The sequence below is a fragment of the Streptomyces sp. NPDC048389 genome (assembly GCF_040706335.1).
Lineage (GTDB): Bacteria > Actinomycetota > Actinomycetes > Streptomycetales > Streptomycetaceae > Streptomyces.
The window spans coordinates 1-57,671 of sequence record NZ_JBEZKP010000039.1 but is presented as its reverse complement, the minus strand read 5'-3'; the positions used below and the strand labels follow the sequence as shown (position 1 = coordinate 57,671).

38 protein-coding genes, 1 pseudogene and 1 riboswitch (1 of these 40 running past the window's edge) are annotated in these 57,671 nt (G+C 72.4%); of the genes and pseudogenes, 16 read left to right on the top strand and 23 right to left on the bottom strand.

Features of this window, described 5'->3' with window-relative positions:
- The 3 genes from AB0903_RS24045 to AB0903_RS24035 all read left to right on the top strand — a co-directional run.
- Positions 1-59 carry the end of a hypothetical protein gene (locus AB0903_RS24045; protein ID WP_366705998.1) on the top strand. The gene continues 481 nt to the left of window position 1, outside the view, so the window shows 59 of its 540 coding nt (coding positions 482-540); the start codon falls outside the window, past its left edge; the stop codon is at positions 57-59.
- A gap of 740 nt (positions 60-799) precedes the next feature.
- Positions 800-2,026 carry a serine/threonine-protein kinase gene (locus AB0903_RS24040; RefSeq protein ID WP_366705996.1) on the top strand — a complete coding sequence of 409 codons (1,227 nt, stop codon included), beginning with the start codon at positions 800-802 and terminating at the stop codon, positions 2,024-2,026.
- 514 nt (positions 2,027-2,540) lie between these two features.
- A complete protein-coding gene (locus tag AB0903_RS24035) occupies positions 2,541-2,663 on the top strand; it encodes a peptidoglycan-binding domain-containing protein (RefSeq protein WP_366705994.1) in 123 nt (40 codons plus the stop codon).
- Positions 2,664-2,785: 122 nt separating this feature from the next.
- On the opposite strand, the gene purH is transcribed toward AB0903_RS24035, so the two are convergent.
- The gene (gene purH, locus AB0903_RS24030) at positions 2,786-4,360 is read right to left on the bottom strand and encodes a bifunctional phosphoribosylaminoimidazolecarboxamide formyltransferase/IMP cyclohydrolase (protein WP_366705992.1); all 1,575 of its coding nucleotides are present in this window, start codon (positions 4,358-4,360) and stop codon (positions 2,786-2,788) included.
- Positions 4,347-4,964: a phosphoribosylglycinamide formyltransferase gene (purN, locus tag AB0903_RS24025; protein WP_366705990.1), complete on the bottom strand. Its 618-nt coding sequence runs from the start codon at positions 4,962-4,964 to the stop codon at positions 4,347-4,349. The genes purH and purN overlap by 14 nt, the downstream gene beginning before the upstream one ends.
- A 236-nt stretch (positions 4,965-5,200) precedes the next feature.
- Here purN and AB0903_RS24020 point away from each other — a divergent pair, with 236 nt between their 5' ends.
- Entirely contained in the window at positions 5,201-5,998 is a 798-nt protein-coding gene (locus AB0903_RS24020; RefSeq protein ID WP_366705988.1) for a hypothetical protein, read from the top strand.
- Positions 5,999-6,056: 58 nt separating this feature from the next.
- On the opposite strand, the gene AB0903_RS24015 is transcribed toward AB0903_RS24020, so the two are convergent.
- The gene (locus AB0903_RS24015) at positions 6,057-8,027 is read right to left on the bottom strand and encodes a DUF6350 family protein (protein ID WP_366705986.1); all 1,971 of its coding nucleotides are present in this window, start codon (positions 8,025-8,027) and stop codon (positions 6,057-6,059) included.
- 116 nt (positions 8,028-8,143) lie between these two features.
- Here AB0903_RS24015 and AB0903_RS24010 point away from each other — a divergent pair, with 116 nt between their 5' ends.
- Positions 8,144-9,502 (top strand): sigma factor-like helix-turn-helix DNA-binding protein, encoded by a 1,359-nt coding sequence (locus AB0903_RS24010; RefSeq protein WP_366705984.1) that lies wholly within the window; start codon positions 8,144-8,146, stop codon positions 9,500-9,502.
- Between the two features lie 202 nt (positions 9,503-9,704).
- Here the strand turns inward: AB0903_RS24010 and sucD are convergent, their stop codons facing one another.
- The 5 genes from sucD to AB0903_RS23985 form a co-directional block, all read right to left on the bottom strand.
- Entirely contained in the window at positions 9,705-10,589 is an 885-nt protein-coding gene (sucD, locus tag AB0903_RS24005) for a succinate--CoA ligase subunit alpha (RefSeq protein WP_053557004.1), read from the bottom strand.
- 21 nt (positions 10,590-10,610) lie between these two features.
- The gene (sucC, locus tag AB0903_RS24000; RefSeq protein WP_366705982.1) at positions 10,611-11,792 is read right to left on the bottom strand and encodes an ADP-forming succinate--CoA ligase subunit beta; all 1,182 of its coding nucleotides are present in this window, start codon (positions 11,790-11,792) and stop codon (positions 10,611-10,613) included.
- Positions 11,793-12,460: 668 nt separating this feature from the next.
- Positions 12,461-13,648, bottom strand: a complete 1,188-nt coding sequence (locus AB0903_RS23995; protein WP_366705980.1) for a VWA domain-containing protein — start codon at positions 13,646-13,648, stop codon at positions 12,461-12,463.
- A 422-nt stretch (positions 13,649-14,070) separates the two neighbouring features.
- Complete coding sequence (locus AB0903_RS23990) at positions 14,071-16,518, bottom strand: DUF5682 family protein (protein ID WP_366705978.1); 2,448 nt, start codon at positions 16,516-16,518, stop codon at positions 14,071-14,073.
- Entirely contained in the window at positions 16,515-17,627 is a 1,113-nt protein-coding gene (locus AB0903_RS23985) for an AAA family ATPase (protein WP_366705976.1), read from the bottom strand. The genes AB0903_RS23990 and AB0903_RS23985 overlap by 4 nt, the downstream gene beginning before the upstream one ends.
- Positions 17,628-17,929: 302 nt before the next feature.
- Between AB0903_RS23985 and AB0903_RS23980 the strand changes: the two are divergent.
- Both AB0903_RS23980 and AB0903_RS23975 read left to right on the top strand, forming a co-directional pair.
- Positions 17,930-19,301, top strand: a pseudogene (locus AB0903_RS23980) (SWIM zinc finger family protein).
- A gap of 78 nt (positions 19,302-19,379) precedes the next feature.
- Positions 19,380-20,993 (top strand): DUF5691 domain-containing protein, encoded by a 1,614-nt coding sequence (locus AB0903_RS23975; protein ID WP_366705974.1) that lies wholly within the window; start codon positions 19,380-19,382, stop codon positions 20,991-20,993.
- 555 nt (positions 20,994-21,548) lie between these two features.
- On the opposite strand, the gene AB0903_RS23970 is transcribed toward AB0903_RS23975, so the two are convergent.
- Positions 21,549-21,956 carry a cobalamin B12-binding domain-containing protein gene (locus tag AB0903_RS23970; RefSeq protein WP_264246628.1) on the bottom strand — a complete coding sequence of 136 codons (408 nt, stop codon included), beginning with the start codon at positions 21,954-21,956 and terminating at the stop codon, positions 21,549-21,551.
- Positions 21,957-22,331: 375 nt separating this feature from the next.
- Here AB0903_RS23970 and AB0903_RS23965 point away from each other — a divergent pair, with 375 nt between their 5' ends.
- Both AB0903_RS23965 and AB0903_RS23960 read left to right on the top strand, forming a co-directional pair.
- On the top strand, positions 22,332-23,144 hold the full coding sequence (locus AB0903_RS23965; RefSeq protein ID WP_366705972.1) for an alpha/beta fold hydrolase: 813 nt from the start codon (positions 22,332-22,334) through the stop codon (positions 23,142-23,144).
- A gap of 234 nt (positions 23,145-23,378) precedes the next feature.
- A complete protein-coding gene (locus AB0903_RS23960; RefSeq protein WP_366705970.1) occupies positions 23,379-24,998 on the top strand; it encodes a M23 family metallopeptidase in 1,620 nt (539 codons plus the stop codon).
- A gap of 122 nt (positions 24,999-25,120) precedes the next feature.
- On the opposite strand, the gene pcrA is transcribed toward AB0903_RS23960, so the two are convergent.
- On the bottom strand, positions 25,121-27,586 hold the full coding sequence (gene pcrA / locus AB0903_RS23955) for a DNA helicase PcrA (protein ID WP_366705968.1): 2,466 nt from the start codon (positions 27,584-27,586) through the stop codon (positions 25,121-25,123).
- Between the two features lie 252 nt (positions 27,587-27,838).
- Positions 27,839-28,031: riboswitch (cyclic di-AMP (ydaO/yuaA leader) on the top strand.
- A gap of 1 nt (position 28,032) precedes the next feature.
- On the opposite strand from pcrA, the gene AB0903_RS23950 reads away from it, so the two are divergent.
- Positions 28,033-29,217, top strand: a complete 1,185-nt coding sequence (locus AB0903_RS23950) for a C40 family peptidase (protein WP_366705966.1) — start codon at positions 28,033-28,035, stop codon at positions 29,215-29,217.
- A 62-nt stretch (positions 29,218-29,279) separates the two neighbouring features.
- Here AB0903_RS23950 and AB0903_RS23945 read toward each other — a convergent pair whose 3' ends face one another.
- Positions 29,280-29,633 (bottom strand): hypothetical protein, encoded by a 354-nt coding sequence (locus AB0903_RS23945; protein WP_366705964.1) that lies wholly within the window; start codon positions 29,631-29,633, stop codon positions 29,280-29,282.
- Between the two features lie 343 nt (positions 29,634-29,976).
- Here AB0903_RS23945 and AB0903_RS23940 point away from each other — a divergent pair, with 343 nt between their 5' ends.
- Positions 29,977-31,026: an NlpC/P60 family protein gene (locus AB0903_RS23940; RefSeq protein WP_366705963.1), complete on the top strand. Its 1,050-nt coding sequence runs from the start codon at positions 29,977-29,979 to the stop codon at positions 31,024-31,026.
- An 86-nt stretch (positions 31,027-31,112) separates the two neighbouring features.
- On the opposite strand, the gene AB0903_RS23935 is transcribed toward AB0903_RS23940, so the two are convergent.
- Positions 31,113-31,802: a response regulator transcription factor gene (locus AB0903_RS23935; RefSeq protein ID WP_366705961.1), complete on the bottom strand. Its 690-nt coding sequence runs from the start codon at positions 31,800-31,802 to the stop codon at positions 31,113-31,115.
- Positions 31,799-33,088: a PspC domain-containing protein gene (locus AB0903_RS23930; RefSeq protein WP_366705959.1), complete on the bottom strand. Its 1,290-nt coding sequence runs from the start codon at positions 33,086-33,088 to the stop codon at positions 31,799-31,801. The genes AB0903_RS23935 and AB0903_RS23930 overlap by 4 nt, the downstream gene beginning before the upstream one ends.
- A gap of 175 nt (positions 33,089-33,263) precedes the next feature.
- Here AB0903_RS23930 and AB0903_RS23925 point away from each other — a divergent pair, with 175 nt between their 5' ends.
- Positions 33,264-34,541 (top strand): PspC domain-containing protein, encoded by a 1,278-nt coding sequence (locus tag AB0903_RS23925; protein WP_366705957.1) that lies wholly within the window; start codon positions 33,264-33,266, stop codon positions 34,539-34,541.
- A 192-nt stretch (positions 34,542-34,733) separates the two neighbouring features.
- On the opposite strand, the gene AB0903_RS23920 is transcribed toward AB0903_RS23925, so the two are convergent.
- The 3 genes from AB0903_RS23920 to guaA form a co-directional block, all read right to left on the bottom strand.
- On the bottom strand, positions 34,734-35,258 hold the full coding sequence (locus AB0903_RS23920; RefSeq protein WP_366705955.1) for a TQO small subunit DoxD: 525 nt from the start codon (positions 35,256-35,258) through the stop codon (positions 34,734-34,736).
- Positions 35,259-35,374: 116 nt separating this feature from the next.
- Complete coding sequence (locus AB0903_RS23915; protein WP_366705953.1) at positions 35,375-35,971, bottom strand: Uma2 family endonuclease; 597 nt, start codon at positions 35,969-35,971, stop codon at positions 35,375-35,377.
- 101 nt (positions 35,972-36,072) lie between these two features.
- A complete protein-coding gene (gene guaA / locus AB0903_RS23910) occupies positions 36,073-37,653 on the bottom strand; it encodes a glutamine-hydrolyzing GMP synthase (RefSeq protein WP_366705951.1) in 1,581 nt (526 codons plus the stop codon).
- 309 nt (positions 37,654-37,962) lie between these two features.
- Here guaA and AB0903_RS23905 point away from each other — a divergent pair, with 309 nt between their 5' ends.
- Positions 37,963-38,250 (top strand): chorismate mutase, encoded by a 288-nt coding sequence (locus tag AB0903_RS23905; RefSeq protein WP_366705949.1) that lies wholly within the window; start codon positions 37,963-37,965, stop codon positions 38,248-38,250.
- A gap of 575 nt (positions 38,251-38,825) precedes the next feature.
- Here the strand turns inward: AB0903_RS23905 and AB0903_RS23900 are convergent.
- A complete protein-coding gene (locus AB0903_RS23900) occupies positions 38,826-40,541 on the bottom strand; it encodes a hypothetical protein (protein WP_366705947.1) in 1,716 nt (571 codons plus the stop codon).
- A gap of 299 nt (positions 40,542-40,840) precedes the next feature.
- Here AB0903_RS23900 and AB0903_RS23895 point away from each other — a divergent pair, with 299 nt between their 5' ends.
- Positions 40,841-41,941, top strand: a complete 1,101-nt coding sequence (locus tag AB0903_RS23895) for an LAETG motif-containing sortase-dependent surface protein (RefSeq protein WP_366705945.1) — start codon at positions 40,841-40,843, stop codon at positions 41,939-41,941.
- A 172-nt stretch (positions 41,942-42,113) separates the two neighbouring features.
- Here AB0903_RS23895 and AB0903_RS23890 read toward each other — a convergent pair whose 3' ends face one another.
- The 6 genes from AB0903_RS23890 to AB0903_RS23865 all read right to left on the bottom strand — a co-directional run bounded on the left by AB0903_RS23890 (position 42,114) and on the right by AB0903_RS23865 (position 55,456).
- Positions 42,114-43,925, bottom strand: a complete 1,812-nt coding sequence (locus AB0903_RS23890) for a GMC family oxidoreductase (protein ID WP_366705943.1) — start codon at positions 43,923-43,925, stop codon at positions 42,114-42,116.
- A 78-nt stretch (positions 43,926-44,003) separates the two neighbouring features.
- On the bottom strand, positions 44,004-45,620 hold the full coding sequence (locus tag AB0903_RS23885; RefSeq protein WP_366705941.1) for a succinic semialdehyde dehydrogenase: 1,617 nt from the start codon (positions 45,618-45,620) through the stop codon (positions 44,004-44,006).
- Positions 45,621-45,731: 111 nt separating this feature from the next.
- Positions 45,732-47,420, bottom strand: a complete 1,689-nt coding sequence (locus AB0903_RS23880) for a protein kinase (protein WP_366705939.1) — start codon at positions 47,418-47,420, stop codon at positions 45,732-45,734.
- Positions 47,421-47,531: 111 nt separating this feature from the next.
- Positions 47,532-50,624 (bottom strand): protein kinase, encoded by a 3,093-nt coding sequence (locus AB0903_RS23875; protein WP_366705937.1) that lies wholly within the window; start codon positions 50,622-50,624, stop codon positions 47,532-47,534.
- Between the two features lie 127 nt (positions 50,625-50,751).
- A complete protein-coding gene (locus tag AB0903_RS23870; protein ID WP_366705935.1) occupies positions 50,752-53,397 on the bottom strand; it encodes a protein kinase in 2,646 nt (881 codons plus the stop codon).
- A 352-nt stretch (positions 53,398-53,749) separates the two neighbouring features.
- Positions 53,750-55,456, bottom strand: coding sequence for a glycerol-3-phosphate dehydrogenase/oxidase (locus tag AB0903_RS23865; protein WP_366705933.1), 1,707 nt, complete (start codon positions 55,454-55,456; stop codon positions 53,750-53,752).
- A 242-nt stretch (positions 55,457-55,698) separates the two neighbouring features.
- On the opposite strand from AB0903_RS23865, the gene AB0903_RS23860 reads away from it, so the two are divergent.
- Together AB0903_RS23860 and AB0903_RS23855 are read left to right on the top strand one after the other, a co-directional pair.
- Positions 55,699-56,922 carry a nucleotide sugar dehydrogenase gene (locus AB0903_RS23860; protein ID WP_366705931.1) on the top strand — a complete coding sequence of 408 codons (1,224 nt, stop codon included), beginning with the start codon at positions 55,699-55,701 and terminating at the stop codon, positions 56,920-56,922.
- Positions 56,923-57,057: 135 nt separating this feature from the next.
- Positions 57,058-57,543 carry a hypothetical protein gene (locus AB0903_RS23855; RefSeq protein ID WP_366705929.1) on the top strand — a complete coding sequence of 162 codons (486 nt, stop codon included), beginning with the start codon at positions 57,058-57,060 and terminating at the stop codon, positions 57,541-57,543.
- Positions 57,544-57,671: the final 128 nt, after the last annotated feature.

Below are 57,671 nucleotides of genomic sequence, written 5' to 3'. Positions count from 1 at the left end.
TCGCCGTCTTCGTCGGCAAGTCCGACGGTGCCGCGTGGTTCAACCGTCAGCGCGCGTAAGACCCGCTCCGCTGCCGCTTCGAAGGCCGTGCCCCGCCGCTCCGGCGGAGGTCACGGCCTTCGGCCTTTTCCGCGCGGTCCGCGCGTCGTGCGAGCGCTCGCCGCAGGAGCGCCATCCCCGTCGGCCGTCGCGCACACTCTCGACCTGTTCAAGGACCCGACCCGAACGCCCGGTCGGGCCGCCGGCGTGCTCGCGCGCACCGGAGGGTGCGGCCCCGGCCGGGCACGCTCCTCCCGGCGCCCGGTGAGGGGCGCCGCGCCCGGCAAGAGGACACCGTGCTGCTCGGCGGTGTCGGCATGTTCACCGCCGCGTTGGCCGACGCGCCCGACAACGCGTGGCGGAGCACGGTCGACTTCCGCTACGAGTGCACCACGACGAACACGGGCACCACGGAGCGGCCGCGGCCGAAGGCGACCGGAGAGGACCGAGGCGCCACGGTCTCCCAGTGCGGCACGGACGAGGTGCTGGTCGCCGCCCTCGCCGGCGTCGGGCTGATGATCGCTGCCGGGGCCGTGTCCGTCGGCGGGGCCGCCGCCCTTCGGCGTCCCAGGCTCCCGGGGGCCCTCGCGCAGCCCGCACAGCACGCCCCTCACCCGTACGGCGGCCACGGCCCGTTCCGACTCCCCCTGGCCACACACCCGTTGCCGCTCGGTAGCCTCGTCGGCAGACGTCGCGTCAGGACCGTCGAAACGCCGAAACGCCGAAACGCCGAGCATGACAGCAGCACATCGGGGGATTCATGTCGGACCAGCGGCCCACGCCGCCGTACTCACCGGCGTCCGGCGACACCGCACTGGCGCAAGCGGGCGCGACCCCGCTGCGGCCCGCCGACCCGGGGCTCATCGGGCCGTACGTCCCACTGGGGTTGCTCGGCAGCGGCGGCATGGGGCGCGTCCATCTCGCACGCCCCGCCGACGACAGCCCCGGGCTCGCCGCGGTCAAGGTCATCCGGCCCGAGTACGCGGAGGACGCGGAGTTCCGGCGGCGGTTCGAGCGGGAGGCCGCCGTGCACTCCCGGGTCGGCGCTCCGCACGCGCCCGCCCTGCTGGGCACCGGGTTCCACGACACGCTGCTCTGGATGGCCACGCAGTACCTGCCGGGTCTCAACCTCGCCGACGCCGTCCGCGACTGCGGCACGCTCACGCCGGCCGGAGTGTGGCGGCTGGTCGCGGAGCTGGGCCACGCGCTGGAGGCCCTGGCCTTGGCGGGGGTGGTGCACCGGGACCTCAAGCCGTCGAACGTGATCCTGTCACTGCGCGGCGCGCACGTGATCGACTTCGGCATCTCACAGGCCGCCGACAGCAGCGCCATCACCACCACGGGCAGCCGGGTCGGCACGCCCGCCTTCATGGCACCCGAGTACCTCAGGGACGGCCGCTGCGACAGCACGTCGGACGTCTTCTCGCTGGCGGGCACCATCGTCTACGCGGCCACGGGGCACGCCCCGTTCGGTGACGGCACCGGTGTGGACGTCATGCACCGGGTCGCCTTCGAGGAGCCGAAGGCGGAGGTCATGGGCGCGCTCGGGGCCGCGGACCCCGCGCTGGCCGCGCTGCTGGCCGCCTGCCTGGCGAAGGACCCGACGGGCCGGCCCACCCCGCGGCAGCTGATCGAAGCGGCCGCCGCGCATCCGTGCGCACCGGCGTGGCAGGAGCCGCTGGCCTCCCGGCTGCTCGCCCGGCAGCAGGGCTGCGAGGTGCTGGAGCACGCCCCGCCCGGCAGACCGGGCACTTCCGCGCGCCCACGCGGCAGGTGGCCGCTCCCTCCGCCGGTCCCGCCTTCGGCGCGCCGCTCCCGCCCGGCGCCTACGGCCCGCCCACGCCCCCGCCTGTCTCCACCTTCGCGCCCACGCCCGTACCCGCGCCGGCCCCTGCCCCGGCGCCCGCGTCTGTCTCCACCTTCGCGCCCACGCCCGCGCCCGGCACCGTTCCGGCTCCCCGCCGCCGCGGGAGGAAGCTGTATCTGACGGTCGGTTCGGGCCTCGCCGTGTGCGCCGTCGCCCTGGGCGTCTTCCTGCTGACCCGCCCGGCCGGCACCGGCTCCGCGGCCCTGTCACCCACGGCCGTGGACAGCTCGGGGCCCGGCAGCGAGCAGGCAGCGCCGCAGCCCGGCATCACCGGCGCCTCACCGTCGGGGGGCGAGGACGGGAACGGCGGCGCGGACAAGACCGACAAGGACAAGGGCAAGAACCAGGACCGGGACGCGCGGGACGGGGAGGACGACCCCGCCGGAACCGACAGGGGCGCCGAGGACACGCCCGCACCCCCGGCGGCCGTCACGCCCGACAGCGGCGGCAGCGCCCCGAGCGCCGCGCCACCGGCCCCGGCCGAGACCACGGCGCAGCCGGCCGCCCCGGCGTGGCTCTCGCAGTGCACCTACTACTCCGGCACCGCGATCACACGCTACGGCGACACGGGACAACGCGTCGTCCAGGTGCAGTGCATGCTCTCCAAGCGGGGATACAGCGTCGGCCGTCGGGGGTGGACGGCGAGTTCGGCGAGGACACCATGTCCGCGGTCAAGCTCTTCCAGAGCGACAAAGGGCTCCTCGTCGACGGCGAGGTCGGCCCCGACACCTGGAAAGCACTGCGCGGCCGGACCTGACCCGCGAGAACCCGTACGGCCGTGCCCGTACGCGGCGGTACGCGCCTGGTGGCCCGGCCCGGAGAAGGCCGGGCCACCGGGCACCGGCCCACCGCGGTGCGCGGCGGGCCGGTGGGGGCGCGTCAGTGGAAGAAGTGCCGCGTTCCCGTGAAGTACATCGTCACGCCGGCCTTCTGCGCCGCCTCGACGACCAGCTCGTCACGGACCGACCCGCCCGGCTGGACCACGGCCTTGACGCCCGCCGCGGTCAGGATCTCCAGGCCGTCGGGGAACGGGAAGAACGCGTCGGACGCCGCGTACGAACCCCGCGCCCGCTCCTCACCGGCCCGCTCGACCGCGAGCTTGGCGGAGTCGACCCGGTTGACCTGGCCCATGCCGACACCGACGGAGGCGCCGTCCTTGGCGAGCAGGATCGCGTTGGACTTGACCGCGCGGCACGCCTTCCAGGCGAAGGCCAGCTCGGCCAGCTCGTCGGTGGACAGCGCCTCGCCGGTCGCGAGCGTCCAGTCGGCCGGGTCGTCGCCGTCGGCCTGGAGGCGGTCGGTGACCTGGAGCAGCGCGCCGCCGTCGATGGGCTTGATCTCGACGGGGTTCGCGGGGGCGCCGTCGGCGCGCAGCACGCGGATGTTCTTCTTCTTGGCCAGGACCTCGACCGCGCCGTCCTCGTAACCGGGCGCGACGATGACCTCGGTGAAGATGTCGGCGACCTGCTCGGCCATCGCCACGGACACCGGGCGGTTGACGGCGATGACGCCGCCGAACGCGGACAGCGGGTCGCAGGCGTGCGCCTTGCGGTGCGCCTCCGCGACGTCCGCGCCGATCGCGATGCCGCACGGGTTGGCGTGCTTGATGATCGCGACGCAGGGCTCGGAGTGGTCGTACGCGGCCCGGCGCGCGGCGTCGGTGTCCGTGTAGTTGTTGTAGGACATCTCCTTGCCGTGCAGCTGCTCGGCCTGCGCGAGGCCGCCGCTGCCGGATGTGTAGAGCGCGGCGCCCTGGTGCGGGTTCTCGCCGTAGCGCAGCACGTGCTCGCGCTCCCAGGTGGCACCGAGGAAGTCGGGGAAGTCGCTGTCGTCGGCGGGCGCGTACGAGGACGCGAACCAGGAGGCGACGGCCACGTCGTACGCGGCGGTGTGCCGGAACGCCCGGGCGGCGAACCGCTTGCGCGTATCCAGCGTGAAGCCGCCCTCCTCGACCGCCCGGAGGACCGCGGCGTACGCGTCCGGGTCGGTGACGACGGCCACGGACGGGTGGTTCTTGGCGGCGGCGCGGACCATGGACGGGCCGCCGATGTCGATCTGCTCGACGCACTCGTCGGGGCTCGCGCCGGAGGCGACGGTCTCCTTGAACGGATACAGGTTCACCACGACCAGGTCGAACGGCTCGACGCCCAGCTCGGCCAGCTGCTCGCGGTGGGTGTCGAGGCGCAGGTCGGCGAGGATTCCGGCGTGCACCCGGGGGTGCAGGGTCTTGACGCGGCCGTCCAGGCACTCCGGGAAGCCGGTCAGCTCCTCGACCTTGGTCACGGGGACCCCGGCGGCAGCGATCTTCGCGGCGGTCGAGCCGGTGGACACGAGCTCGACGCCGGCCTCGTGCAGCCCGCGGGCAAGCTCCTCAAGACCCGTCTTGTCGTAAACGCTGACCAGTGCGCGACGGATGGGCCTGGTACCCGGATTGGCCGAGTTATTCACCGACATGAACCTTTCGTCCCTCAATGCGGTAGCCGTGCCGGGCGAGACGCCCCACGACCTCGACGAGCAGCGATCGCTCGACTTCCTTGATGCGCTCGTGGAGAGCGCCTTCGTCGTCCGTGTCCCGTACGTCGACCACGCCCTGGGCGATGATCGGTCCGGTGTCGACGCCGTCGTCGACGAAGTGGACGGTGCATCCGGTGACCTTCGCGCCGTACGCGAGCGCGTCCCGCACTCCGTGGGCACCGGGGAAACAGGGCAGTAGCGCGGGGTGCGTGTTGATGACGCGCCCGCCGAACCGTGCGAGGAATTCCTTCCCCACGATCTTCATGAAGCCGGCAGAGACGACGAGGTCGGGCTCGTACGCGGCGGTGGCCTCGGTGAGGGCGGCGTCCCAGTCCTCGCGGGTGGCGAAATCCTTCACCCGGCAGACGAAGGTCGGCAGCCCGGCGCGCTCGGCGCGCTGGAGTCCGGCGATCTTGTCGCGGTCCGCGCCGACGGCGACGACTTCCGCGCCGAACCCTTCGGGATCGGCGGCGATCGCGTCGAGCAGGGCCTGGAGATTCGTCCCCGATCCGGAGACCAGGACGACGAGGCGGGCGGGAGCCACGGGAGGAACTCTTTTCGCGTTACGGTGCGGCTTACGGTCCGAATTTGTGCGGTCGTACAAACGAGTCGCATCCCCTGATACGGGGAACTCTACGAAGAGCTCGACCGTCAGCAACGATACCGGCACCCAGAACGGCCCCCACGGGACGGGGCCGTGGCCGGAAGGTAGCGTCTGGGGGCGGGGCCGCGCCCAGACGGACCCGATCACGGGCATGACGAGGGGAAGACGTTCACCAGATGCCGGACCGACGCCGCCGTACGAACCTCCTGTTGCCGCGGGAGCGCCAGTCCACGGACGACAGCAACCCCTTCGCGCCGCCGCCGGAAGGCAGGCCGGACCAGCCGTGGCAGCCGCGCCACCCCTCGTCGAACGACGACTCCTCCTCCGACGCGTCGGACGCATCCGGTTCCGACGACTCGGACCGCGGCTCCGGCTCCGGCCGCGGCGGCGGCGGCGGCCGGTGGAGCAGCCGTCAGCCCGGCCGCTCCTCGGGCGGGGGCTTCGGCGGCCGACCGGGCTCCAGGCAGAACGACCCGAACGGAAAGGGCGGTCAGACAGGCCCCGGCGGGCTGCGCTGGGATCCGACGGACCCGGTCCAGCGCCGGGCCCGGTACGCGCTGCTGTCGGGTATGTGGGCGTTCTTCTTCGCACTGTTCGACTTCCCCGAGATCGCCCTGCTGCTGGGCGCACTCGCGATGTACTGGAGCATCAGCTCGCTGCGCGCCAAGCCGGGGAGCCGGGCGACCTCCGACGCCGTGACCGGCGGCGGCACGCCGCCGAACGCGCCGCCCCAGCCGCAGCACGCCCCCGGGTCCGCTCCCGCCGCCTCGAACAGGCCGCAGATCACGTCGGCCGTGAGCGGCCTGGTGATGGCGAGTCTCGCGCTGCTGATCGTGGCCGCGTCGTTCACGGCGCAGCTGGTCTACCGCGACTACTACACCTGCGTGGACGACGCACTGACCAGGTCGGCCCAGCTCGCCTGCAACGAGGAACTCCCGGAGCCCCTGCGGGACGTCCTGGGCGTGCAGGAGTAGCGGAAGCGGGAAACACGGCCGCAGGAGCAGCGGACCGCACACGACCGCCCGGGGGCGCTCACGCCGTGACCGTGCGGCGCGGACGACACTTCGCGCGGCCGGCCGGCGAACCGGGTCCGGGCGGGCTCTCGCCCGGGAGCCGTACGGCGCTCAACGGGCGCGGTGTCGCTCTGCGACCGGGCGTCGATGCGGCGGCGCTGGGGCGCTGGGCGCTGGAGGAGCGCGTCGCCGTGCGGGCCGCTTCGGGCGCCTGCTCGTGCCCGCGCGGCGGCTCGGGCGTGCGGGAGGCGGCGCCGTCGCCCTCGGGCCGCAGCCGCGCCACCGCCGGTTCGGGCGCCGGTGTGGACACAGGCGCGGCCGCGGGCCCCGCGGGGTCGGGCGCGGGCGCTGCCGACCCGGGGGCGAACTCGGATTCGGGGGCTGCCGGCTCGGGCGCGAACTCGGATTCGGGGTCGGGCTCGGGGGCGGGCGCTGCCGGCTCGGGCACCGGCACGGCCGGGAAGTCCGGCGTCAAGCCGCCGGAGGACTCCCTGAGCGCCGCCCAGCGGTCCTTCCGGGGCGCGCGCTCGGCCCAGGTGTGCGTCGGCAGGAAGTCGTACAGGTCGGCCTCGTCGTCCAGCACGCCGTCCTGCCCGGGGTCGAGGTCCGGCTCCGGCGCCGGGGACTCGGCGGCGGGCGCCGCAGGCGCCTCCACCGGCGTCCCGTCGCCCGGCTCCGAGGGCCGACGGCGCAGCAGCTGCCGCCACCGGCCCCACGACGGCGTCCGCAGGCGCCAGGCCCGCAGCGCCAGCGCCAGCGGGACGCCCAGACCGGCCGTCCAGGCCAGCGCCGCGAGGCCCGCCGTCCACCACACGGGCCCGAAGGCGGCGAGCCGCCCGGTGCCGAGCGGGCCGCCGGACGACGCGGCGAGCAGGGCCATGAGCGCGGCGCAGCCGACGGCGCCGAGCAGAGCCGTGAGCGCGGTGTCACCGGGCCGCCAGGCCGTCTCGCGCGCCCCGTACCGAGGGGCCGCCGCCCCCACCGTGAACCACGCGACGACCGCCGCCCCGACGACCGGCACCGCCGCGGCCGCCCAGTGCAGCGGTGTGCCCGGTCCCTGGCCCGGCACCGCCGCGAGCAGGGGGAACTCGGGCAGGGCGGGCGTGCCGGTCAGGGCGAGCGGTGTGGCCGTCGCCCCCGTGCCGAGGGCGAAGCCCGGACCCAGACCGTAGGACGCGCCCCAGACCGCCGCGTTGGGCACCAGCGCCAGGGCCAGCAGCGCGATCGCCGTCCGGCCCGACCACTCCCCCGACAGCGTCATGAACGACTCCTGCGCAGCCCGCCCGTGCCACACCACCGAGATCACGACCAGGACCGCACCGCCACCGAGCAGGGCGAGCACACCGGCGACGGCGGACCGCAGTGCGGCGGACACCCGGGTGCGGGCCAGGGCGACCCGAAGTCGTCGCGGCACCCATGACGGCAGTGGGCCGAGCGGACGCCCGCTCGCGCTCCAGGCCCCGGAACCCGCTGCCAGGAGCGTCACCAGCGGCAGATGCACCAGGGCGCTCAGCGGGTCGGCGGCGAAGGAGCCGCCCGCGACGTACAGCACGACCGGTGCTCCGACCAGCACGTAGCCGCTGGCCACCATCGTCGGCGCGCTCCACGCGGACGGCCTCGGACGGCCCGGGTCCGGTTCCAGCGCGTCGCGCGCCGCGCGGTGCGCCAGCCAGACCGGCAGAGCGACGAGGAACAGCGGTACGAGGCCCATCGGCGCGGGGGCTCCGGTGAGGGTGTCCGCCCGGAGGAGTTCGGTGCCGTGGGCGAGCAGCCACAGCGCGGCAGCGACGTGCAGGGCGTCGCCCGGGTCGCTGTCCGGGAAGGGCGAGCTGATCCACATCACCATCACCGACACGGTGATCAGACCGAGCCCCAGTCCGGCGGCCGTCGCGCCGCGGACCAGCGACGCGACCAGCGCGACCGATGTGCCGCCCTGGACGGCGACCGTGGCTTGCGGCATCGAAGGGCTCTGTTCGGTCACTTGGGTCACGTGGCCATGCTGCCAACGACACGCGCTTTATCCATGTAACAGGCCAATGACCGATGTGTCGCTCAGGATACGTTTATGTGCTTTTTCATCGAGTGCTGTGCCGCTGGGAGCCGTTCATGACCAAGAGCACCACCCGCTCCGCATCCGGCGTTCCGCTGCCGCCTCCGAAGGAACGGCGCAGGTTGCGGGAGACCGCGTCCGTCTCGGAGGGAGCCGTCGCGGCGGCCGCCGGTGTCACCCGGGGGACGGTCCGCTCCTGGGAGACCGGGCGGACGGACCCCAGGGGGCGTAAGCGCGAGGCGTACGCCAAGCTGCTCGCGTCGTTCGCCGCCGCGGCACGGGACGCAACGACGTCCTTCGTCGCGGCACAGGACGCACCGGCGCCCTTCGTCGCGGCACAGGACGGACCGACGCCCTTCGCCGCGGCACGGAACGCACCGGCGCCCTTCGCCGCGGCACAGGACGCACCGGCGCCCTTCGTCGCGGCACAGGACGGACCGACGCCCGGGAGCCCGGGTCCGGGGCCGCAGGACCCGGCCCCACCCGAGTCCCGGACCGGACCGGCCTCCACGCCCGCCCCGGCCGCGCCGGGCCCGGCCCCCGTCACGGTCGCCGCCCCCGGAGCCGTCGGCATCCCGGTCGCCGTCCCGGTGGTCCCGCCGCGGCCCGGCCCGGGGCCGGAGGAGGCGTTCGACGCGCTGTACGCGGCCACCGCCCCGGGGCTCGTAGGACAGACGTATCTGCTCGGCGGCCGCCGCCGGCTCGCCCTCGAGTCGGTCGAGCACGCGTTCCACCTCGCCTGGCAGCGCTGGCCGGAGGTCGCCGTGGACCGGGACCCGGCGGGCTGGGTGCGGGCCGTCGCGCACGAGTACGCCATGTCCCCGTGGAACCGGCTGCGGGCCGTCCACCGGTACCCCGACGTACTCCCCGAGGGTGACCCGCTGGGCACGCTGCTCGACGCACTGCAGGAGCTTCCCCCCGCGTACCGCCGCACCCTGCTGCTCCACGACGGTCTGGGGCTCGGCCTGCCGGAGACCGCCGCCGAGACGGAGGCCAGCACCAGGGCGGCGGCGAACCGCCTCCTGCACGCCCGTGAGGCCCTGGCCGAACGGCTCCCCGGACCGGCCGCCGGCCCGGGCATGCTGCGGGACCGGCTGCGGGTCCTGGTGGACGCGGTGCCCGAGCCGCTCCTGACCCCCGCGTCGGCGGTGCGCGGCGGCGGCGAACGCCGGGCCCGGACCTGGACGCGGACCGTCGCCACGGCGACGGCGCTGATGGCGGCGGCGACCGTCTTCACCATGGCCACCGCCCCGCGGCAGTACGAACCACCGGTGTCGGCGACCCGGCAGGTCGACGGCGTGCCCGCGCCGCGGTACGGCCCGCACGCGCTGACGGCCGAGGAAAGGTCACTGCGCGACAAGCTGCGCGCCGGGCCGGGCGCCGGGCCGGAGCGCCTGGTACCGATGCCGGGCTGATGCGCCTCACGCCGACGCCGCACCGAAGCCGCCAATGCCGACGCCGCACTGAAACACCTCACGCCGACGCCGCACCGAAGCCGCCAATGCCGACGCCGACGCCGAGCTGAGCCGGTACCGACGCCGCATCGAGCTGAGCCGGTACGCGTGCGGGCCCGCCCCCGGTCGCCCGGGTGCGGGCCCGCACATGTGCTGCGAAAGGTCAGCCGGCGAGAATCGCGCGCGCCAGCTTGGCCGTCTCGGTCGGCGTCTTGCCGACCTTGACGCCCGCGGCCTCGAGGGCCTCCTTCTTGGCCGCCGCGGTGCCGGAGGAGCCGGAGACGATGGCGCCGGCGTGGCCCATGGTCTTGCCCTCGGGGGCGGTGAAGCCCGCGACGTAACCGACGACCGGCTTGGTGACGTTGGCCTTGATGAAGTCGGCCGCACGCTCCTCGGCGTCGCCGCCGATCTCGCCGATCATGACGATCAGGTCGGTGTCGGGGTCGGCCTCGAACGCCGCGAGGGCGTCGATGTGCGTCGTACCGATGACCGGGTCGCCACCGATGCCGACGGCGGAGGAGAAGCCGATGTCACGGAGCTCGTACATCATCTGGTAGGTCAGCGTGCCCGACTTCGACACCAGACCGATGCGGCCGGGCTTGGTGATGTCGCCCGGGATGATGCCGGCGTTGGACTGGCCCGGGGTGATGAGACCGGGGCAGTTCGGGCCGATGATGCGGGTCTTGTTGCCCTTGGACTTCGCGTACGCCCAGAAGGCGGCGGAGTCGTGCACCGCGATGCCCTCGGTGATGACGACCGCGAGCGGGATCTCGGCGTCGATGGCCTCGACGACGGCGGCCTTGGCGAAGGCCGGCGGCACGAAGAGGACGGAGACGTCGGCGCCCGTCTTCTCCATCGCCTCGGCGACGGAGCCGAAGACCGGTACCTCGGTGCCGTCGAAGTCGACGGACGTGCCGGCCTTGCGCGGGTTCACGCCGCCCACGATGTTGGTGCCGTCACCCAGCATGAGCTTGGTGTGCTTCATGCCCGTGGCACCGGTCATGCCCTGGACGATGACCTTGCTGTCCTTGTTCAGGAAGATAGCCATGGTTCTACAGTCCCTCTTCCCTTACTTGGCCGCAGCGGCGAGCTCGGCGGCCTTGTCGGCCGCACCGTCCATGGTGTCCACACGCTGGACCAGCGGGTGGTTGGCGTCGGAAAGGATCTTGCGACCCAGCTCCGCGTTGTTGCCGTCGAGGCGCACGACCAGCGGCTTGGTGACCTCTTCGCCCTTGGAGGCGAGGAGCTGCAGGGCCTGGACGATGCCGTTGGCGACCTCGTCGCAGGCGGTGATGCCACCGAAGACGTTGACGAACACGGACTTGACGTCCGGGTCGCCGAGGATGATCTCGAGGCCGTTCGCCATGACTTCGGCGGAGGCGCCGCCGCCGATGTCGAGGAAGTTGGCGGGCTTCACGTTGCCGTGGGCCTCACCGGCGTAGGCGACGACGTCGAGGGTCGACATGACCAGACCCGCGCCGTTGCCGATGATGCCGACCTCGCCGTCGAGCTTGACGTAGTTGAGGTTCTTGGCCTTGGCGGCAGCCTCGAGCGGGTTGGCTGCGGCCTTGTCCTCGAGGGCCTCGTGCTCCGGCTGGCGGAAGTCGGCGTTCTCGTCGAGGGACACCTTGCCGTCGAGGGCGAGGACCTCACCGCTCGCGACCTTGGCCAGCGGGTTCACCTCGACGAGGAGCGCGTCCTCGGCGATGAAGGTCTTCCACAGGGTCACCATGACCTCGGCGACCTTCTCGGCGACCTCGGCCGGGAACTGGGCCTGGGCGACGATCTCCCGGGCCTTCTCGATGGAGACACCCTCGTTGGCGTCGACCGGGACCTTCGCCAGCTTCTCGGGGGTCGTCGCGGCGACCTCCTCGATGTCCATGCCGCCGGCGACGGAGGCCATGGCCAGGAAGGTGCGGTTGGTCCGGTCCAGGAGGTACGAGACGTAGTACTCCTCGGCGATCTCCGGAGCCGTCTCCGCGATCATCACCTTGTGGACCGTGTGGCCCTTGATGTCCATCCCGAGGATGTCCGTCGCGCGAGCGACGGCCTCGTCCGGGGTGGCTGCCAGCTTGACGCCGCCGGCCTTGCCGCGGCCACCGACCTTCACCTGCGCCTTGACGACCGACTTGCCGCCCAGCCGCTCGGTGGCCTCGCGCGCCGCCTCAGGCGTGTCGATGACTTCACCGGCCAGCACCGGTACACCGTGCTTGGCGAAGAGGTCCCTCGCCTGATACTCGAACAGGTCCACGCGCAGTCCGTCCCTTTTCTGATGATCGCGGTTCGTTTTCTGCGTGGGCGTGCCGCGAAGGGCAACGTGACTGCTCTTGTCACAAGGGAGGCACACACGGTGTCCGTGGGCGCGGCATGTCCGCCTGGCAGGTTATCCCCGCCGGACGCGCGCCCCTAAATCGCAGATCACACCTGAGCGGTGATTACGGTCACAGCGGCCGCCCCGGCGCCGCGGTCGGACCGGGGCCGGTACGGGGCCCGGAGCGCTCCCCGCACCGGCATCACGGCCGGGAGGCCCCCGGGCCGACGGGGACATCCCGGCCCGGTGTGCCCGCCGGGCCCGCTGGTCAGACACCTGGTGGATGCCTGGTCGCGCCGTCGCTCGGACGCCGTACGGCAGGTGGATCGGCGTCACCTCGGACACGACGCCCTCCACCCCGCCGACCGCGTTCCCCGCGAGTGGCGCGGCGCCGCCCGTGACGTTCGTCGCAAACTCCTGTGCGAACAGCGGGACCGCCGACACGACACCGGCGGTGAACGTTTCCGCCCGACCGGTCATGCCGTGGGCCGGACCGATGGCGCTGTGGGCGGAGACCGGCTGCAGCCCGGTCGACGCCGATGCTCGCGGCAGGCTCCCAGGGCGGCGCAAGCCCTCCGTCACCCGACGCGGCACCGTGCCCCGTCGTGCTACCGACGGGCAGCCGTGTCCGGTATGGGGAGCGGGCGCTTCTCGATGGCCGCCGCCATGACGTCCGGAAAGAGATCCGGGGTGCAGGCGAACGCCGGCGCTCCGAGCGCCGCGAGGGCGGCCGCATGCTCCCGGTCATAGGCCGGCGCTCCTTCGTCGGAGAGTGCCAGCAGGGTGACGAACTGCACTCCGGACGCCTTCATCGCCGCGACGCGCTTCAGCATCTCGTCCCGGATTCCGCCCTCGTAGAGGTCGCTGATCAGTACGACGACGGTGTCGGCGGGGCGGGTGATCTGCGACTGGCAGTACGCCAGCGCCCTGTTGATGTCCGTCCCGCCGCCCAGCTGCGTTCCGAACAGCACGTCCACCGGATCGTCGAGCTGGTCGGTGAGGTCGACGACCGCCGTGTCGAAGACGACGAGCCGGGTCGCGATGGAGCGCATCGAGGCCAGCACCGCGCCGAACACCGACGCGTAGACGACGGACGCCGCCATCGAGCCCGACTGGTCGATGCAGAGCACGACCTCCTTCTTCACCGACTGGGACGCGCGGCCGTAGCCGATCAGCCGCTCGGGGACGACGGTGTTGTACTCCGGCAGGTAGTTCTTCAGGTTCGCCCGGATCGTGCGGTCCCAGTCGATGTCGCGGTGGCGCGGCCGGTTGATCTTCGCCGAGCGGTCGAGCGCACCGGTCAGCGTCGAGCGGGTGCGGGTGGCGAGTCTTTTCTCCAGTTGGTCGACGACCTTGCGCACGACGGCACGGGCGGTCTCCTTCGTCGTCTCCGGCATCGCTTTGTTGAGCGAGAGCAGAGTGCCGACGAGGTGCACGTCCGCCTCGACGGCCTCGAGCATCTCCGGCTCCAGAAGCAGGGTGGAGAGGCCGAGCCGGTCTATCGCGTCGCGCTGCATGACCTGGACGACCGAGCTGGGGAAGTAGGTGCGGATGTCGCCCAGCCACCGGGCGACGGACGGCGCGGACGCGCCGAGCCCCGCCGACCTGGCGCCGCCGCGGCTGCCGCGTCCGTTGCCGCCGCCGGTGCCTGTGCCCTGCCCGTAGAGGGAGGCGAGCGCCCCGTCCATCGCCGCGTCCGTGCCGGTCAGTGCGCGGCCCGTGCCGTCCGCGCCGGACTCGCCGCCCAGCACCAGCCGCCACCGCCGCAGCCGCTCGTCGTCCACGCTCGCGTTCATGCCCAAAGTCGGGCCGGGCCCCGGGGCCCGGGTCGGGTCGGCGTTCGGGCTCGGGGACTGGGTCGGGGGCGGGGACTGGGTCGGGGGCGGGCTCAGGGGCAGGGTCGGGGACTGGGGCGGGCTCAGGGGCAGGGTCGGGGACTGGGCCGGGTCGGCGCTCGGGGCCAGGGTCGGGTCGGCGTTCGCGCTCGGGGCTTGGGTCCGAGCCGGGTTCGGGATCGGATTGGCACTCAGGTTCAGGCCCGGGTTCGGGCTCGGCCCCGGAGCCAGGGTCGGGCCCGGGGCTTGGGTCCGAGCCGGGTTCGGGCTCGGATTGGCACTCAGGTTCAGGCCCGGGACATGGGCCGGGCTCGGGTCGGCGCTCGGGATGCCGGTGCTGCACGTACCGGTCCTGCCGCTCATGTTCGAGCCGGTGCTCGCCGTCATCGGGCCACCTCCGCCAGGTCGTTGTCGTCGATGCCGAGCAGCAGCCGCAGCACGGGAACCACCGCGTCCGCGCGCGCTGTGTCGAGGCCGGGGCCGAAGCCGGGTGTGCCGACGGCCGTCCGAGCCGGTCCGGTCGCCGCCGGTCCGCGCCGGACGAGCTCGCCGAGCGTGCGGCGCACGCCCGGTTCATAAGCGGAGAAGGTGCGCCGCAGCAAGGGCAGCACATCGGTGAACGCTCCGGCCGGTACGCCGGACAGCCACGCGTCGACGAGGCCCAGCAGGCGCTCGTCGTGGACCAGGAGCAGCCCTCCGCCGGACGCGCCGCCGACGAAGCCCTCGATCCAGGCCGCCGCTTCGGCCGGTTCCGTGCCCCGAGAGAGCGCGAGAGCCATCAGGCGCGCGGCGTCGTCCTCCTCCAGCCGCCCTTCATCCAGCAGCAGCCGGGCCGCGCGCCCGCGGATCACTCCGGCTACGGAGTCGCGGGCCGCGAGCTTGCCCAGCACGGACCTCCAGCGTTCGCCCGTGCCGCCGGCGTCCGGGAGCAGGGCGACGGCGGTGTGCACGCCGTCGAGACGCTCGCGCATCTCGGCCGCCCCGTCCGCGTCGAGCCCGACGCAGGCGGGCGGCAGGCCGACACAGATCCGCTCGGCGAGCCCCGCGGCGACCTCGCCGAGCGCGGCGGTGTCGGTGCTCCGCACGTCCCCGTACCGCAGGGAACGGGCCAGCGCGGGCAGGGCCTGGGCAAGGTGGCCCACATCGGCGTCGAGAGCGGCCCGGTCGGCGAGTGTCCTCATCACCACGGGGAGCACGTCGGGCAGTTCCGCGAGGAGGCACTGCTCGGCGAGTGCGGTGATCTCGGCGAGCGCTGTCGCGGAGACGGCCCGCGTCTCGGCCTTGGCGGTGGCGGCGGCGAGCACCGTCGTACCCCAGACGCCGGCCTCCGCGACCCTCACGGACAGCTCGGGCTCCCAGCGCAGCCGCCAGCTCTCCCGGAACGTGCCGGTGCTCCCCCGGCTTGTGACCGGCTCGCCCCAGCCGACCGCGAGCAGCCGCAGCCGGTGCAGCAGTCGGCTCCTGGCGGCGTCGTTCTCCTTGCGCAGATCGAGGTCCAGCTCGCGCTCCAGGGCCTCCGGCTTGAGCCGCAGGCTGCGCTGCTGCCGAGTCAGGTCCCGCTGGAGCGGCACGGCGGGCGCCGTGTCGGGCACCTCTCCGAGGACGTCCCCGACGATCAGCCGGTCTCTGACGAGGTCGAGCGGCACGTCGGAGCCGTCACACATCACGGCACGGACGGCGTCGACCGTCTCGGTCAGCCCGGCGAGCGGCCTGCCTCGCATGACGGCCAGCGTCCCGGCGAGCCGGACGGCCTCGATGACATGGGCCGACGACACCATGCGGTCCTCGTCCCGCAGCAGCCTGGCGACCTTGGTCATCCAACGCTCGACGGGCCGGTTGGGCGCGCCGAAGAGATGCCCGTACCAGCCCGGCGAGTCGATGCCTGCGCCGTACCCGGAGCGGCGGGCCAGCCTGCGGTGTGTCCAGGGCACCCAGGTCGTCTCGGTCCTGACCTTGGGAAGACCCTTGAGGAGGGCCTTGTCGGCGGTGACCGTCGTCTTCGCCTGGAGCGCCGGGACATGCCAGGCGCCGCAGACGACGGCGACGGCGGCGCCACCGAACTCCTTCCCGGCCGCGCGGAGCTGGAGCCGCATATACGCCTCGCGGACGAGATCCCGGTCGTGTCCCCCGTGGCCGTACGTCTCCCGGAGGGCGGTCATGGCCTCCCCGAGCGCGGCGAACGGCGCGAACGGGCCGGCGCACGGCGTGAACGGATCGGCGCACTCTTCGGCACCGCCCGTGGCGTACGCGCCGCGCGCCGTGTCGGCGACGTCAGCGGCGACGTCAGCGGCGACGTCCGGGGACGCCGGGCTCCCGGGAAGGGCATCCCCGCCCGCCGTGGACGCCCGCGCGCCGTGGCCGCCGCGCAGCTCGACGACGTCCTCCCACCACCGCTCCGGGTCGTCGTAACCGGCAGTTGCGGCGAGCACGGCGATCGGGTCGATCCGCACATCCGCCGTCTCCTCCGCCTCCCCATCCGACTCACGCTGCTCGTCACGCGACTCGTCGGCCATCGCGAGTGAATGCGTCGCGGGCAGATCGATGAAGCGCACCACGGAGCCGTTGGCCAGCGCCCACCGGATCGCCACCCACTCGGGGGAGAACTCGGCCAGCGGCCAGAACGCGGCCCTGCCCGGGTCGTCCGTGGCGTGGGCGAGCAGGGCGACCGGCGGGCGCATCCGCTCGTCGGCGGCCAGCGGCAGCAGGGCGTCACCCTCCGGCGGGCCCTCGATCAGAACGGCCGCGGGCGCGGCCGCCTCCAGCGCGGCCCGCACCGCCCGGGCAGAGCCGGGTCCGTGATGGCGGACTCCGAGCAGGAGCGGGCCGGTCATGCGCTCACCTCGCGGCAGGCGCGGTAGAAGTCCTTCCAGCCGTCCCGCTCGCGGACCACGGTCTCCAGGTACTCCTGCCAGACGACCCGGTCGGCCGCCGGGTCGCGCACGACCGCGCCGAGGATGCCGGCCGCCACGTCCCCCGGCCTCAGCACGCCGTCACCGAAGTGCGCGGCCAGCGCAAGGCCGCCGGTGACGACGGAGATCGCCTCGGCCGTCGACAGCGTGCCGGACGGCGACTTGATCTTGGTGCGGCCGTCGGTGGACACGCCGTCGCGCAGCTCACGGAAGACCGTGACCACGCGGCGGATCTCCTCCAGGCCCTCCGGCGCGGCCGGCAGGTCGAGCGAGCGCCCTATCTGGTCGACGCGCCGCGACACGATGTCCACCTCCGCCTCCGGCGTCTGCGGCAGGGGCAGCACGACGGTGTTGAACCGCCTGCGCAGGGCGCTCGACAGGTCGTTGACCCCGCGGTCGCGGTCGTTGGCGGTGGCGATGAGGTTGAAGCCGCGGACGGCCTGCACCTCCTGCCCCAGCTCGGGGACGGGCAGCGTCTTCTCCGAGAGGATCGTGATGAGCGTGTCCTGGACGTCGGCCGGGATACGGGTCAGCTCCTCGACCCGCGCGGTCATGCCCTCGGACATGGCACGCATGACCGGGCTGGGGACCAGCGCGTCGCGGCTGGGGCCGTGTGCCAGCAGCTGCGCGTAGTTCCAGCCGTAGCGGACGGCCTCCTCCGGAGTACCGGCCGTGCCCTGCACGAGGAGGGTGGAGTCGCCGCTGACGGCCGCTGCCAGATGCTCCGACACCCACGTCTTCGCGGTACCCGGCACGCCGAGGAGCAGCAGGGCCCGGTCGGTGGCGAGCGTGGTGACGGCGACCTCGACGATCCGGCGGGGCCCCACGTACTTCGGCGTGATCACGGTGCCGTCGGCGAGCGTGCCGCCGAGCAGATAAGTGGCCACGGCCCACGGCGACATCCGCCAGTTCACCGGCCGCGGCCGGTCGTCGAGCGCGGCCAGCGCCCGCAGTTCGCCGGAGAACGCGTCCTCCGCGTGCGGCCGCAGGGCCTCGGCTCCGGTCGTCGCGGCGGTTTCTGACACGGTCATGGAATCCCCCTCCAGATCGTTCGACCCGATGTGGGAACAACCGTGCACCATGCCACTGACAACAGCCCGGACACCGCGACATGACCGCAGGTCAGCAGTGCAATGTCAGAAGATCCGTGGTGGCCGTGGATCGGGCCGGGCAGCCGCGCGGGGCGACCGGCAGCGGCCCACCGGCATGCGTGAGCGGCCCACCGGCGACCGGCAGCGGCCACCGGCGTGCGGCAGGGGCGGGGGCAGGGGCAGGGGCGGGAGCGATCAGGCGTTCGGGGTGATTGTCAGTGGTCGGCCGTAGCGTCGTTCCCATGCTTCTGACAAACGGGGAAACGGCGTCGCCCGCCACGACTCAGGGCGCCCGTTGGGCGACGGAGCAGGTGCTGTCACTGGCGCCTGACGACGCGTCGCGCAAGGCGGGAAGCAAGCTGGGCACGGCCGGGCCCTGGTCCGCCGCGGGCTGTGACGGTGCGGGGGCGGTGTGGGGCATGTGCAAGGGCAGCGGCAGCAAGCCCTACCGGACCGTCGTGGACACCACGGGCCCGGCGTACAGGTGCAGTTGCCCGAGCCGGAAGTTCCCGTGCAAGCACGCGCTGGGGCTGCTGCTGGTCTGGGCCTCCGACGAGCAGACCGTGCGGGGCACCGACTCCGCCCCGGGCTGGGCGGAGGAATGGCTTTCGGCGCGCAGGAAGCGCACCACCGGCAAGGATCAGTCGGACACCGCCCCGGACGCGGGCGGGAAGAGCGTCGACCCGGACGCCGCCAGGCGGCGGGCCGAGCGCCGCGCCGAGCGGATCACCGCGGGCGCCACCGAGCTGGAACAGCGCCTCGCCGATCTGCTGCGCGGCGGCCGGGCAGTCCGGGTACGGGCTGTGGGAGGAGACCGCCGCACGCATGGTGGACGCCCAGGCTCCCGGACTCGCGGCGCGGGTCAGGGACTTGGGGGCGATCCCGGGCTCAGGGCCCGGTTGGCCGGTCCGACTCCTGGAGGAGTGTGCCCTGATCCACCTGCTGGACTCCGCCTGGCTGGGGCGCGAGCGGCTGCCGGAACCGCTGGCCGCCACGGTCCGCACCAGGGTCGGGCTCACCTCCGCCGCCGACGGCCCGGCCGTCCGGGACCGCTGGCTGATCCTCGCCCAGTACGACTCCTTCGACGGCAAACTCACCACCCGCCGCGTCTGGCTGTACGGGCGCGCGTCACAGCGGGCCGCTCTGCTGCTCTCCTTCGGTGCGGCGGGACGCGCGCCCCAACTCGCCCTGCCCGTGGGGCTGATGATCGACGCCGAGGTCACCGCGCACACCGGCAGCGGCCCGAGGGCCGAACTGGGTGAGCAGTTCACCCTGCCGGTCGCCATCGACTCACCGCCGCCGGGCGGGCCGTGCGCCGGTGCGGTCGCCGCGTACGGTCAGGCCCTGCGCGACGACCCGTGGCTGGATTCCTGGCCCGTCACCCTCACCGGTGTCATACCCGTGCCCGACGGCGAAGGATGGCAACTCGCCGACGCCGACGGCAGGGACACACTGCCCGTCGCGCCCGCAGCGCTCGCCCGACCCGGGCTGTGGAAGCTCGTGGCGCTCGCAGGCGGCCGGCCGGTCACCGTCTTCGGTGAGTTCGGCCACCAGGGGTTCTCGCCGCTGACGGCGTGGCCCGCGGACATGTCCGAGACGGTCCCGCTGACCTGAGCTTCGATTCTGAGCTTCGATTCTGAACTCCGATTCTGAACTCCGATCTGAACGCCCGGGAACGGGAGGGAGAACCCGATGACCCGCACCGCCAGTACGTCACCGTGGGAAGAGATCGTCACCTCGGCGCTGCTCGGCACCGTCCGGCGGACGCCGTCCGCCGGACTGACACCCGCCGGCAAGGACGCACCCGTCGCCCTGCTCGACGCCGCCGCGCTGCACACCGTACGACGCCGGGCGGGACTGCGCCCCGCGGCGTCGGCCGGCGGCACGACGGATCCCGCGCCGGACGACGCCCGCCCCGCGTTGCCGGAGCCTGCGAGGCGGCGGCTCGTACAGCTGCTGGCCGACCGTGCCGGGACCGCCGGCTCCGGCGGCCGGCGCGGCACCGCCCCGGACCTCACCGAGCTGCTGCCCCAATGGCTCGCCGCCGCCAACGATCACGGCTACCGGGCACCGGCATCCACCCTCCCCGCCCTGCTGGACGCCGCCCGGGCCCGTACGGACCTGCGCCCGCGGGCACTGGAGTTCGCCGGGCCGCGCGGGCTGTGGCTCGCGCGGCTCAATCCGGAGTGGAAGTACGCGCTGCGCGGCGGGTCCGCGGGCTCCGCCCTGCCCTCCGTGGACGACGCGGAAGCCGTACGGACGCTGTGGGAGGAAGGGCTGTTCGCGGAACGGGTCGCGCTGCTCGCCGCCGTCCGCGCCCATGACTCCGGGGCCGCCCTGACGCTGCTCGGCACCACCTGGTCCACGGAGCGGGCCGAGGACCGGCTGATGTTCCTCGACTCGCTGCGGGCCGGACTGTCCGACGCGGACGAGCCGTTCCTGGAGCAGGCGTTGTCCGACCGCAGCCGCAACGTCCGCTCCACGGCCGCGGAACTCCTCTCCGCACTCCCGGGCTCCGCGCTCGCCGGCCGCATGGCCGCGCGTGCCGCGTCCTGCGTCGCCATCGACCGCAGCGGTGACACGACGGCGGCGATCGCCGTGGAGGCGCCCCACGAGTGCGACGCGGACATGCAGCGTGACGGCATCGTCCCCACCCCGCCGTCGGGACGTGGTGAACGGTCCTGGTGGCTCGGGCAACTGGTCGAGGCGGCCCCGCTGTCGGTCTGGCCGGGCCGGCTGGGCGGGCGCTCCCCAGACGAGATCGTGGCACTGCCCGTCTCCGACGGCTGGGCGGACGAACTGCATGCGGCCTGGTGCCGGGCGGCGGCACGGCAGCGCGACGCGGACTGGTCCCGCGCCCTGCTCGGCTCGCCCGGCACGCCGCCGTCGACCGGGCCGGGCACGACGTCACCGGCCGAGCGGTCCAGGCTTCTCGCCGCGCTGCCGGAGGCCGAACGGGCCGCCTGGGTGGCCCGGTTCATCGCCGCGCACGGTCTGCCCGAAGCGTTCCAGCTGCTCGGCGTGTGCGCGGTGCCGTGGGCGGAGCCGCTGGGACAGGCGGTCGTCGACGCCCTCGAGATCGCCCGGGACGCCGGCAGCTATCCATGGAGCTTCAGCGGTGTGATGGGTCTGGCGGAACGCTGTCTGTCGCCCGAGGAAGCCACCCGCCTGGAGGTCCTCACGGCGACGCCCGACGATCAGGAGGGCGCGTCACCGGGAGCGGGAAGCTACTGGTCGGAGGCGTTCCAGCGCCTCGTTGCCACGCTGCGTCTCCGGGCGACGATGTCCAGGGAACTCGCCCCGTAGCCCGGGACACCCCCGTGGCGGACCCGGCCCCGGCCGGTGGTGGGCCCCCCGTCGGTGGACGGCCCCCGGCCGGTGGTGGGCCCGGTCAGTGGTCGGTCCCGGTCGGCGCGTGCGACCGATACCGACACCGGGGCGGGCCGCAGGTGCGGTGCCCCTGGGCGGGGGTGGCCAGCGCGTGCGACCGACACCGGGGCGGGGGCGCGCCGTGGGTACGGTGCCCCGGGCTCCGGTCGGCGCGTGCGACCGATACCGACACCGAGGCGGGCCGCAGGTGCGGTGCCCCTGCGCGGGGTGGCCGCGCCGGTGCGCCGATCGTCGGGCGCGGCTGCCTCCGCTGCCACTGTCCCCTCGGGGCCGGGGCAGGGCCTCGTTTCAGGGCCCGCAGGGCCGGCCGCCCGCACGGGCGCGTTCGCGCGGGGCCGGGGCGAGCCGGGCCGGCGCGGACGGGCCAGTGCCGGCACGCAAGCCGGACAGACGCGGCCCCGCCCGGTGGAGGCGTATTCCGAAGCGGGCCACGTCCGGAAACGTGGGCCCGGTCCGCCGCCCGCCAGAGGGCTACGCCGCTACGCGGACGTTCGCGTTGACCCAGTCCACGATCGACGCCGTCGTGGCACCCGGCGTGAAGATCTCCGCCACACCCTGTTCCTTCAGCGGCGCGATGTCCGCCTCCGGGATGATCCCGCCGCCGAAGACCTTGATGTCCGCCGCGTCGCGCTCCTTCAGAAGGGCGATGACCTTCGCGAAGAGCGTGTTGTGCGCGCCGGAGAGGATCGACAGGCCGATCGCGTCGGCGTCCTCCTGGATCGCCGTGTCGACGATCTGCTCGGGCGTCTGGTGGAGCCCGGTGTAGATGACCTCCATACCGGCGTCGCGCAGCGCCCGCGCGATCACTTTGGCGCCGCGGTCGTGGCCGTCGAGACCCGGCTTGGCCACCACCACGCGGATCGGACCAGTCACACCCATCACTGCCTCCTGGCTCCCCGCGGCCGTACCGGGACGCGGGGAAGTGAACGAACGTTATCTCCAGCATCCCGCACGTGGCCGTTTCGCGGCGCACCGGGAGGGGGAAATCACACGTGGGACATTTTCGCCGAGCGTCGTACCCGCTCCAGACACCGCGCACGCCCCCCGCGCGGCCCTGCGGGCACGACCGCGCGGGAAGCCGCCGCAGGTCCACAACAGGTCGCCGTACCACCGCACCGACAGCCGCACGGCGCGGTGGTACGGCGACACCGGGCTCCGGAGACGTTCGCGTCGCGCCCCGGCCCGGGTCGTGCGCGCTTCCCATGAGGGCACGCGGGGCAGAGCCGCCCCCGCCGTGCCGTACGGGAGGTCGTCGTGAGGACCCCAGGTCTGCCCGCCGCGCTGCTGCGCGCCACCGCTCTGGAGCTGGTGATCCTCGCCGGACATCTGCTCCTCTACCCCACCGGCCTCGCTCCGGAGCGCCACCCCCGCGCCCGTCGCGTGCCCGGCCTGCCGAGGTCGTCCGCCGCCGTTCCGACCGTGCTGCTGCACGGCTTCGCCGACAACCGCTCGGTGTTCGTGCTGTTGCGCCGGGCCCTCGCCCGGCGCGGCCCCCACCCTGTCGAATGCCTCAACTACTCGCCCCTCACCTGCGACATCCGTGCCGCCGCGGATCTGCTCGGCCGCCATGTGGAGGAGATCTGCGCACGCACCGGCCACCACCGGGTCGACATCGTCGGACACAGCCTCGGTGGTCTGATCGCGCGCTACTACGTCCAGCGCCTCGGCGGTGACGGGCGGGTCCGCACGCTGGTGACGCTCGGCACGCCGCACTCCGGCACCACCGTCGCGCCGATCGCGAGCGTGCACCCGATCGTGCGGCAGATGCGGCCGGGTTCGCCGGTGATCGAGGAGCTGCGGCTGCCTGCGCCGGGCTGCCGCACCCGGTTCGTCAGTTTCTGGAGCGATCTCGACCGGATCATGGTGCCCGTCGAGACGGCCCGCGTCGACCATCCGGACCTGCTCGTACAGAACGTGCGGGTGAGCGGAGTCGGCCATCTCGCGCTGCCGGTTCACCCCGCGGTCGCCGACGGGATCCGCGAGGCCCTCGAGTCGGGCGTGTCAGACATCGACGGTTCCGGTGGCGCTTCCTCCGGTTCCGCGTCGGCGCCCGCATCCGTCGCCTGAGCCACCCGACCGGCACTGCCTGTCGAACACTTCTCGAACATAGGGCCAAAGGTCCGGCCATGGACCGCCGAAACGCGACCGAATGCCCGTTTCCTGATTGCGTAGATGCCGCCGAAGATTGTCGCCGTCGCGTACCGCCGGGTACAGTCGCGCCACTGCTTCCCCCCGGGACCCCCCGTGCAAACAGGCGGCCCCGGAAAAACAGGTCCTGCTGCCGAGGCGAGAGAGAAGTTGGTGAACGACCAGCACGCCCACGCCGGGTACGGCGGCCACGCCACCGGCAGCTTCGACTCCGATCCGCTCTTCGGGGCCCTCCCCGGCGGCTACGAGGCGGGCCACAGCGGCCAGTACGACTCGTCCCAGTGGGGCACCGACGCCAACGCGACCGTCGGACACGACGGCTACACCGACATGGCGCTCCAGGCCCAACAGCCGCAGCAGGACCAGAGTTACGAACAGCAGCAGTACCCGCAGTACGCCACGACCGGCGAGTACGACACCACCGCCGGCCAGTACGACACGACCGGCCAGTGGGACGCGAGCGCCTGGAACGAGGCGGGCGGAACCGGCCAGTACGAGACGGCCGCAGCGACCTTCGCCTACGACGCGAACGGCCAGTGGGCTCCCGGGACTTTCGAGAACGGCACCTTCGAGAACGCCGGCTACGAGAGCGGCAGCTACGACGCCACCGCCTGGAACTCCTCCGCGACCACCGCGCCGGACGGGCTGATCCCGCAACAGTTCGTTCCGGGCCAGGGGTTCGCACAACCCGCCGAGTACGAAGCGCACGACGCCTACGCCGCGTACGAGACACCCGACGCGTACGGCGGCGGCTACGAGCCCGTCACTTCCGAGACCGAGGCCGCCACCGAGCCGGCGACCGAGCACGGGGCCGGACCGGAAGCCGGCTACGCCGCCACGGAGTACGAGCAGGCACCCGCCACGGAGTACGAGCAGGCGCACGGGGCCGAGCACCAAATCGCCGGAGCTGAAGCCGGAGCCGAAGGCGAGCCCGAGGGCGACTCGAACCACACTGCGATGACCCAGACGATGACCGCGGTACCGGTCGTACCGGCCGCCCCCGTCGAACGCCCGGTGCGCCGTTCCGGCGGCAGCCGCGGGCGGCGCCGGACGCCGGCCAAGCGCTCCGCCCTCCTCAGCGTCGCCGTGCCGTCCGCCTGTGTGATGGGGGTGGCCGGTGTCGCCGCCGCCTCCGTGAGCGGCCTCGGCGGTGAGACGAAGGACGACAAGAGCACTGTCGCGGCCCCCGACCCCGGTTCCGTGGAGCCGGTGGCCGCCAACAACGCCATGGACACCCAGCTCGCCGCGCTCAGCGCCGACGCCCGTGACTTCGGCGACCGCGCCTCCCGCACCCAGGAGCGCATCGACCTCAAGGCGCGCCAGGCGGCGGAGAAGAAGAAGCGCGAGGAGGAGGCGGCACGCCGCGAGGCGCTGCGCCCCAAGTTCATGCTTCCGGTGAAGCTGCACCAGCTGAGCGCCTACTACGGGCAGTCCGGCGTCAACTGGATGTCGTTGCACACCGGTATCGACTTCCCCGTCCAGTACGGGACTCCGGTCATGGCCGCCACGGACGGCACGGTCCGCACCCAGTGGAACAGCGCCTACGGCAACATGGCCATCGTGACGGCCCCGGACGGCACGGAGACCTGGTACTGCCACCTGAGCAGCACCAAGATCCGCAGCGGTTCGGTCAAGGCCGGCGACGTCATCGCCTACTCCGGCAACTCGGGCAACTCCACCGGCCCGCACCTGCACTTCGAGGTCAGGCCCGGCGGCGGCGCGGCCATCGACCCGCTGCCGTGGCTGCGCAGTCACGGCGTCGATCCCACCTAGGACCCGACGCCGAAGGAACCGAACCAACGATGGCGGCCCCCGAGGGGGCCGCCATCGGCGTCAGATGCCTCGGCGTCAGGGGCTTGCGACCGGCGCCGTCGCAGCCCTCCCGACCGACGCCGTCAGAGCTTCTCGACCGGCGCGTACCGCAGCAGCAGCCGCTTGGGTTTCTCGTCCCCGAAGTCGATCGTCGCCTGCGCCTCCGAGCCCGAGCCCTTCACCTCGATCACGGTCCCGAGGCCGAACTGGTCGTGCGTGACCCGGTCGCCCACCACCAGCGAGATCACCGGCTTGTCGCTCGTGCGCCGCGTGGCGAAGCCGGACGCGCCCCCGCGCGAACGGGAGGACGACAGCGAGGACGCGATGCCGGACGTCGGTCCGGCGGGCGCGGCCATCGGGCCCGTCCGCTTCCATGTCAGGTGCTGGACGGGGATCTCCTCGAGGAACCGCGAGGGCGGGTTGTACGAGGGCTGGCCCCAGGCGCTGCGCATCGACGACCTGGTCAGGTAGAGCCGCTCGCGGGCGCGTGTGATACCCACGTACGCCAGGCGCCGCTCCTCCTCCAGTTCCTTCGTCTGCCCCAGCGCCCGCATGTGCGGGAAGACGCCGTCCTCCATGCCGGTCAGGAACACGACGGGGAACTCGAGGCCCTTGGCGGTGTGCAGCGTCATCAGCGTGATGACGCCGGTGCCCTCGCCGTCCTCGTCCGGGATCTGGTCGGAGTCGGCGACGAGCGCCACCTTCTCCAGGAACTCGGCGAGCGTCCCCGCGCCTTCCTCGTCCCCGCGCTCCTGCTCGAACTCGAGCGCCACGGACGCCAGTTCCTGCAGGTTCTCGATACGGGTCTCGTCCTGCGGGTCCGTGGAAGCCTGCAGTTCGGCGAGGTAGCCGGTCCGCTCCAGCACGGCCTCCAGCACGACGGCGGGGCCCGCGCCCGAGTCGGCGACGGTACGCAGCTCCTCCATGAGCACGTTGAACCGCTTGACCGCGTTGGCGGAGCGGGCCGCCATACCGTACGCCTCGTCGACCCGCTTCAGGGCCTGCGGGAAGGTGATCTTCTCGCGGAGCGCGAGAGCGTCGACCATCGCCTCCGCGCGCTCGCCGATGCCGCGCTTCGGCACGTTCAGGATGCGGCGCAACGGGACGTTGTCCTCGGGGTTGGCGAGGACGCGCAGATAGGCCAGCACGTCGCGGACCTCCTTGCGCTCGTAGAAGCGCACACCGCCGACGACCTTGTAGGGCAGGCCGACGCGGATGAAGATCTCCTCGAAGACACGCGACTGGGCGTTCGTACGGTAGAAGACGGCGACGTCGCCGGCCTTCGCCTCGCCCTGGTCGGTGAGCCGGTCGATCTCGTCGGCGACGAACTGGGCCTCGTCGTGCTCGGTGTCCGCGACGTAGCCGGTGATCCGGGCACCCTCGCCCGCGTTCGTCCACAGGTTCTTGGGGCGGCGGGACTCGTTGCGCTCGATGACGGCGTTGGCGGCGGACAGGATCGTCTGGGTGGAGCGGTAGTTCTGCTCCAGCAGGATCGTCGTCGCGTCCGGGTAGTCCTCCTCGAACTGGAGGATGTTGCGGATGGTCGCGCCGCGGAAGGCGTAGATCGACTGGTCGGCGTCACCGACGACGCAGAGCTCGGCCGGGTCGAGGTCCTCGTAGCCGGTGCCGACCAGTTCGCGCACGAGCGTGTACTGGGCGTGGTTGGTGTCCTGGTACTCGTCGACGAGGACGTGCCGGAAGCGGCGGCGGTAGTGCTCGGCGACGTCCGGGAACGCCTGGAGCAGGTGGACCGTCGTCATGATGATGTCGTCGAAGTCCAGGGCGTTGGCCTCGCGCAGCCTCGCCTGGTACATCCGGTACGCCTCTGCGAGCGTCTTCTCAAAGCCTCCCCCAGAGCCTTCGGCCTGGGAGGCACCCCCAAGCGCCTGGTCGGCGAAGGTCTCCTCGTCGATCAACTCGTTCTTCAGGTTCGAGATCTTGGCACTGAAGGACTTCGGCGGGAACTTCTTCGGGTCGAGGTCCAGATCGCGGCAGACCAGTGACATCAGCCGCTTCGAGTCGGCGGCGTCGTAGATCGAGAACGACGAGGTGAAGCCGAGCTTCTTGGACTCGCGGCGCAGGATGCGCACGCACGCGCTGTGGAAGGTCATGACCCACATGGCGTTCGCCCGCGGGCCCACCAGCTGCTCGACGCGCTCCTTCATCTCACCGGCGGCCTTGTTGGTGAAGGTGATCGCCAGTATCTGGCCGGGGTGCACATGCCGGGTCCCCAGCAGATGCGCGATGCGGTGCGTGAGCACCCGGGTCTTGCCCGAGCCGGCGCCGGCCACGATGAGCAGGGGCGACCCCGTGTGCACGACGGCGGCACGCTGCTGTTCGTTCAGCCCGTCGAGAAGCGCGGCGGGGTCCACGACGGGGCGCGGCGCGCCGTCGCGGTAGTACCCGTCGCGAGCCGGAGGCACGTCGAAAGCGCCCTGGAAGAGGTCGTCCGGGACCTGTTCCGGAGCCGAATCCTCGGGCGGCGGTGGATGCTCGTCCCCGTGGGGCTGGAGATCCGCCAGGAAGCTGTCGTCAAAGAGGCTGCTCATCGCCTAACGAGTCTAGGCGGCCGCACCGACAACCGTGGCCGCACGGCAACACCGGAAGGCGGCCACGATCGGTGACGGGACGAATCCGCCAGGCGACAGATCCTCCACCGGAGGCCCGGCCCGGGCGACCCGCCGAAAAAGGTCACGAACATGTATCGGACAAATCGAACATCAACCTTCACAGCAGCTGCACGAGTTGGCTAGCGTGCTCGACCAGGCGGCCCGCACCCCTCCCGGCGAACCACGCCGAACGGGCGGCCTGCGCCGAATCCGACCTCCCGCCATGGAAGTTCGGAACCGGGGACCCACCCTCCTGACGTCGTCTTCGACGCAGGAGGCCCAGCACCACCGGGGTGAATCGGACCGCGCTCCACTCGGTCCGTAGGGCACCTTCCGTTCGCCCGAACCCGACAGCTAACCCGGTAGGCGGTCCACGGAAGAAGGAGATGCCGGCCTTGGCGTCGCATCGCAAGCCCCGCAGCCGAACCGCAAAACCGTCCTCCGCCGTCGGGTTCACCACCGCAGCCCTCGCAGGTGTGACCCTGCTCTCCACGCAGAGCGCGACCGCCGCGCCCTCCGAGCCGAAGCCCAGCATCGAAGAGGTGCAGAAGAAGGTCGACGACCTGTACCGGCAGGCCGGCAGCGCCACGCAGGAGTACAACAAGGCCAAGGAAGCCACCGGCGAGAAGCGCCGGGAGGTGGACCAGCTCCTCGACGAGGCGGCCGAGCGCACCGAGAAGCTCAACGTGTCCCGCCGCGCCCTCGGCAACTACGCGGCCGCGCAGTACCGCACCGGCTCCGTCACGCCCACCGCCGCGCTGATGTTCGCGGACAGTCCGCAGGCGTACTTCGACCAGACCCAGCTGATGGACCGGATGACGGACCAGCAGCGCAGAGCGGTCAGCGAGTACGAGACCGAGCGGGCGGCGGCGGCCAGGCAGCGTGCGGAGGCGACCAAGCGTCTCGAGTCGCTCACGGACTCCCAGGAGGCGCTGCGCACCAGCAAGCAGACGGTGCAGACCAAGCTCGCGGAGGCGCGCACCCTGCTGGCGACGCTGACCGCGGAGGAGAAGGCACGGCTCGCCGCGATCGAGCGGAAGAAGGAGGAGGAGGCCCGCCGCAAGGCCGAGGAGAAGGCCGCGGCGGAGGCCCGCGCCAGGGCGGAGGCCGAGCGGCAGCGCGCGGAACGCGAGACGCCCCCGGTCACGGACACCGGCACCGGCACCACCGACCCGGGGACGGGCACCGGCACCGGCACCGGCACGGACGACGGCACCTACACGGCCAAGGCCGACAAGGTCCTCGCGTTCGCCCGCGCCCAGATCGGCAAGCCGTACGTCTGGGGCGCGACGGGCCCGAGCTCGTACGACTGCTCCGGCCTCACACAGGCCGCGTGGAAGGCGGCCGGGGTGGACCTGCCGCGCACCACGTGGGACCAGGTGAAGGTCGGCACCCGCGTCGCCACGGCGGATCTGCTCCCCGGTGACCTGGTCTTCTTCTACGACGACATCAGCCACGTCGGGATCTACATCGGCGACGGCAAGATGATCCACGCCCCCAAGCCGGGCACGAACGTCCGCGAGGAGTCCATCTACTACATGCCGATCCACGGCAGCGTCCGCCCCGCCTGACCCCGGACGCACGAGTGCCCGGGCGGCCGGAGCCGCCCGGGCACTCGTGCGTCCGGTCCGGATCAGGTCCAGAGGGTGGCGATGAAGATGTTGGCCGCGGTCAGGCCGCCCACCGCGCCGAACAGCGCCTTGTCGACCTTCTCCTCGTCCCGCTTGACGTACACGAGGCCGAGGATCACCACCAGGACCGCCAGCTTGACGCCGATCTTGACGTTGTTCACGGCCTGGTCGTCGGCCTGGTTCAGACCCACCAGCGCCACGCCCGTGACCAGCATCGTCAGCGCGCCGTGCAGCATCGCCGGATTGAAGCGGGCCGTGCCCTCTCCCATGGCCTTCATCTGGGTCAGGAATCCGCCCAGCAGCGAGGCGATACCGATGACGTGCAGGGCGACGAAGACATTGATGAGTACGTCCATGGCCGGAGCCTAACCCTCCCCATACCACCGCCCGTCGGGGAGGTGGGCCTGCTCCGCCACATCGGTCGGCAGGCCGCGGCAATGCGGCCCCGGGGCGTCCAGCGCGTGATCAGCAACCGGTCCAGAGCGTCCATCTTCGGTACTTTGCGGTCCTTCCGCCCCCTCCCCGTGACCGCGGCGTCTAGCGTCCTGCCCCAGGTGGCCGACTCCCCACCCGCCGTCGTACAGCCGGACGGCACTCGGCCGCCACCGCCGGGAGATCCGGCGGCGGGCCGCTCCCCTGTGCGGCCCGCCGCCGGACGCGAACGGCGGCAGCGAACGACGGAAGGACGTGGAAGCCCTCGTGGCAGCCCACCGGAAACCAAGGCCGCGCCTGTTCGGCGGCCAGGCCGCCCGTACCGCGATCACTCTCGCCCTCGCCGGCGCGGCGACCGGCACCGCGTTCGAGGGCTCGGGTCACGCAGAGCCCCGCCTCACCCCCGCGCAGGTCAAGAGCAAGGTCGACAAGCTGTACCAGGAGGCGGAGGCCGCCACCGAGAAGTACAACGGCGCCAAGGAGCAGACGGAGAGCGCCCGCAGGTCGCTCGACGCGCTGCGCGACGAGGCGGCGCGCAGGACCGAGCGGTTGAACGCCTCACGCAACGCGCTCGGTTCGGTCGCCACGGCCCAGTACCGCGACGGCGGCATGGACCCCGGCCTGCGCCTCGCACTCACCTCGGACCCGGAGGAATACCTGGAACGCGCCGCCCTCGCAGAACGGGTCGGCGCACGGCAGGCCGCCGCGATCGCCGGGGTCCACCGGCAACTGAGGGACCTGGAGCACCTCAAGACACAGGCCGCGGAGAAGATCGCGACGCTCGAGGCCCGCCGCAAGGAACTGGCCGGTCACAAGGCCACGGTCCGCGGCAAACTCAAGACCGCCGAGCGGCTGCTGGCCGAACTCACCGCCGAGCAGCGCGCCGCGTACAACAGCGGCGGCTCCACCCCGGCGCCCGCCAGGGCCGACCGCACCGACACCCCCCGGGGCCCCCTGCGGGCCCCCGGCAGCCGGGCCGCACAGGCCGTCGCCCACGCGTACGGGGCGCTCGGCAAACCCTACGTGTGGGGCGCGACGGGTCCCGGCTCCTACGACTGCTCCGGCCTCACCCAGGCCGCCTGGCGCTCCGCGGGGGTGTCGCTGCCGCGCACCACGTACACCCAGATCAACGCCGGCGAGCGCATCCCCCGCTCCCGACTCGCCCCGGGGGACCTGGTGTTCTTCTACTCGGGCGTCACGCACGTCGGGCTGTACATCGGTGGCGGCAAGATGATCCACGCGCCGCGGCCCGGCGCCCCGGTGCGGATCGCGCCGATCGACGAGATGCCGTTCGCGGGAGCGACCCGTCCCGCGTGACGGCAGTGCCGCGGTGCCGCCGTGGCGTGTCCCTCACCCGGAGCCGGTCACAGGGACCGGTCACGGGGACCGGTCACAGGGGCCGGTCACACCAGGCGGCGGGCCGTCGCCCACCGGGTCAGCTCGTGCCGGTTGGACAACTGCAGCTTGCGCAGCACGGCGGAGACATGCGACTCGACGGTCTTCACCGAGATGAACAGCTGCTTGGCGATCTCCTTGTACGCGTACCCGCGTGCGATCAGCCGCAGCACCTCCCGTTCCCGCTGCGTCAGCCGGTCCAGGTCCTCGTCGACCGGCGGCGCGTCCGTGGAGGCGAACGCGTCCAGTACGAAGCCGGCCAGCCTCGGAGAGAACACCGCGTCGCCGTCCTGCACCCGGAAGACCGAGTCGACCAGGTCCGTGCCGGTGATGGTCTTGGTGACATAGCCGCGGGCACCGCCCCGGATCACGCCGATCACGTCCTCCGCGGCATCGGAGACCGACAGCGCCAGGAAACGCACCGGGTTCTCCGCCGCGCCCATCAGCGGGGCGCAGCGACGCAGCACCTCGACCCCGCCCCCGCCGGGCAGATGCACGTCGAGCAGGACGACCTCCGGCCGGGTCGCCGTGATCACGGTGACCGCCTGGTCGACGTCGGCGGCCTCGCCGACGACCTCGACGCCCGTCCGCTCGGTCTGCCCGATCTCGGCCTGCACACCGGTGCGGAACATCCGGTGGTCATCGACGAGCACGACCCGTGCCCGTCGCTCCTCGGTCTGTTCTGCGCCCTCGGTCATCCGTCCGCCCTCTCCATCTCGAGCTCCACTTCCGTGCCGTCCCCGGGCACGGAACGCAGCCGCGCCGTACCGCCGTTGCGCTGCATACGGCCGATGATCGACTCCCTGACGCCCATCCGGTCCTCCGGTACGTCGTCCAGGTCGAAGCCCGGCCCCCGGTCCCGTACGGACACGAAGACCGTACGGCCCTCGACCTCCGCGAACACCTGCACCGCCCCTCCCGCGCCACCGTACTTGGCGGCGTTGACCATCGCCTCGCGCGCGGCCTGCATCTGCGCCGCCAGTTTCTCGTCGAGCGGGCAGTCGCCGACGACGACCACCTCCAGCGGGACCCCGTGCTTGTCCTCGACCTCGGCGGCCGTCCTCTTGACCGCCTCCGCGAGGGTGGCGGGCTCCTCGTCCTCTTCCTTGCCGGTGCCCTCCGGCTTGTAGAGCCAGTTTCGCAGCTCGCGTTCCTGGGCGCGGGCGAGCCGTCGGACCTCTCCGGCGTCACCGGCGTTCCGCTGGATCAGGGTGAGCGTGTGCAGTACGGAGTCGTGGACGTGTGCGGCGACCTCGGCCCGCTCCTGGGCACGGATCCGCATCGTCCGCTCCTCGGAGAGATCCTGCGTCATCCGCACCAGCCAGGGGCCCGCGAGCAGGGCGGCACCGGCGATGACGGCAACCGCGGCGGTCAGCACGTTGCCCAGTTGGGCGGCGGATCCGCGGACCACCATGAAGACGGTCAGGCCCATACCGACGAGCGCGACGCCGGCCAGCGTCCGGGCCAGCTGGAGCAGCCGCCGGCGGCGCCCGACGTCGGTCCAGCGGGCGCGGCGGGCGTTGTCCGCCTGACGCCAGACCAGGATGACGCCCGCGCCGATCAGCAGTGTCGGCCACACGTAGCGGTTGCTGCCGCGCATGTCGACGTTGCCGACGAACACCGCGGCACCGAAGAGCAGCGCGAGCATCGCGAAGAGCTGGCCCTTGTCCGGCTTGCGCAGCCTGCGGCGCCCGTCGGGAGTCGTCTCGAACACCGAGCGCGGCTCCTCCGTCCGGCCGCCGACCCCGAGCGGCACGACGATCCAGAACACCGCGTAGAGCACCGCGCCGAGACCGTCGACCAGGAACAGTCCGAGGAAGACCAGGCGCACCCAGACGACCGGGAGCCCCAGATGGCCGGCCAGACCACGGGCCACCCCGCCGAGCATCCGCCCGTCGGCGCTGCGGTACAGCCTGCGCAGAGCCGGCTCCTCCGGCAGGGGTGCGTGGGAGGAACCGGTGGTTCCCGGAGTGGCGACTGGCATGCCTCGATCGTCACACGTGGGAACCCGGCGCGGTATCAGGGTCGTCCCTGAACCGCTCCCCGGCCGGCCCCGGCCCTTCCCTGATCCGGCCGCGGTCGTCTCGGGGTCGGATTTCAGGGAAGGGCCAGGGTCGGCCGGGCTCCCGCCGCCCGGCCCCGGCGGTCACCATGGACTCATGACAGAGCAGCCGACCGTCCCGCCCCCCGAGGCGCCGCAGCTGCGCCGCTCCCCCCGCCACAAAGTGGTGGCCGGTGTGTGCGGCGGACTGGGCCGCTACTGCGACGTGGACCCGGTGATCTTCCGGATCGCCGTGGGCGTGCTGTCGGTGACCGGCGGCATCGGGCTGATCTTCTACGGGTTCGCCTGGCTGCTGCTGCCGTCGGAGGACGACGAGGAGAACGAGTTCCGCCGGCTGCTGACCGGCCGGGTCGACGGCGCGTCCCTGACCGCCGTGCTCCTCGCGCTGATCGGCTGCGGACTCTTCCTCTCCATGCTGGGCAACGGCGGAGCCCTCTTCTTCGCGGCACTGCTGTCACTGGCCGTCGCCGGTGCGGCCGTCTGGTCCCAGCGCCGTCGCCTGGCGACGAACGACGGCGCCCCGAGAGACGCGGCGACGGCCCACGCGGTCGCGGAGGCCCCGCCGGAGACCAAGGCGCCGCCCGTGCCGGAAAGCCCCTCCTGGTGGCGCGACCCGATCGTCAAGGACGGCACCACCGGGCCGGTCCCGACCGGCTACCTGTGGGGCCCGGAGTCGGCCGTGGCGGACGCCGCGGCGCCCGCGGCCCGCACCGGTCACGGGCCCGCGGCGCGGCAGTACCGGGGCCCGCGGGGCATCGGCGGACCGGTCTTCCTGCTCGCGCTGCCGGCGGGCGGCCTGGGGACCGGGCTCAGCTGGGAGGGACAGCCCCTGGGCACGGCGCTGCAGATCGGTCTGGTCGCCGCGCTCACGGTGTTCGGCCTGGGCCTGCTGGTCAGCTCGGTGCTGGGCCGCACCGGCTTCGGCACGGTCCTGATGACGCTGGTCACGGCCGGGCTGCTCGCGGGTGCCTCCGCGCTGCCGAAGGACATCGGCACGAGCTGGGGCGAGCGGACCTGGCGGCCCGCGACGGTCGCCTCCCTCGAACCGCTCTACGAGCTGGGCACCGGAGCCGGCACGCTCGACCTCTCCGCCCTGACCGTGCCCTCCGGCACCACACTGTCGACGCGGGCCGAGATCGGCGCGGGCCATCTCAGGATCGTCCTGCCGCAGGACGCCACGGTGCAGGTCGACGCCGAGGTCGGCGTCGGCGACATCCGGCTCCCCGGCGAGGCGGCCGAGGACATCGACGTCAGCCCCGGCCAGGACCGCCGGCACACACTGGCGCCGCCGGCGGGAGCCGAGCCGGCGGGCAGGCTGGAGCTGGAGCTGGAAGTGGGCATCGGACAGGTGGAGGTGACCCGTGCCACGTCATGAGTCCGCGTCAGGACCCGGCCGCGCGTATCTGCACGGCTTCCGCCCCGCCGGGATGATCGCCGGGCTGAGCGTACTGGCCGCTGCCCTGCTCTACGGCGGCGACGCCGGCGGCGCCTGGAACACGCCCTGGTGGGTGGCTTTCCCCGTCGTGGGCGGCGGACTCTGCCTGGCGGGGACGGTGGCCGCGCTGCACTACGGAGTGCGCCGCCGCCGTTCCGCGATCAGGGCGTCGAGGGAGAACATCGACGCGCCCGCGAGTACCAACGGGAGCCAGGCCATCAGATAGGCCAGGTCGTTGCCGTAGTAGTACGGGTCGGTCTGCCAGCTGACGGTCAGCCACAGGCTCAGCGAGATCAGCGCCCCGCCGAGGGCGGCGAGCCGGGCCATCAGGCCGACGAGGGTGCCGATGCCGACGGCCAGCTCCCCGAGGGCGATGGCGTAACCGAAGCCCACGGGGTTCTTCAGCGCCAGGTCGACGAGTGCCGGAATCGCGGAGGTGTCGCGCACACTGCTCATCAGCTCCCCGATGGAGCCGGTACCGGTGGCCGACATGAAGGCACTGTCCGTGAGTTTGTCGAGTCCCGCGTAGATGAAGGTCACGCCGAGGAAGATGCGCAACGGCAGCAGGGCGTACCGGCCGGCCTGCTCCTTCCAGCCTCTCGGCCCCTCCTCGGGCGTGTCCTCGCCCCATGTGGTCGCCCGGTGCGTGTGTGTCATCACTCGTCCCCGTCTGCAGTCGATCAGTTCAATCGACCATACGTATGCCGAGGCCGCGCCGCTCACCAGCTCGGCGACGCAGTCTGTGACAGAACTGGATCGTCGGAGGGGACGCGTCAGAGGGTGTCGATGTCCGCGAGGTCGATGTCGATGTCGAAGGGGGCGGAGAGCTTGAGCCGGTCGTGGAAGGTGCCGACGGAAACGTAGACGCGCCTCTCCTTGTCCAACTCGTGGACGTGGACGACGGGCCGCTGTTCCGGACCGGCCATCTCGACGAGCCAGAAGTACGGGATCCCGGCACCGGCGTACTTGTGCGGCTTGGTGTCGCGATCGCGGGACTCGGAGTCCGGAGAGACCACCTCGACCGCAAGCAGTACATCCCTCACCTGGAAGTACGTCTGCTCGCGGTTCCTGACCGCCTCGGCACGCACCACCGAGACATCCGGCTCGGGGCCGTTTCGCCTGTCGAGCGCCACCGTCATCTCGCGCCGCACCTTCAGCTCGGGCGGCGCGGTCCTGCGCAGCCCGCTCATCAGAAGGTCGATCACGATGCTGTGAAAATCCCGCTGCGGACTCACGAAGACCAGGCTCCCGTCGATCAGCTCGGTGTGCGGCGGGAGGTCGGGCAGCGTCAGCAGGTCGTCGACGGTGTATCCGTCCTGCGGCGGCACCGGCCAGGTGTGCGAGACCTCAGCGATCATGGTTCCTCCCATGGACGGGACTCTGCTCCGTACGAGCAGCCTACCCACGGTGAACGCCGACGCCGCCACTCAAACGAATGAGCGACGGCGTCGGCGTTGACCCTGCGGAGGGGTCACTCCCACTCGATGGTGCCCGGGGGCTTGCTCGTCACGTCGAGGACCACGCGGTTCACGTCGGCGACCTCGTTGGTGATCCGGGTCGAGATCTTCGCCAGCACGTCGTACGGCATCCGCGTCCAGTCGGCCGTCATCGCGTCCTCGGACGAGACGGGGCGCAGCACGATCGGGTGGCCGTAGGTGCGGCCGTCGCCCTGCACGCCGACGCTGCGGACATCGGCGAGCAGCACCACCGGGCACTGCCAGATGTCCCGGTCCAGACCGGCCGCCGTGAGCTCCTCACGGGCGATCGCGTCCGCCTCGCGCAGCAGGTCGAGCCGTTCACGGGTGACCTCGCCGACGATCCGGATACCGAGGCCCGGGCCCGGGAACGGCTGGCGCTGGACGATCTCGTCCGGCAGGCCGAGCTCCTGGCCGACCATGCGGACCTCGTCCTTGAACAGCTGGCGCAACGGCTCGACGAGTTCGAACTCGAGGTCCTCTGGCAGACCGCCCACGTTGTGGTGCGACTTGATGTTGGCGGTGCCGGTGCCGCCGCCGGACTCGACGACGTCCGGGTAGAGCGTGCCCTGGACGAGGAAGGCGACGTCCTCGCCGTGCTCGGCCTCGGCCACGATCTCGGCCTGTGCCTGCTCGAAGACCCGGATGAACTCGCGTCCGATGATCTTCCGCTTCTCCTCGGGGTCGGAGACCCCGGCCAGCGCCTTCAGGAAGCGCTCCTGCGCGTCGACGACCTTGAGCTGCACGCCGGTCGCCGCGACGAAGTCCTTCTCGACCTGCTCGGTCTCGCCCTTGCGCATCAGGCCGTGGTCGACGTACACACAGGTCAGCTGGGAGCCGATGGCCTTCTGCACGAGGGCCGCGGCGACCGCGGAGTCCACGCCGCCGGACAGACCGCAGATGGCGCGCTTCGTGCCGACCTGGGCGCGGATCGCCTCGACCTGCTCCTCGATCACATTGCCCGTGGTCCAGTTCGGCTCGATGCCGGCACCGCGGTAGAGGAAGTGCTCGAGCACCTGCTGGCCGTAGGTGGAGTGCATCACCTCGGGGTGGTGCTGCACGCCGTACAGCTTCTTCTCGTCGTTCTCGAAGGCGGCCACCGGCACGACGTCCGTGGAAGCGGTGACGGTGAAGCCCTCGGGAGCGGCGGAGCAGGCGTCGCCGTGCGACATCCACACCGACTGCTCGTCCGGGGTGCCCTCGAAGAGCGTCGAGCCGCTCTTGGAGACGTGGAGCGGCGTACGGCCGTACTCCCGCGCCCCGGTGTTGTCGACGGTCCCGCCGAGCGTCGTCGCCATCAGCTGGAAGCCGTAGCACATGCCGAAGACGGGGACGCCCGCCTCGAAGATGGCACGGTCCAGGCGCGGGGCGCCCTCCGCGTACACCGACGAGGGCCCGCCGGAAAGGATGATCGCCCTCGGGTTCTTGGCCAGCATCTCGGCCACCGGCATGGTCGAGGGGACGATCTCGCTGTAGACCCGGGCCTCACGGACGCGGCGGGCGATGAGCTGGGCGTACTGCGCACCGAAGTCGACAACGAGCACGACGTCGGGGGCGGCGGAGGGTGCTGCGGGCACGGGGCTGCCTTCCGGCGGGGAAAAGGGTCTGCTTTGTCGATTCTACCGGCGCGCCGGTAGACACTTTTCGTCTCACCATCCGAACCGCTTTTGGCCTCCACGGCCGGGCCCGGTCCATACTGTCCGCATGCAGAAGCAGCTGACCTTCGTCTTTACCTATGGCACCGGCCCGTCCGGCTGCCATGGTCGCGCTGCTTGATCAGCTGAACAGCGACTTCCCAGGCGCCCCGGGCCGACAAGGCCCGGGGCGCTTCGGCTTTCCGGGCCGTGCCGGGCCGTGGCCCTCCACCACACCGAGGAGCCCCACAGATGTCCGTGACCCGGACCGAGAAGACCGGCGCCCGCACCGAGACGGCCGCCACCGTGATCAGCGGCGCGCGTGAGCGGATCGACGCGCTCGACGACAGGATCATCGGCCTGATCCAGGAACGGATGGCGGTCTCCGCCGTCATCCAGGACGCCCGGATCGCCTCCGGCGGACGCCGGGTGAACCTGGCGCGCGAGATGGAGGTGCTGGCCCACTACCGGGACGCCCTCGGCAGGCCGGGCACCTCGATCGCGATGACGGTGCTGGAGCTGTGCCGGGGCCGCATCTGACCGGTGCACCGGCCGCGCCCCCGGTCGGCCGGTGTATGCCTGCTTATCGGACCGAGGTCACCGGCCGGTGTACGCCTGCGTATCTGCGTTCGGGCGCATCCTCACCCGTACGGCGCGTGACGCACCCGGGCCGGTCTTCGTTGGTCCCGTTGTCCGTGCCAGCCAGGGGCGGCTTCGAAGAAACCACGCGTGGCTCCGCTGGGGCGTGTGACGTACGAAGGTGCGTCGTGGGACCTCGCCCCAGCGCGCGTGACCGGTCGGCAGGGGACAGCAGCCCGGTCACCCCAAGAGCGGTCGGCGCCGGGGACGCCCGGCACCGACCGCATCCGGTCCGTACGGCCCAGCCCGTCCAGAACGTGCAGCACGAGCAGGTCCCTCTCTGCGCACCCACACTCACGAAGGCGACAGCCGTCCGTGCGCGCCGCCCGCGCGCCGGACCGGCGGCCTCTCCCGACGCGGCGCAGCCCCCCGGCGCCGCGCCCCCCGGCACCGGCGCTGCCCTGACCGCCGGTGCCGAGCGGAAGAGCCCCGTGGACACGACGATGTCCACGGGGCTCTTCTTTGATGGGGCGCGGTCAGACGGAGCGGCGGCGGACCACCACGAAGAGCACTCCGCCCGCGGCCAGCGCCACTGCGGCGCCGCCCGCGGCCAGCAGGGCGGTGGAGCCGGTGGAGGCCAGGCCGCCCTGGGTGGAGTCGCCGCCGGTGGTACCGGCGGACGAGCCGCCGGAGGTGGCGCCGTCGTCACCGGAGCCGCCGGTGGAACCGCCGGTGGAACCGCCGGTGGCGCCCTCGGTGGAGCCCGAACCGCCGGTCGAACCGCCGGTCGAACCGCCGGTGTCGCCCGGGGTCTCCTCGTCACCGGTGCCGTTCAGCACGATCCAGCCGTCGTCATTGGCCGGGTCGCCCTCCCACGGGCTGTCCTCCTGGCCGGGGAACTCGGGGAAGTGGATCCTGCCCTTGGCGCCGACGACGACCTTCTCGACAAGGAACTCGAACGGGAAGTCGCGCTTGTCGTCCTCAAGGAAGGGCGTGTCGGCCCAGCACAGGTACTCGGACTCGTCCTCGTTGCCGCTCCCGGTGTTCATCGGCCGACAGGAAGCGGGGCTCTTGGTGACCTTCGCGCCCTCGGGGACATTGACCCTGAAGGTGAACGGCTCCCCGCCCGAGCGCAGCGCACCGAGCCACGCGGGACCGTTGTTGCTCAGCCGCACGTCGATCTTGACCGTCTCGCCCTTGGCACCGTCGGCGCGGCCGCCGGACAGATCGAGGTCATAGGTGTTCTTCTGCGGCAGGTCGATTTCCGTGTGCTGCACGTAGTCACCGGGCTCGGGCTGCGGCACCTGCTTCAGCGTGAGCGCGGCACCGGTCCCGGCACGGAAGTCGAGTCCCGCGCGCAGCTGTTCCGTCTGCTTCGGGGAGACGGCCGTGAAGCGGTAGGCGAAGATGTCGTGGAGCGCGAAGGCCGCGGTCCTCACCTTCACCGGCTCGCCGAGTTCCCACGCCTCGCCCGGGCCGAAGTCGCCCTCGAAGGAGCAGAGGGCGACCTTGCGGTAGTGGATCAGGTCGTCCTTGTTCTCCTCGGCGTACTCACAGTTCTCGTACGTCTCGGGGAACGACAGTCCGCGGGAGCCGTCGAACCGGAGCACCACACCGTCGGCCGCCATGCTGCCGATGTTGCGGAAGCCGAGCGGCGCCGTGTACGTGTCGCCCGCGGCGAAACCGCCGGGCTCGGCGGGCAGCTTCTTCATCCGGAGCTCGGGGCCGCCGATGAGCACGTCGACGGTGTGCTCGTCGAAGACGAGGCCGTTGCCCCGGCCGGTGACCTTGATCCTGCCGAAGTCGCCGGCCTTGCTCTCGTCGGTGACCTCGACCCGGAGGTCGTAGTTCGGGTTGAGCACGTCACCGGGGTAAAGGGTGTCCGACGCGCAGACCGCGACCAGACCGTCCGCCTCACAAGGGAGTTCGATGTCGGCGAAACCCTTGAGCTCGGTCGCGTCGATGGTGATCGAGTAGTCCTCCGACGGGATCGGAGCCGGGTTCGGCTCGACCTCCGGGTCGTACGCCCCCGGCCCTTCGACCCTGATCTCGACGTTGTGCTCGGTCGGGTCGACGTTGCCGCCGCTCAGCGACAGGTCGAGCTTGTCCGTCCCCTTGATGACCACGGGCACCGGGGCTTCCTCGGCGTGCGCGGTTCCCGTGACCCCCACGGCGGCGACCGCCACGGCAGCGAGGCCGGCGAGTGCCGTCCGGCGCCACGAAGAACGGGCGGAGACCCGTCTGATGTCCACTCTCTTTTCCTCCGGTACAGCGGGAGCCACTTGGGGTGGCACCTCACTCATGTGACCCACACGCGCGGAACGTTGCGCGGCGGACGATCACGGATTGATCTCGTTCCGGCCCGGGGGAGGCGGGGCGTGGTGCAGGTCACATAAAGATCCTGTGAGTTCGCGTGCAACCAATCCCCCTGGTCGCAGGTCATGCATGCGTAACAACGACCTCACGTGTTCGCACCCAGTGTGGTGCCCGAGGGGTTCCGAATCAGCCTTCGTGCCGCTCAACGCGGCACCCAGACTTCACTGAGGTCTCAATGAAGCTTCGCCGCGCCATGGCCCTCGCTGCTGCGACGGCCGTCATCGCACCCGCCACCTTCCTGGCGGCGCCGGCTGCGTACGCGACGACCAGCACGACCCCGCTCACGACGGAGACGGGCCCCGACACCCCGGGCACCGAAGACCCGAACAGCGAGACCACCGAAGAGAAGACTCCGGACACCACGACTCCGGAAGCCGGCACCCCCGACGAGCAGACTGACGGGAAGACGCCGGAGGCCGGCACTCCCGACGAGAAGACCGAGGACGAGAAGACCTCGGAAACGGGCACGGCCGACGGGAAGACCCCGGACGAGCAGGACTCGGACGAGAAGACCGAGGAGGAAGAGGAGAACCCGGAGGGAGAGATTCCCGACGTGGAGCTTCCGCCGTACTGCGAGGAGCTGGACGAGAACTTCGAGGAGAAGGCGCTCGGCCTCAAGCTCTCCGGGCTGCCCGGCAAGATCGTCGCCGGCAGCGGCTGGGAGGACTTCAACCTCACCATCACGAACAACTCGAAGGCCGATCTCAAGGAGGTCGCCTTCTACGCCGAGGTCGAGAACTACGAACTCGATGAGGACAAGTGGCTGAGCAAGCACGTCGAGCTGCAGTTCCGCCTCCCCGGCACCGACGAGTGGGAGCGGATCGGCGACGAGTCGTACGCGGGTGACTACTTCTGGGGCGTCGAGACCATGAAGTCCCAGGACTTCGTGAAGATCGACCTCCGTGTCAGCATCGCGAAGGACGCGCCCGCCGGTGACAGCTACGCCATCGGTTCCGGCGGCTACCTCGGCGACGTCGAGGGCCAGGAGTGCATCGCCGAGAACGCGGGCGCCTCGGCCGACTTCACCGTCCTGAAGCCGGGCACCCCGAACGAGAACCCCGGCGAGGCAAAGCCGGGCGAGGGCAAGCCGGAGGACAAGGGGCCGGACCCGAAGCCGCAGGGCGGCGTCAAGGAGCTCCCGGTCACCGGCAACCTCGCCGAGACCGGTTCCGACTCCAGCCTGCCCGTCATCGGTGCGGTCGGCGGTGTCGCCATCCTCGCGGGTGCCGGTGTCGTCTTCGCCATGAAGCGCCGCCGTGGTGACGCCACCGCGTAACGGCTGACGTCCGGCGCGCCCACGTGCGCGCCGGGCTCTCAAAGCCACCAAGGCCGCTGCACTCGGAGGGGGGTGCAGCGGCCTTCGTGCGTCCGGACGACCGAACCCGGAGCCCGGCGCAGGGGGCCAGAGCAAGGGGCCGGGAGCAAGGGGCCAGGAGCCCCTCACCCGGTCACTTCTTCGGCGGGACCGCCGGCATGCCGAGGAACGGAAGCTCCAGCGCGCCGAACGCCTCCGCCGGGACCGCCGGGGACTTCGGTGCGACCGGGGACAGCCGCCGGTACTCCTCGCCCTGTGCCGGACGCGGGTCCTCCTCGCCGTTGTTGGGCCAGAAGGACATCGCCCGCTCCGCCTGGGCGGTGATCGTCAGCGACGGGTTGACCCCCAGGTTCGCCGAGACCGCGGCGCCGTCCACGACCGAGATGCCGGGGTGGCCGTACAGCCGGTGGTACGGGTCGATCACGCCGGTCCGCGGGGAGTCGCCGATCGGGCAGCCGCCCAGGAAGTGCGCGGTGAGCGGGGTGCCCATCAGTTCGCCGATGTTGGAGCCGGCGAAGCCGTTGATCTCCTCGGCGAGCAGCGAGGCCGCCCGCGTCGCCTCGGGGATCTGCGTGGGGTTCGGGGCGCCGTGCCCCTGGCGGGCGGTGAGCAGTCCCTTTCCGATGCCCTTCGGCTTGCGGTACGTGGTCAGCGAGTTGTCGAGGGACTGCATGACCAGGCCGATGATGGTCCGCTCCGACCAGCGCCGGTTGGACAGCGCGCGCAGCGCGAGCACGGGGTGCTTCGCCATGTTGCCGAGCCACCCGGCCACCCGGCCCTTGACCCGGTAGGGCACCTGCAGAACGGTCATCCCGCCCATGGCGTTCGAGCCCCTGCCGTACCGGACGGGCTCGATGTGGGTGTTCTCGTCGGGGTGGATGGACGAGGTGATGGCGACGCCGCGGGTGAAGTCGGCCTTCGCGGCGCCGTGGCGCTTGCGGTAGCGCCGGTCGTCGGTCTGCGCGCCCACCAGCGCCTCGGAGTTGGTGCGGGTCAGCTCGCCCAGGCGGGGCGACAGGCACGGCAGCAGTCCGCCGTCCTTCATCCGGTGCAGCAGCGTCTGCGTGCCGTACGTGCCGGCGGCGATGACGACCCGGCGGGCGGTGAACGTACGGCCCCTGCCCTTGCGCCGGTTGTCGCTGGGCAGCGTTGTGACGGCGAAGCCGCCGCGGGAGTCCTCGGTGACGGCGACGACGGACGTCATCGGGTGGACGACGGCGCCCGCCTTCTCCGCAAGGTACAGGTAGTTCTCGTTGAGGGTGTTCTTCGCGCCGTGCCGACAGCCCGTCATGCACTCGCCGCACTCGCTGCACGCCTTCCGCGAGGGGCCGACGCCGCCGAAGTAGGGGTCGGCGACCTCCTCGCCGGGCCTGGCCCTCACCGTGCCGTCGGCGTCCTGTCCGTCGCCGAAGAACACCCCGACGGGAGCCATGTGGAAGCTGTCGCCGACGCCCATCGCCTCGGCGGTCGCCTTCAGATGGACGTCGGAGGGCGTCGTCGTCGGGTTGAGCCGTACACCGAGCATGCGCCGCGCCTGGTCGTAGTACGGCTTCAGCTCGTCCTGCCAGTCGGTGATGTCCTTCCACTGCGGGTCGTTGAAGAACGGCGCGGGCGGGACGTAGAGCGTGTTGGCGTAGTTGAGCGAGCCGCCGCCGACGCCCGCTCCGGCCAGCACCATCACCTTGCCGAGCAGATGGATGCGCTGGATGCCGAACAGGCCGAGGGCCGGGGCCCAGAGGTAGTTGCGCAGGTCCCAGGAGTTCTTCGGCAGGGTCTCGCGGGTGAAGCGCCGGCCCGCCTCGAGGACGCCGACCCGGTAGCCCTTCTCGGTGAGACGGAGCGCCGTGACGGAGCCGCCGAAGCCGGAGCCCACGACGAGCACGTCGTAGTCGTACTCGTCGCCGGCGCCCGCGTCCTGATGCCGGGCAGGGGGTACCTCTGACATGGCTCTCCTCGTGAAATGTGCGGGCGTCAGGGACGGGGGCGGCGGGGTCGCGGGGGACGGGGGCGGCGGGGCCGCGGGTCAGCGCAGCCGCAGGACCTTCATCGCCTTGAGGCTGGTGCTCATGAAAGCGGCGTACTTCTCGTCGTCCATGCCGAACGACGGGGCCAGCGGCATGAGCCGCTGCTGGGCCACGGTCTGCGCCTCCGTGTACTTGAGGATGCCCTCGGAGCCGTGGCGCCGGCCGAGGCCGGACTCCTTCATGCCGCCCATCGGGGCCTGGACGCTCCCGTACGCCGGTGCGTAGCCCTCGTTGATGTTGACGGTGCCGGTGCGCAGCCGGGCCGCGACTGCGCGACCGCGCCGGGCGTTCCTGGTCCAGACGCTGGAGTTGAGGCCGTACGGCGTGGCGTTGGCCTGCTCGATGACGTCGTCCTCGTCGGTGAAGCGGTAGACGGAGACGACCGGTCCGAAGGTCTCCTCCGTGCACACGGCCATCGGTGCCTCGACGCCGTCGAGGATGGTCGGCTCATAGAAGAGCGGGCCGATGTCGGGGCGGGCGACTCCGCCCGCGACGAGCCTGGCGCCCTTGGCGACGGCCTCCTCGACGTGACGGGTGACGGTCTCGAGCTGGCGCTCGCCCGCGAGGCAGCCCATGTCGGCGCCGTAGGCGAGGGAGCTGCCGAGCCGCATGGCCTTCGTACGGGCCGCGAACCGCTCGACGAAGTCGTCGGCGATCGACTCGTGCACATACAGCCGCTCGATGGAGATGCACAGCTGGCCCGCGGAGGAGAAGCAGGCCCGTACGGCTCCGGCGGCGGCCTTCTCGACGTCGGCGTCGTGGAGCACCAGCATGGCGTTCTTGCCACCGAGTTCGAGGGAGACGCCGACCAGGCGGGCGGCGGCGCCCTGCGCCACCTCGCGGCCGGTGCGGGTGGAGCCGGTGAAGGAGACGTAGTCGGCGTGCTTCACGACCTCTGGCCCGACGACGGGGCCGTCGCCGAGGACGACCTGGAACACCTCCGCGGGAAGGCCCGCCTCGATCAGCAGGTCACGCGCCCACAGCGCGGTGAGCGCCGTCTCGGTGTCGGGCTTCATGACGACGGCGTTGCCGGTGACGAAGGCGGGCAGCGCGTCGCCGACGGACAGCTCCAGCGGATAGTTCCAGGGCGCGATCTGTCCCACCACTCCGCGCGGATGGCGCAGTTCGGTCGTCCTGGTGAGCACGGGGACCACGCCGGTGTGCCGCTTGGGCTTCAGGTACGAGGGGGCCTTGCGCCCGTAGTGGCGGGCGGCGACGGCGACGGCCTGCACCTCCTCGTGCGCGTGCAGCCGGGCCTTGCCGGTCTCGAGCTGGATCAGGTCCAGGACCTCCGACTGGCGTGCGAGGACCAGGTCGTGGAAACGCAGCAGGACGGCCGCACGGGCCCGGACCGGGGTGGCGGCCCACGCGGTCTGCGCGGCGCGGGCGCGTGCGAAGGCCGCGGCCACGTCCTCGGGCGTCGACTCGGGAAGCTCGGTCAGCAGTTCGCCGGTGAACGGCGTGTGGTTGGCGGTGCGGCCGGAGCCGGCGACACCCTTGGTCAGCCGGGCGACCAGCTCCGGGGTCACCACGTCGGCGGCTCTGCGCGCGCCTGCCGGGGCGGCGGCGGTCGGGTTGGTTCCCAGGGCGGCGGCGGTGGCCTGCGTGTCCGTCATGGGGGCGAGAGTAGGCGTAGCGAAGCGCTTTGGGTACCCGTCGGTAACAGCTTTTCACCAGGTGTGCACGACCATGCCAGTGTTCACTGGCACATAAGCCCTGATCAGGGGCTACTCAGCGCCCGGCGGCCGCCATCCGCGCAGCATGATGTCGAACTGCTCACGTGTGGTCGTCCAGTCCCGCGCGGGGCCGGACATGTAGAGGGCGTACTCCGTCCCGTCGTCCTCGTAGTACATCTGGTCGATCGCCCGCCGCGGGCCGGGATGCTCGGTGCGCTCCGTCCAGGTGAACTCCCAGAGCGCGGAGAGCGTGCGGTCCCGGAAGGTGTTGGGGTGCAGTTGCACACGCCGGTAGTCCGGCAGCCGCGTCTCCAGACTCTTCTGCATGTCGAGCATGTGCATGTACGGATTCTCGTGGTCGGGTGCCGGATCGATGCTGATACGGATGCGGTGCCGGCCGTTGTCCGGCGTGTAGTCGATCTGGTTGCCGTCCGTCTGCCGGCGCCAGCCGTCGGGCACCCAGAGGCTGAAGCCCTCGGGGTCGTCGACGCGCTGCCAGCCGTCCGGCAGCCCCGACGGGTCCGTGCCCGGGGTCTGCCCGCGCTCGTCCACCGAGGGCTTGTCCACGGCCCGGTCGCCACCTCCCCCGGCGTCCCCGCCCACGTACTGCATCGCCAGGCCCGCGCCGCCGCCGACCACGGCCGCCAGGACCACGACGATCAGCCCGGTGCGTATACGGCCGCCACGCCGACCGGGACCGCCCGCCGATCCCGTACGGGACTCCTGCGCACGCGGGGCCGACGCCGCACGCGGGTCCAGCCCTGCACCGGGGCCCCGCGCCGCACGCGGACCCGGCGCCGTACCGAACTCCGGCGCCGTATGGAACTGCGGCGCCGGAGACGGATGCGCCATCCGCTGCGTCGGCACGCGCGCCGGATGGTGCGGCAGTTCCGTGGAGTCCGGAGGGCGGCCTTCCATGGCGTCGGTGAGCATCCGCTCGGCCTCCGCCGAGGAAGGGCGTGCGGCCGGGTCCTTGCGCAGCAGCGCGAGGATCACCGGACCGAGCCGCCCCGCGCGCACGGGCGCAGGCGGTTCGTCGTCCACCACGGCCTGCATCGTCGACAGCGGTGAGGAACGCCGGAACGGCGACGCCCCCTCCACCGCGGTGTACAACGTCGCACCCAGCGACCACAGGTCGGAGGCCGGCCCCGGGTCGTGGCCCCGTACCCGCTCCGGCGCGAGATAGTCGATCGACCCGACGATCTCGCCCGTCCTGGTGATGGTCGCGTCCCCCTCGATGGCCGCGATCCCGAAGTCCGTGATGAGCGCCCGACCGTCCGTGCCCAGCAGCACATTGGCGGGCTTGATGTCCCGGTGCAGCACCCCGGCGGCGTGCGCGGCGCCCAGCGCCCGCAGGACGTCCAGACCGATCCGTGCGACCTCCCGCTCGTCGATCCGCCCAGGCTCCCTGGCGGCGTCCGCGAGCGAGGGCCCGTCCACGTACTCCATGACGATCCAGGGGCGCGCGTCGTGCTCGAGCACGTCATGGACGGTGACGACCCCGGGATGGCTGATGCGCGCCGCGGCCCGCGCCTCCTTCCGGGTCCGGGCGTGCATGACGGCCCGGTCGGCTTCCGACACGTACAAACCCGCCGTCAACTCCTTGACGGCGACCACTCTGTGCAACAACTCGTCATGGGCGCGCCAGACCTTGCCCATCCCGCCGCGTCCGACGGTCTCGCCCAGCCGGTAGCGTCCGGCGAGCAGCAGACCGGCGCCTGCGCTTCGAGTGTGTTCCACGTCCCCGCCCCGTTCCTTGGAATGCCAGGTTACGGAGGGAAAGCGCAGCCATGAAACCTCAGGCGCCCAAGTGACCGCACTGTGATGCGCGTTCGGAGGGCGGCCGCGCACTCAGCGGGCGGCGCGGTAACTGCCCGTGGCCTGCTCGAAGATCTCGGTCACCTTGTCACGCTCCGCATCCGGGCCGATCACCTGGATCACGTGGTAGGCGCCGTCGACGGCGAACGCGAAGTTACGCACGTAGACCTCGCGGCCGTTGCCGTCCTGCCAGGTGAACTGCCCCTCCGCCATGGTCCTTCCGCCGACCTCGATACGGCGCAGCCCGCTCGCACTGGCCCAGGACGAGTCACGGAACGGCTGGAGTTCCGGCTCCTTGTCCCGCTGGTAGACCAGCGGGTCGTCGCCGTTCGCCTGCACGGTGTCGCGGCCGGGGACCACGATGAGGGTGAAATCGCCTCCGGTGTAGCGGACTTGACCGGCGTCGTTGATCGGCCGGCGCTGCCACGCCTTGTCGACGGCGATCCGGAAACCCTCCGGGTCGTCGCGGAGCACATACCCGTCGGGGAGGTCGCCGGCCGGGGCGGACGTCTGCGGCTGCTGCGACCCGGGGGTGCCGCTGGGCGTGGGCCGGGGGCTGTCCCCGCCGCCCGTGCGACCGGGGCTCGGACCGGCCTGCGACGGCTGAGCGCCCGTGTCCCGGCCCTGCGGTGAAGGCTGTTGCTCATCGGACTTCGGCATGAACAGCACCGCGTAGGCGATCGCGGCCGCGAGGGCGAGCAGGATCAGCAGCAGGAGCGTCCGGCCGAGGGCACGCGGTCCCCGCCCCGCGGTCCCGTACGGCTCCCGGTACGACGTGTCGCGCGGCGGCACCTCGTACGGCTCCTCATACGCGCGTGCGGGCGGGGCGACCGGGGCACGGGCCCCGTCCCGGACCCGGCCGCGCTCCCGGCCCCTGGGCTTCTTGTGTCGGTGACGGCCGTGGGCCGGGTCCGCCGCGGCCGACCGGCGCCTGCGGACGAGTTCGCCCCGCCGGCGCACGATCGGCAGCCGGGATCCGTCGACCGCGCCGGCCGGCAGCGGCACGACGTCCATCCCCGCCTCCGGCTCCGGAGCCGACCGCACCAGCGAACGCAGCCACCCGCGCAGCTCCTCGAAGTCCGGGCGCTCCGTGGGATCCTGGCGCAGCAGCGACTCGACGACGGGACGCAGCGGGCCGCACTCCTCTGCGAAGGCGGGCGGCTCCGCGCACACCAGCTGCACCAGTTCGACCGCACTGTCCTCCGGATAGGGAGCGTGGCCCTGTACGGCCCGGTACAACAGTGCTCCGAGCGCCCACAGATCGGTGGCCGGTCCGACCGGCGCGGCCAGCTGCCAGTTCTCGTGCACCGGACCGGCCTGCTCGGGTGCCCACCGCTCGGTGACGGCACCGACGACGGTGATCCGTGCCTGGCGGGCACGCTCGGCGGCCAGCGGGGTGGACGGACCGCTGTACGCGGGCGCACTGCCGCCGGTGGCGGCGGCATCGTGCCAGTGACCGGAGGGTGTCGCGCTTCCGGCCGCCGGGCGGCGCTGCGCGTCGGCGCGCACGGCGTCGCCGCCGCGATGCCAGCTGCCACCGGCAGCGCTCTCCGTACGCGCCGGAGGAAGAGCGGGCCGCTGTCCGCCCGAGTGCCTGCTGCCGGTTCCTCCGGGGCCGGTGGGACCGCCGTCGGCGCGGGCGACGGGCAACACGGGCCGGACTCCGCCGCGCTCGCGCTCCGCCCGACGCACTCCGTAGGGATCGTCGCGGTACGGGTCGTGGCCGCGCGCACCCGGCAGGGCGGGCCGGGCGCCAATGCCACGGGGACCGCCGCCCGCGACGGGCAGGGAGCCGGGGCCCTCGCGGCCGGGGAAGGGCGTGTCGTGCCAGGTGCCCGCCAGCCTGGCGCGCCCGGGGCCTCGCTCGTCCGGGTCTGCCCCGGGGCCGCGGGCCGGCCCCCCGTCGGCGCGGTACCGGCCGTCGGTGTCGTACCGGTCATCGGTTGCGTACCGGCCGTCGTGGTCGTACCGGCCGTCGTGGTCGGACGGGTCGTACCGGCCGTGGGTGTCGCGCTCGCGGGCGTCGCGGCCCTGGGGACCCCGATCATGGGCGTCGCGGCCCTGGAGGCCGTGGCCGTGACGGTCGTGGCCTTCAGTGCTGTCCACGTCGGCCGCGTCGGGACGCGTGGCGCCGAAGTCCGGATCCTCGAACTCCGCGTCGTCGTCCTCGTCCGGGACACCGAGCCCGAGCAGACCGCGGCGCCCCTCGCCGGGCCGGCGCGCCCACCAGTCGGAGTCCGGGCCGCCCTGCTCCAAGGGGTCACGACGTCGCGCCGCGTCGGGATCCTCCGCGTGGCGCCGGCCCTCGCCCGTCCGCGCCCCGGCCCGTGCTCCGGCGCGGTACGCGGCGATCGCGCCGGCCCGGGCGGCGCGCACGTCCGGCACCCCGCCCTGCGGTCCGCTCTGCCAGGGCGGTTCCAGCTGCCCGGAACCACCGGGACCAGGGCTGTGGCCGGGCTCGGCCACGGCGTCGTCGGCGGCCTCGGACTCCGTCTCCGGCTCCGCTTCCGCCTCGGGCTCCGGCACGGGCGCGTATCCGCAGAGCGCCTCCTCCGCCGCGCCGGACGCCAGCCCCGTCAGCACGACGCGTCCGTCGTCGCATACGAGCACCGTGCGTACGGTGATGTTGCGGTGGGTCCAGCCGTGTGCGTGCAGGACACGCAGCGCGGTCAGCACGTCGGAGGCGACCTCGGCGGCCCGGTACGGGGTGAGGGGCTTCTCCGCGAGCAGTGCGGCCAGCGGCCGTGCCGAGACCCGTTCGCTCACTATCCACAGCGAACCGTCCTCGGCGAAGACGTCGAAGACCTGGTCCAGCCTGGGGTGGTCGGGGATCTGCGCGGCGGCCTGCGCCGCCTCGACGGCGCGCAGCACCGCCGGGTCGGTGGGCCGCCGTGTCGCGCCGCCCCCTCCGCCGCCCCCGACCTGCCGGGGTACGGCGGCTCCGGCGAGGCCGTCCCCGTCGAGCACCTCCGCGTCCACGACCTCGGGCAAGGGGACCTGGCGTACCAGGACTTCGTGCCCGCTGTAGGTGTCGAACGCACGGGTCTCGGCGAACTCGTACGCGTCGGAGGGCGGCAACGGCAGGCGGTAGCGATCGGCGAGCACCCTGCCCGCATAGTCGTCCACGACGCCTCCCCACCAGCGCGCTGTCCCGGTCGGAACCGGAACCACGCACGAAGCCGTCAATTCCGGTCGCTCAGCGGCCCCTTGTGGCTGCGTACCGTCCGCGACCTCTCACGATACGTGCCCTTGGTCAGTCCTTGGGGCTGAACGTGGCGAACGCCGTCTCACGCAGCGTCCTGCACGCCTCGCCGTCCCACTCGCTCACCCGGCACGTGATCATGATCGAGTAGCCGCGCTTCGCGTCGACCTTGAAGCCCCTGTTGAGGATACGTACCCGCTCGCCCCGCTCATTGCGCTCGAACTTCCAGTCCGCGACGGTCGGATAGCCGTTGTACTGGACCGGGCCTATTCCGAGGTGCTTGTAGCCGTTGCTCGTGGCGCTCACACCGGCGACCGCGGCCGCCCACGCGGCCGCCGCGTCGTCCTTCGGACTGTTGTTGAAGTCCACCTGCACGCGCGGGGTCCCGCCGTCGACGCTGAACTTGCCGCCCGAGTTCTGGCCCGCCACGCCCGTGAGCCTGAGGTTCTTGGGCATGGCCATGGTGAAGTGCCAGCGGTCGTTGGAGACCATCACATATCCGGTCGGCAGAGTGCCGCCGCCCACCGTGTCGTCCCCCTTGGGCTCGCCGGACGGCCGGCCTTCGGGGGAATCGGTGCCACCGTCCGACTCCTCCTCGCCCGCGTCGTCGCCCTTGGCGGTGCCGTCGCCGCTGTCCGGGCTCGCGTCGCTGCCCGCGCCCGCGGTGGCCTCGTCCTCCCCGCCGCCCGCGGTGGCACCAGCGGAGGCGGCGGTGTCGTCCTTGCCCTGGCCCTTGCCCTGGTTCGCCGCGTCGTCGTCACGGCCGAGCGCGAAGACCAGCACCGTCGACAGTACGGCGAGCACGGCGACGACCGCGATGATCACCAGCGTGCGGCGCGGCACCACGTCGGTGAGCGGAGCGCGTGCCCGGGCGGGCCTGCGCGTCGGGGCGTCCGGCGCGGGCTGCTTCGACTCCGCCTTCACGGCGGCGGCCGCGTTGCGTACGGAACGGAGCGCGCCGCGGAGCCGGTCGGCGGCGGGGTCCTTCGGCACGGACGGCGCCGCAGCGGGCGGCTCGGGGGGCACGGCGGGCAGCCGTACGGCACGCGTCGCCTCGGGCGACGGCTCGGGCGCCGCGGGGGGCTCCGGCGCCTCCGGCGCGTTCACCACCCGGGTCAGCAGAGCGCGGGCACCGGCGTCGTCCAGCCGCTGGGCCGGGTCCTTGGCGAGCAGGCCGTAGATGACCTCCTCCAACGGGCCCGCGTTCTTCGGCGGGTCGAGCGGCTCGGTCATCACGGCGGTCAGCGTCGCGATCGCCGAACCCTTGTCGTACGGGGGGCTGCCCTCGACGCTCGCGTAGAGCAGGCCGCCGAGCGACCACAGGTCCGCCGCCGGACCGGGCTTGTGGCCGCGGGCCCGCTCGGGCGAGATGTACGACGGGGCGCCGACGAGCATGCCCGTCGAGGTGATCGACGGGTCCCCTTCCACCTGCGCGATACCGAAGTCGGTGAGCACGACACGGCCGTCACGTCCGATGAGCACGTTGGACGGCTTCACATCACGATGCAGGATGCCCTCGCGGTGCGCGGAGCGCAGCACGTCGAGTATCGCCAGGCCGACCTCGGCGGCCCGGCGCGGCGTGAGGGTGCCGTCCTCCCGTACGACCTCGGCCAGGGACTTGCCCTCGACGAGTTCCATGACGATCCACGGGCGGTCGTCCTCGTCGACGACGTCGTAGACGGTCACGGCACTGTTGTTGCGGATACGGGCGATCGCCTTGGCCTCGCGCAGGGTGCGCGTGATGAGCCGGCGCTTCTCGTCGTCGTCGACGCTGCCCGGGAAGCGCAGTTCCTTGACGGCGACCGTGCGGCCGAGGGTCTCGTCGACCGCGCGCCACACCGTGCCCATGCCGCCGCGCCCGAGGACGCCGCCGAGACGGTAACGGCCGGCCACCAGCCGCCCCTCACTCCCGGTGGCACCGCGCCCCTTGGTACCTGTCGGAGCAACGACCGCGCTCCCGCTACCGGCCGGCTGGTCCGCCGAAGTTGCCTTCACGGCCGGCGGCTTCTCCTCGGCCGACTTCACGGCCGCCGGCTTCACGTCGGCCGACTTCCCTGCCGCCGGCTTCTCGGCCGCCGGCTTCACGGCCGCCGGCTTCACGGCCGCGGACTTCACGGCCGCCGCCGCGGAGGGGTGTACGTCCGGCGTCGCCACGTCGTCGGCCGCGATCGAGTCCTTGCCCGCCGCCGCGGCGGTCGGTGCGTCAGAGCCCGAGGCACGCGGGGAGGGCACCTTGCGTCCTGCGGCCGCGGGCGCCTCGGCACCGTCCTGAGCCTTTGTCACGCTCCTGCGGGCCCGACGGTCCTCGTCGCTTCCGGCAAGGCCCTCGGCGCCGTCGCCGTCACCTCGCGCGGCCGACGTGTCCGAGGCTCCGGGCTCCGGGGCGTCCGTGTCCGTGTCCACGCCCGAAGGCACAGCCTCGGCCGCGTCCGGGGAAACAGCCGCGTCCGGTCCCGGCGCCTCGGCACGGTCCGTGCTGCCGACATCCGTGGCCTGCGCACCGGCCACGGCTCCCTCGTCCTCGCGCACCGTCTTCGGGCTCGAGGTGGAGGCGGCCGTTCCCGAGGCTCCACCGTCCGAGCCGGAACCGGCGCCCCCGCCGGCCGAACCGGCTTCCGCGCCCGCGGCAGAATCCGCATCCCCGTCGGCGAAGCCGACCCCCCGCTGGGGCTCCCGCGACTGCTCAGCCTCCGACATGCGTCCCCTCTGCCATCCCTGATCTTCGCCCGCGCCTGCCGCTCTCCGCGCGATGCGGTAACCCGCCCTGGAAGAGCGCCCATTGTCTCTCACTCCGGGACCGGTACGTTCTCGGGGTCCACGCTGTGGCACAAGGGATGCGTGCGGGTGAGCCACCCGCCACGCCGTCACCCGGCGTGAAACCCACCCCTGTACTGGTCGGGGCCCTGACCTGTTCGCCCAACAGGCCCCGCGGCGGGGCGGTTTCCGCCGAATCAGTGCCGGACGGGGACCGCCCCGCCTCCGCGCGCAGGACACGCGCAACCGTCGCAGCGGCACGATCTCCGGCGCCCCAGCCGTGCCGCGTCCGGCGTCAGAGCGGCACGATCTCCGGCGCCCCCAGCCGTGCCGCGTCCGCCGTCAGATCGTCCGGCTGACGCTGCGACTCCCGTTCCGCCTCCACCCGCTTCTCGTAGTGCTCGACCTCCTTCTCGATCTGCGCCTTCTCCCAGCCGAGGACCAAAGCCATCAGCTCGGCGCACTCACGTGCGCTGCGCGTGCCCCGGTCGAACGTCTCGATGGAGATACGGGTACGCCGCGTCAGCACGTCGTCCAGGTGGCGGGCGCCCTCGTGCGACGCGGCGTAGACGACCTCGGCCCGCAGGTAGTCGTCCGCACCGCCGATCGGATCGCCGAGCGTCGGGTCCTCGGCAATGAGAGCGAGCAGTTCCTCGGCCAGTGCGCCGTAGCGGTTCAACAGGTGTTCGACACGGACCACATGAAGACCCGTCCGCGCGGCGATCCTCGCCCTCGCGTTCCACAGGGCGCGGTACCCCTCGGCGCCCAGCAGGGGCGTGTCCTCGGTGACGCACGCGGCCACCCGCTGGTCGAGGCCGTGCACCGCCGCGTCCACCGCGTCCTTCGCCATCACCCGGTACGTCGTGTACTTGCCGCCGGCGACGACCACGAGGCCCGGCACGGGGTGCGCCACCGTGTGCTCGCGCGACAGCTTGCTCGTCGCGTCCGACTCGCCGGCGAGCAGCGGCCGCAGCCCCGCGTACACCCCCTGGACGTCGTCCCGGGTGAGCGGGACGGCAAGCACCTCGTTGACGTGTTCCAGTAGATAGTCGATGTCGGCGCTGGAGGCGGCCGGGTGCGCCTTGTCCAAGTCCCAGCCGGTGTCCGTCGTACCGACGATCCAGTGCCGTCCCCACGGGATGACGAACAGCACGGACTTCTCGGTGCGCAGGATCAACCCGGTCGTGGAGTGGATCCGGTCCTTGGGCACGACCAGGTGGATGCCCTTGGACGCCTTCACATGGAACTGCCCGCGCTCCCCGATCAGCGCCTGGGTGTCGTCCGTCCACACGCCTGTGGCGTTGACGATCTGCCGGGCCCGGATCTCGTACTCCCCGCCGGCCTCGACGTCGAGCACCCGGGCCCCGACGACCCGCTCACCCTCCCTCAGGAAGCCGACCACCCTGGCACGGCTGGCGACCTGCGCCCCGTAACTCGCGGCCGTACGCACCAGGGTCGTCACGAAGCGGGCGTCGTCCATCTGGGCGTCGTAGTACTGCAGGGCGCCGACCAGGGCGTCCTTCTTCAAGGCGGGCGCGACCCGCAGGGCGCGCCGCCGGGAGAGATGGCGGTGGAGAGGCAGCCCTCGCCCGTGGCCGGAGGACACCGACATCGCGTCGTACAGCGCGACGCCCGAGCCCGCGTACAGCCGCTCCCAACCCTTGTGCTGGAGCGGATAGAGGAACGGCACCGGCTTGACCAGATGCGGGGCCAGCCGCTCCAGCAGCAGGCCGCGCTCCTTGAGCGCCTCTCTGACCAGGGCGAAGTCGAGCATTTCCAGATAGCGCAGGCCACCGTGGATCAGCTTGCTCGACCTGCTGGAGGTGCCCGACGCCCAGTCGCGCGCCTCCACCAGGCCGGTCGACAGCCCTCGTGTCGCGGAATCGAGCGCGGTACCGGCCCCGACCACACCGGCGCCCACCACCAGCACGTCCAGTTCCCGCTCGGCCATCCCGGCAAGCGCTTCGGCGCGCTCCGCGGGTCCCAGTGTCGCTGTCCTCACTGCTGCCTCCCGTCGCCCCCGTGCGTTTCCTGCGGTCGGTCTCACAACATCGAACTCACACGTCGATTCTGTCCGCAGTCACCGACTTCAGCCACCGCCTGTGGATAACACTCGGACGGCCAGGAGCCCACAATCCGACAGAACGGTCATATTTACGCCTAGTCTGACATTGCGCCTGCCCGTTTCGCCCACAGGGCTTGCGCTCACTGTCGCCATCGGCTACGGGAAGGACGGCCACAGCCATGCCCGCAGATCTCGCCGTGATCGGACTCGGCCACCTCGGTCTGCCGCTCGCGCAGGCCGCCGTGGCCGCAGGCATCGAGACCATCGGCTACGACCCCGACCCACGCCAGCTCGCGGAGCCCGCCGCCGGAGTGACGGCCGCCGACATCCGGCGCATGCTCTCCGGCGGGTTCCGGAACGTCACCGACCCGGCCGAACTCGGCCGCGTACGCACGGCCGTCATCTGCGCTCCCACGGCCATGGGCGCGGACGGCGCGCTGGACCTGACTCCGCTGGCCGACGCCGCACGGGCGCTCGCGTCCCGGCTGCGACCGCACACCACGGTCCTGCTGGAGTCGGCGGTCGAGCCCGGTACCACGGAGGACTTCCTGCGGCCCCTGCTCGAACAGGGCTCCGGCCTGCGCGCGGGCCGGGACTTCCATCTGGCCTACTCCCCCAGCCGCACCGACCCCGGGCGCCGGACCCACGGCTACGCCAACACGCCGAAGGTCATCGGCGGCCTGACCTCCGCTTGCACGGAGTCCGCGGCCGCCTTCTACGCCCGGCTGACCGACAAGGTGGTCCGCGCCCGCGGCCTGCGCGAGGCCGAGACCGTGAAGGTCCTCGAGACCAACTTCCGCCACGTCAACATCGCGCTGGTCAACGAGATGGCGGTGCTCTGCCACGACCTCGGCGTCGACCTCTGGGACGTCATCCGCTGCGCCGAGACCAAGCCCTTCGGCTTCCAGGCGTTCCGCCCCGGCCCCGGCGTCGGCGGCCACGGCGTCCCGCTCGACCCCGGCCCCGCCCCGGGCCGCGCGCTGCGCATGGTGGGCATCGCCCAGGAGATCAACGCCCGGATGCCGCAGTACGTCGTCCGCCGCTGCGCCACCCTCCTCAACGAACACGGCAAGTCCGCCCGGGGCGCACGCGTCCTGCTCCTCGGCGTCACCTACAAGCCGGACCTCGCCGACCTCCAGTGCTCCCCGGCCACCGAGATCGCCCGCCGTCTGATGGACCTCGGCGCGTCCGTCAGTTACCACGACCCCTACGTCCCGGACTGGCGCGTGGGCGAACTCCCCGTTCCCCGCGCCGACTCGCTGTACGAGGCGGCGGCCGCCGCGGACCTCACGGTTCTGGTGCAGCACCACCGCACCTACGACCTCCAGGGACTCGCCGTCAAGGCCCAACTCCTGCTGGACACAAGGGGGGCGACTCCGGCCGGCGCGGCGCACCGCCTCTGACGCCCCTTCATGACCCGACGCGGGCCTTACAACGGTCATACAACCGAATGTCGTTCCGTCGGAGCGGACTGCTAGTCTCCGGGACCGCTGCTCGCACGATCGTGCGACGCGTTCGATCCCAGGGGGAATTCCACCATGAGCCAGCCCGTCCCGCCGCCGTCCGGCAACCCGTTCGCCGGCGGCGAGCAGTACGCACCCGCCCCGCCGGCGGCCCCGGTGCGCGACAACCTGGGCCTCGGGCTCGTCGTCGCGGTCGTCGCGGCGCTGGTCACCGCGGGCATCTACGGCGCCATCGCGGGTGCCACCGAGACCGAGGTCGGCTACGCGGCCGTCGGCGTCGGCTTCGTCATCGGTTTCGCCGCGGCGAAGGTCGGCGGACCGAACCCGGCCCTGCCCGTCGTGAGCGCCGTGCTCGGCATCGGCGCCGTGTACCTGGGTCAGCTGATCGGCATGGCGATGATCATCGCCGAGGAGCTCAACGGCTCCTTCACCGAGGTCTTCGTCGACCGGTTCAGTCTCCTCACGGAGGCGTGGACCGAGGTGGCGGACGGTATGACGTACGTCTTCCTCGCCATCGCCGCGGTCACCGCCTTCGCCGGCGCCAGGAAGGCCAACGCCTGACGGCCGCAGCGCACAGGGGAAGGGCCCGGCACTGGCGGGTTCTAGCGATCCCCGCAACACCCTGATCTTCAGGGAGTTGCGGGGATCGTGGATTTTGAGGGCTTGAAGGTGAGGTTCTTCGAGGCGCT

Bases quoted from the DNA above. Each gene is read 5' to 3' on its own strand.
- AB0903_RS23925 (WP_366705957.1), top strand. From the start codon at position 33,264: ATGACAGAGCAGCCGACCGTCCCGCCCCCCGAGGCGCCGCAGCTGCGC.
- AB0903_RS23905 (WP_366705949.1), top strand. From the start codon at position 37,963: ATGTCCGTGACCCGGACCGAGAAGACCGGCGCCCGCACCGAGACGGCC.
- AB0903_RS24040 (WP_366705996.1), top strand. From the start codon at position 800: ATGTCGGACCAGCGGCCCACGCCGCCGTACTCACCGGCGTCCGGCGAC.
- purH (WP_366705992.1), bottom strand. From the start codon at position 4,360: ATGTCGGTGAATAACTCGGCCAATCCGGGTACCAGGCCCATCCGTCGC.
- AB0903_RS23950 (WP_366705966.1), top strand. From the start codon at position 28,033: ATGCCGGCCTTGGCGTCGCATCGCAAGCCCCGCAGCCGAACCGCAAAA.
- pcrA (WP_366705968.1), bottom strand. From the start codon at position 27,586: ATGAGCAGCCTCTTTGACGACAGCTTCCTGGCGGATCTCCAGCCCCAC.
- AB0903_RS23970 (WP_264246628.1), bottom strand. From the start codon at position 21,956: ATGGGTGTGACTGGTCCGATCCGCGTGGTGGTGGCCAAGCCGGGTCTC.
- AB0903_RS23985 (WP_366705976.1), bottom strand. From the start codon at position 17,627: ATGACCGTGTCAGAAACCGCCGCGACGACCGGAGCCGAGGCCCTGCGG.
- AB0903_RS23870 (WP_366705935.1), bottom strand. From the start codon at position 53,397: ATGTCGGAGGCTGAGCAGTCGCGGGAGCCCCAGCGGGGGGTCGGCTTC.
- AB0903_RS23890 (WP_366705943.1), bottom strand. From the start codon at position 43,925: ATGTCAGAGGTACCCCCTGCCCGGCATCAGGACGCGGGCGCCGGCGAC.
- AB0903_RS23920 (WP_366705955.1), bottom strand. From the start codon at position 35,258: ATGACACACACGCACCGGGCGACCACATGGGGCGAGGACACGCCCGAG.
- AB0903_RS23885 (WP_366705941.1), bottom strand. From the start codon at position 45,620: ATGACGGACACGCAGGCCACCGCCGCCGCCCTGGGAACCAACCCGACC.
- AB0903_RS23975 (WP_366705974.1), top strand. From the start codon at position 19,380: ATGACCCGCACCGCCAGTACGTCACCGTGGGAAGAGATCGTCACCTCG.
- AB0903_RS23935 (WP_366705961.1), bottom strand. From the start codon at position 31,802: ATGACCGAGGGCGCAGAACAGACCGAGGAGCGACGGGCACGGGTCGTG.
- AB0903_RS24010 (WP_366705984.1), top strand. From the start codon at position 8,144: ATGACCAAGAGCACCACCCGCTCCGCATCCGGCGTTCCGCTGCCGCCT.
- AB0903_RS23945 (WP_366705964.1), bottom strand. From the start codon at position 29,633: ATGGACGTACTCATCAATGTCTTCGTCGCCCTGCACGTCATCGGTATC.
- AB0903_RS23990 (WP_366705978.1), bottom strand. From the start codon at position 16,518: ATGACCGGCCCGCTCCTGCTCGGAGTCCGCCATCACGGACCCGGCTCT.
- sucD (WP_053557004.1), bottom strand. From the start codon at position 10,589: ATGGCTATCTTCCTGAACAAGGACAGCAAGGTCATCGTCCAGGGCATG.
- AB0903_RS23930 (WP_366705959.1), bottom strand. From the start codon at position 33,088: ATGCCAGTCGCCACTCCGGGAACCACCGGTTCCTCCCACGCACCCCTG.
- AB0903_RS23860 (WP_366705931.1), top strand. From the start codon at position 55,699: ATGCCCGCAGATCTCGCCGTGATCGGACTCGGCCACCTCGGTCTGCCG.
- AB0903_RS23995 (WP_366705980.1), bottom strand. From the start codon at position 13,648: ATGAACGCGAGCGTGGACGACGAGCGGCTGCGGCGGTGGCGGCTGGTG.
- AB0903_RS23895 (WP_366705945.1), top strand. From the start codon at position 40,841: ATGAAGCTTCGCCGCGCCATGGCCCTCGCTGCTGCGACGGCCGTCATC.
- AB0903_RS23915 (WP_366705953.1), bottom strand. From the start codon at position 35,971: ATGGGAGGAACCATGATCGCTGAGGTCTCGCACACCTGGCCGGTGCCG.
- AB0903_RS24020 (WP_366705988.1), top strand. From the start codon at position 5,201: ATGCCGGACCGACGCCGCCGTACGAACCTCCTGTTGCCGCGGGAGCGC.
- AB0903_RS23855 (WP_366705929.1), top strand. From the start codon at position 57,058: ATGAGCCAGCCCGTCCCGCCGCCGTCCGGCAACCCGTTCGCCGGCGGC.